This is a genomic window from Priestia sp. FSL H7-0729 (assembly GCF_038005685.1).
Taxonomy (GTDB): Bacteria; Bacillota; Bacilli; order Paenibacillales; family Paenibacillaceae; genus Paenibacillus.
On sequence record NZ_JBBOTQ010000013.1, the window covers coordinates 57,672 to 115,342 of the forward strand.

Here is a 57,671-nt window from a genome sequence, read left to right on the forward strand (position 1 = left end):
CCGGAACATTCCGTTCCAGCCTGCGGAAGAAAAGCATACGTGCCTGGCTTGTGGTGAAAAGGCAGAACACACGGTTGTGTTTGCAAGAGCGTATTAAGTCAGGATAACCTGACGAAGAGCACTTTTTCACCAGTTGAGTAATGAATGGGAGCTTCTGTCGGATAAAATGAGTCGGTGCGAGTTCGGATCGGTGACATTTTTGAATGCAGGGGCTTTTCATGCTTTAAGGGGGTACAAGGAGGAACACGATGAGCGGAATCGAGGAGAAGAGAAAACGGTTTGAGTTGTTGATGAAACAGGCAGAGCTTCCGGCTGGTCTGTTAGAGCCCTATTTTTTGGATGGATGGATTGAACAAGTAGAGACCAACCGAAGTAATCGGGAATGGAATATTCTGATTGCAAAGGATACATTGGTACCTGCTCCAATCTATCGTACATTTTGTCTGCATATTCAAGAGAAGATGAATCACATCGCCAAGATTTCATTTGGCTTTAAATATACGGACAAGGTACAGAATGGCGATATCGTCAGTGAGTATTGGAATTTGTTTCGGGAGTGGGTTACACGTGAGATTCCATCCGTGAATGGTTGGATGAACCGGACTACGTTTGAATGTGAAGCAGATCTCCTGCAACTGACGATGAGTGATGCAACTTCAATGGAATTGGCTCGTAAGAAACAGATTGATCAGGCCATTAAGACGTTCTATGAAAAATACTTTCATCTACCTCTTCGTATCAAGATGCAAGTAGGCGAAGTGGGAAGCAATAAAGAAGCCATGGAACAGTTCCAGGCCCAAAAGCGTGTCGAGGAACTTGAGGTCATCGAAAAGATGATGAGTGAAGTGGATACAGAAATCCCGGTGGATGAGGAGCAGGGGGATCTGCGATTGCAGATGGGTTACGATATCAAGGAGCCAGCAGTGCCTATGCAGGAAATCCAGGATGAAGAGAAAAAGGTCACGCTTCAAGGTACGGTGTTTGGTCTGGATCGTAAAGAACTGCGAAACGGCAATACGTTGTTTACCTTCTATCTGACCGACTTTACAGATTCCATGCAAATGAAGATGTTTGCCAAAACAAAAGAGGATGTTAAAATTCTCAGTTTGCTGGCTAACGGTAAGTGGGTAAAAGTGCGTGGACGTGTAGAGTATGACCGGTTTATGCAAATTCCTGAACTCGCAATGATTCCATCGGATCTAATTGAAGTCAAAGCGCCGCCGTCCCGCAAAGATAATGCACCAGAGAAACGGGTGGAGTTCCATCTGCACTCTACAATGAGTACCATGGATGCTGTAACTTCAATTGACAAATACGTAAAAATGGCAGCGGAGTGGGGACATAAAGCAATTGCTGTCACTGACCATGGTGGAGTGCAGGTATATCCTGAGGCTTCCAAGGCTGCTAAGAAAAACGGGATTAAAATGATCTACGGTCTTGAAGCCAATGTCGTGAATGACTCCGTTGCAGTTGTAATGGCTCCGCAGCCTTTGGATTTGCAAACCGCAACATACATCGTGTTTGATATCGAGACCACAGGTCTTTCGGTAACGCAGAACAAAATTATTGAGATTGCTGCTGTGAAGATGCAAGAGGGTAAAGAAATCGACCGGTTTGCGACGTTTGTAAATCCGCATGAACGTATTCCCTACAACATTCAGCAATTGACCAATATTAATGATGACATGGTAAAAGATGCACCTGAACTTGAGCCGGTTATCCGTGATTTTGTGCAGTTTGCGGGAGATGGTGTACTTGTTGCCCATAACGCACGTTTTGATATGGGCTTTATCCAGGCTTCCCTGAAGCAAATTGGGATGCCGGAGCTTCCTAACCCGGTCCTTGATACGTTGGAACTGGCGCGATTGTTATTTCCGAAAAATAAAAACCACCGTCTGAATACGATGGCGGATAAATATAAGGTTGGACTCGAAAGCCATCACCGTGCCATTGATGATACGGTTGCACTCGCCGGTATATTGATCGGACTGCTAAATGATGCTGCACAGATGAAAGGTTTGACGAGGCTTGATCGTTTGAATGATTATGTCGGTGTCGACTTGTCGAATACAAGACCTTTCCATTGTGGAATCTATGCATTAAATGATATCGGCAAGAAAAATCTATATAAGCTGGTCTCTCTTTCTCATACGGAACATTTCAAACGGGTACCATGCATTCCCAAATCAAAACTGATTAACTTGCGTGAAGGTCTTGTGGTGATATCGGGCTGTGAAAAAGGTGAGTTTTTCGAAGCGGTACTTAACAAATCGCTCGAAGAAGCGGAAGAGATTGCCGAATTTTATGACATACTGGAGATCCAACCACTTACCATGTATATGCATTTGGTGGATAAAGGCTTGGTGGCTACACCCGAAGAAATTAAAACAGCGATTCGTAAAGTCATCGATATAGGTGCGAAACTTAACAAACCGGTCATAGCTACAGGTAATGTGCATTATTTGGAGCCGCGTGACAAGTTATATCGGGATATCACCATTCACGGAATTACAGGATTTAGTCCACTGAAAGATCAACGTAAACCGGATGCACATTTTAGAACGACAGAGGAAATGCTGGAAGAGTTCCAGTTCCTCGGTCAAGACAAAGCATACGAGGTCGTTGTTACAAATACGGTGGAGTTGTCTGACCGATTCGAGGAAATTAAATTATTCCCGGACAAACTGTTTACTCCGATTCTGGAAGGTGCGGACGAAGAAATCCGCAATACCTGTTATAACACTGCCAAGTCCATCTATGGTGAGGAATTACCAGAGGTAATCGTGGCACGACTGGAGAAAGAACTCATTCCAATTATTAAATATGGTTTTTCTGCCAACTATCTGATCTCGGAACGTTTGGTTAAAAAATCAAATCAGGATGGTTATCTCGTAGGTTCGCGGGGATCGGTAGGCTCCTCTGTCGTTGCTACATTCCTGGGTATTTCCGAGGTTAATCCTCTACCAGCTCATTATATTTGTGTGAATTCGGAATGCAAACACAGTGAGTGGTTCCTGGACGGAAGTGTTCGGAGTGGATTTGACCTTCCAGAGAAAGAATGTCCGAATTGTGGTGGTACACTTAAAGGAGAAGGCCAGGATATTCCGTTTGAGACCTTCCTTGGCTTTAAAGGAGACAAAGTTCCCGATATTGACTTGAACTTCTCTGGTGATTATCAGCCTCATGCTCATAACTATACGAAAGTACTCTTTAGTGAGAAGAGTGTTTTCCGTGCGGGGACCATTGGTACGGTGGCTGAGAAAACAGCATTTGGTTTTGCCAAGAAATATGAGGAAGAACATCACAAGAAATGGCGCGGAGCTGAATTGAATCGATTGGCTTCTGGATGTACAGGGGTAAAACGGAGTACTGGACAACACCCCGGCGGTATTGTGGTGGTACCTGATTACATCGAGGTCGAAGACGTTACACCTGTTCAATTTCCGGCTGATGACGTCAATGCCGAGTGGAAAACGACACACTTTGATTATCATGCTTTTGAAGAAAATTTGCTGAAACTTGATATTCTGGGACACGATGATCCAACGATGATGCGGATGTTGCAGGATCTGACAGGAGTCGATCCAACGACCATTCCGATGAATGATCCCAAAGTCATGAGCATGTTTAACTCCACCGAAGCTCTCGGTGTTACACCGGAACAAATAAGGTCGCCAGTCGCGACGTTTGGTGTACCGGAGATGGGAACGAAGTTTGTACGTCAGATGCTTGTTGAATCCCAGCCGACATCTTTTGCCGATTTACTGCAGATCTCTGGATTATCCCATGGTACAGGGGTGTGGCTTGGAAACGCTCAGGATCTGATTAAGAACGGAACGTGTAACATTAAGACGGTAATCGGTTGTCGGGATGACATCATGTTATTCCTGATCTATAAAACGGGAATGGACGCCAGTCTGGCATTTAAAATCACGGAGAGCGTTCGTAAGGGACGGGGTCTGCCTCAGGAATGGATTGACGAGATGAAGAATTGTAAAGTGCCTCAATGGTACATTGATTCCTGTCTCAAAATTCAGTACATGTTCCCGAAGGCTCACGCAGCCGCTTATGTTATTTCGGCAGTACGTACGGCATTCTTCAAGCTGTATCATCCAATTGAATACTATGCAACCTACTTTACCGTTCGAGCGGATGAGATTGATATCGAACTGATGTGTCAGGGATATGACGCAATCTATCGTAAAATAACGGAAATTGAGCAATTGGGTTTCCAGGCACCTCCGAAAGAAAAAAACATGTTACCTGTCCTTGAAATGGGTCTGGAAATGGCAGCACGCGGATTCTCGCTGAAATCCATTGACTTATACCGTTCTGAAGCGACGAAGTTCATCGTTGACGGAAAATCATTAATCCCTCCATTTTCGGCGTTGGCAGGAATCGGGGATAATGCTGCTCGCAATATTGCTGCAGCTAGAGATCATGGTGAGTTTCTGTCGGTTGAGGACTTCCAGCAGAAGTCGAAAGCAAGTAAGACCATTGTTGAACTGCTGTCGAATATGGGATGTTTCCGTGGCTTGCCAGAGAGCAACCAGCTTTCTCTCTTCTAGAATTGAAATTGGATCTTAAAATGGTAATTAATGAGGTGAACGTAATTTTTCCTTCATTAGTAAGTAGACCGACTGAATCATCGCTTACTTGTCACTATTACCAGACTATGTTATAATTTTTGAAGTGAACGAGATAGTACGAATTTCTAAAGAGTGGGGAAACCCACTCTTTAGTCTTTGGTATACAAGAATCTTGGGTATTGAATAATCTGCCAGTGCTATTTTGCTGGTGTAACCTAAGTTGGAGGTTATTGGTTTTGAGCACAACGAACATTAAATCTACCGTGGAAGAAATGATCCAACCCTACTTGAACGAACAAGGCTTCGAGCTGGTTGACATCGAATACGTCAAAGAAGGCAGCAACTGGTTTTTACGGGTGTATGTCGACAAAGAGGGTGGCATCGACATCGACGATTGCGTCTTGATCAGCGAAAAGCTGAGCGCCAAGCTGGATGAGAACGATCCGATCCCAACCATCTATTTCCTTGAAGTGTCTTCTCCCGGTGCGGAGCGTCCACTGAAAAAACCTGAGGACGTTACCAAATCCGTAGGCAAAAATGTTTTTGTTACAACCTACGAGCCGGTGAACGGATTGAAGGAATTTGAAGGCAAGTTGCTATCCTTTGATGACGGGGAACTCGTGATCGAAGCAGGTAAGAAGCAACATGTCATTTCTTATGATAAGGTTGCCAGTGCGCGCCTAGCTATTTTGTTTTAAGTGCCTTGTTCACTTTATTAATGAAAAAGACACATCTCACGATAACGGCAAGGTGCTCATGAGTTCAGAGCCTTTCGCCGTTTTACGTATGAGATGCCATGTTTGAAAGGGGGATCAACATTCATGAGTATGGATTTTATTGAAGCAATGAATGAATTGGAACGGGAAAAAGGGATCAGCAAGGATGTGCTATTTGAAGCGATCGAGGCTGCACTAATTTCCAGCTACAAGCGGAATTTCAACACGGCCCAGAATGTGCGTGTTGACATGAACCGTAATACGGGAGTTATTCGGGTGTATGCCCGTAAATTGATCGTGGAAGAAGTCCTGGATTCACGTACCGAAATTTCATTGCCTGCTGCACGAGAAATCAACCCACACTTCCAGCTGGAAGATATTGCGGAGATTGAAGTTACGCCGCGTGATTTCGGACGTATCGCCGCACAGACTGCCAAACAGGTAGTGACCCAGCGGATTCGTGAAGCCGAACGCGGCCTGATCTACAACGCTTTCGTAGATAAGGAAGAAGATATCGTTACGGGAGTGGTGCAGCGTCAGGATTTGCGCAATATCTACATCGATCTGGGCAAAATCGAAGCGGCTTTACCGCTGACCGAATTGATGCCGAACGAGAAGTTTGTTCATGGTGACCGTATTAAAGCGTATATCACCAAGGTCGAGAATACGACCAAAGGGCCGCAAATCATTTTGTCCCGTACCCATCCGGGCCTCTTGAAACGTCTCTTTGAACTGGAAGTGCCTGAGATCTTTGACGGTGTAGTTGAGATTCGCTCCGTCGCTCGCGAAGCAGGGTTCCGCTCCAAGATTGCCGTACATTCCCGTAACGAGGAAGTTGATCCAGTTGGATCATGTGTAGGTCCTAAGGGAATGCGCGTGCAGACCATTGTGGGTGAGCTGCGCGGTGAAAAAATCGACATCGTTCGTTACTCCGATCAGGTAGACGAATATGTTGCTAATGCACTGAGTCCTTCCAAAGTATTGGAAGTTCATGTATTTGAGGAAGAAAAGATGGCTCGGGTTATCGTTCCGGACTATCAACTGTCGCTCGCTATTGGTATCAAAGGCCAAAATGCCCGATTGGCAGCCAAATTAACCGGCTGGAAGATCGACATTAAGAGTGAGAGCCAGGCGGAACAGGAATTCGGCAGAGAAAAAGATTCTTCTTCTGAAATGCATCAGGATTCCGTCTCCGTCGACTAAAGTAAAGTACGGGGGGCGCTGACGTATGAAACCAAAAAAAGTGCCGCTGCGGAAATGTGTGGCATGCCAAGAAATGATGCCCAAAAAGCAGCTGATCCGCATCGTTAAAACGCCAGAGGATGAAGTGCTGATCGATTTGACTGGCAAAAAATCCGGACGTGGAGCCTATTTATGCGGCAAAGAGTCCTGTTTTAAGCTCGCACTCAAAAACCGGGCTTTGGATCGGGCGTTAAAAGGCAAAGTATCACCTGAAATTTACGAGCAATTAGCAGCTGATTTCATCGCAGTTGAGGATGAATTCAAAGCAGCACAGGAGCGTGAAAATGACTAATATTAAAACGCTGTCTTATCTTGGACTCTCTATGCGTGCGGGCAAACTTGTAACAGGTGAAGAAATTGTACTTAAAGCGATCCGTTCTTCCGAAGCTAAAATGGTTATTGTTGCGGGTGACGCCTCAGCCAATACACAAAAGAAATTTCGCGATAAATGTGGAACTTATAAGGTTCCTCTGTTGATCGGATTTGACCGCGATAGTCTGGGTTCGAGTATCGGTAAAGACACGCGTGTTGTTCTTGCAGTAACGGATCGAGGGTTTGCAAAAATGATCTCCAAGCAAGTCGGTATAATGTCGGAGGTGGAGTATATTGAGTAAACAGGAAAACAAGGATAAATTGCGAGTTTATGAATATGCGAAGTCCCTTAATATGAGTAGTAAAGAAATTATAACCATTCTTAAAAAACTGGAAATTCCCGTAAACAATCATATGAGTGTCATGGAGAATGGTTCAGTCGGTAAGGTGGAACAATTTTTTAAAGATATAAAATCCACTGCTGCCTCGAAACAAGGCAACGATGCAAAGCCAGTTGCTACTTCAGCAGTACGCAGTGACAAACCAGTGGACAGCAACAAGCCGGCCGGCGGAGTGAACACGCCGATTAGCAGCAATACATCCGGTAGTCCCGTACAAACAAAAATACAACAGGAAAAGCAGGTAGGTATGAACAATAGACCAAATTCCAACAATAACAATGGCACCCAAAGACCCAGCGGCCAAGACAGCCGCAACAGAACGAACTCTTCCCAAGGCTCAAGCCAAGGAGGACAATCAACTAACCGTCCAAGACCAGCTCAAGGAGGACAAAGCAGTACTGCATCCCGTCCGCAAGGATCGGGTCAAGGTCAACGTCCGAATAACAGCGGTGGCGGTCAAGTAAGAACTTCAGGACCTAACAGCGGTGGTAATACAGGCACTGGCGGCAACCGTAGTGGTGGCCAAGGTCAGAGCCAAGGACAAGGCCAACGTAGAAGCGGTCCAGGTGGTACTACTGGCAATAACAACAATAGTGGCAACCGTTCGAACAGCGGTGGCGGTGGACGTCGTTATGATGACAATCGTGGCGGTAACTTCCGTGGTAACCGTGGTGGCAAGAACAACCGCAACAGAAATCAACAACAATACCAACAACGTGAGAAAATTGATAACACACCTAAGAAAATCATCGTTCGTGGTGTTATGACCGTTGGTGAAACAGCGAAGTTGCTCCATAAGGATGCTTCCGAAGTTATCAAAAAACTTATCGCTATGGGTGTTATGGCAACAATCAACCAAGAGCTTGATATCGAAACGATCCTTCTGCTTTCAGGTGAATTCGGTGTCGAGGTTGAAGTGAAGATTGTGCTCGAAGATGATCGTTTCGAAACGCTGGAAGAGAATGATGATCCTGCAGATTTGCAGTCCCGTCCTCCAGTAGTAACCATTATGGGGCACGTTGACCATGGTAAAACGACATTGCTTGATGCCATCCGTTCAACGAATGTAACAGGCGGCGAAGCAGGCGGAATCACGCAGCACATTGGTGCATACCAAGTCGAAATCAACAATAAAAAAATTACGTTCCTGGATACTCCGGGTCACGAAGCGTTTACTGCGATGCGTGCACGTGGAGCACAGGTTACGGATATTACAATTATTGTGGTAGCTGCGGATGACGGTGTTATGCCACAGACAGTTGAGGCGATTAACCACGCGAAAGCTGCTGGGCTTCCAATTATCGTTGCTGTCAATAAAATTGACAAACCGGGTGCTGATCCGGATAAAGTAAAACAAGAATTGACTAACTATGAACTCGTTCCGGAAGAGTGGGGCGGAGACACCATCTTTGTTAACGTGTCTGCTAAACAAAGAATGGGTCTGGAAGGTCTGCTTGAAATGATTCTGCTCGTTGCAGAAGTGAACGAATACAAAGCGAACCCGGACAAACGTGCCCGTGGTACAGTGATTGAAGCCGAGCTGGATAAAGGACGTGGCCCAGTTGCCCGTATCCTCGTACAGCACGGTACATTGAAAGTCGGAGATGCTTTCGTAGCAGGTAACTGCTTCGGTCGTGTCCGTGCGATGGTCAATGACAAAGGTCGCAAACTGAAAGAAGTTGGACCTTCGACACCTGTAGAAATTACAGGTCTGACTGAAGTTCCAGGTGCGGGAGATCCATTCATGGTGTTTGAAGATGAGCGCAAAGCGCGTTCCATCGCTGACAAACGTGCGATTACGCAACGTGAATCCGATCTGGGTACACATACTCGCGTAACGTTGGATGATCTGTTCCAGCACATCAAAGATGGCGAGATCAAAGATCTGAACGTAATCATCAAAGGTGACGTACAAGGTTCGGTTGAAGCATTGAAAGGTTCCCTTGCGAAGATCGAAGTTGAAGGTGTACGCGTGAAGATCATTCATAGTGGCGCTGGTGCAATCACCGAGTCCGACATCATTTTGGCTGCAGCATCCAATGCCATCGTGATTGGTTTCAACGTTCGTCCTGATAACCAGGCGAAACTAACTGCAGATCAGGAGCAAGTAGACATTCGTCTGCATCGCGTGATCTACAGTGTTATCGAAGAGATTGAACAAGCAATGAAAGGTATGCTTGACCCGATCTATAAAGAAAAAGTTATCGGTCATGCTGAAGTTCGTAGCACGTTCTCCATCAGTAAAGTGGGTACCATCGCTGGTTGTATGGTTACCTCGGGTAAAATTACGCGTTCTGCGGAAGCACGCCTGATTCGTGACGGCATCGTCCTTTACGAAGGTAAGCTGGATTCCCTGAAACGTTATAAAGATGATGCCAAAGAAGTAGCCCAGGGCTATGAGTGCGGTATCACACTGGATAAATATAATGATCTCAAAGAAGGCGACGTTATTGAAGCCTTCATTATGGAGACCGTACAACGATAAGCAAGGAAGCATGAGGTGAACAACAATGGCTAAGATTCGTACAGGTAGAGTGGGCGAGCAAATCAAGAAAGAATTGAGTTTGCTCATCCAGTCTGAACTGAAGGACCCACGTATCGGCTTTATTACGGTAACGGGAGTCGAAGTGACAGGAGACTTGTCGCAAGCCAAAGTTTATCTGAGTGTCTTCGGTGAACAGGAACAAAAAGATAATTCGCTCAAAGCACTGGCAAAAGCAAATGGATTTTTGCGTTCCGAGCTGGGCAAACGTATCCGGTTTCGTCATGTTCCCGAGTTGATATTCAAGATTGACGAATCCATCGCTTATGGTAGCCGAATTGAGAAGCTACTTGGCGATATTGGTTCCGACAAGAACGAATCCCAGTAACAGAATAGAGGAGACGGCAATGCACACTTATGAACAGGCGCTCCAGGCCGGAAAGCAATTTCTGCTGGAGCATGATGATTACCTGGTCGTGTCGCATGTACAGCCGGACGGTGACGCAGTCAGCTCGACGGTAACGGTGGGCTGGCTGCTGTCATGTCTGGGTAAGACATTCACGATGATTAATGAAGGCGATATCCCGCATCGCATGCAATTTTTGTGGGAAGCAGGCAGCATTGTGAACATGACCGAACAACCACCGCAGCGAAAATATAAAGCTGTTATCTGTGTGGATTGTGCAGACTTTGCCAGAGTAGGTTTGACGCGTCATTATTTCGAAGAAGATGCTGTAATTCTGAATATCGATCATCATCCTACGAATGACGGTTATGGTACAGTCAACATCATTAAGTCAGATGCTGCTGCAACGGCTGAAATTTTGTTCGATTTTCTTAACCTGTTCCAAATAACATGGGATAAAGATGTTGCGACAGCAGTTTATACAGGTTTACTTACGGATACAGGTGGGTTCCGCTATGCCAACACCAGTCCAAATGTAATGACAACGGCCTCCAGACTGCTTGAACATGGTGTGGATGGACCCTATCTCGCGCAGACCTTGTTGGAGCAGGTGACTCTTCCGCAAGTGCGGATTTTGAATCAAGCACTATCAAGCCTGCAGATGACAGAGGATGGCAAGATAGCCTGGGTTGTTATTACACCGGATGATATGGTAGCTTGCGGAGCAGCTAATGAAGATCTTGAAGGGGTAGTAAACTATCCGCGCAACATTCAAGGCGTGGAAGTTGGTATCTTTTTCAAAGTCATCAACGAAAATGCGGTCAAGGTTTCTCTGCGTTCAGCTGGCAAGATTGATGTTGCTGCATTAGCACAGACCTTTGGCGGAGGCGGGCATGTGCTCGCAGCTGGATGCCGACTGGAAGGCAAACTGGATGATATTGTCGCAAAAGTATTGAAGCAGGTGAATTCACAATGGTAAAGCCATTTGAAGGTGTACTTCCGGTATATAAACCGGCGGGATTTACTTCTCATGATGTTGTAGCCAAGATGCGTCGCATTCTCAAGATGAAGCGCATTGGTCATACAGGCACACTGGACCCACAAGTTACAGGCGTCCTGCCGCTCTGTCTTGGGCGAGCGACACGTGTGGTAGAATACATGCAGGAGCTTCCGAAGGAATATCTGGCTACGCTTAGATTGGGTCTGTCTACTGACACAGAGGATATGACAGGGGAAGTCATTGAGCGTGCTGAAACACCGGTGGAAGTAACACAGGATCAGGTTCAACAGGTGCTTGAGCAGTTTCTGGGCACGATCTCTCAGGTACCACCCATGTATTCTGCAGTAAAAGTTGACGGCAAACGACTTTATGAGCTTGCTCGTGAAGGGAAAACGGTAGAGCGCAAGAGCCGTGAGGTCACAATCTATGAGCTTGAGCTTACAGGGATTGAGACTCAGGGCGAGACGACCGATATATCTTTCCGGGCATTGTGTTCAAAAGGTACCTATATTCGGACATTGTGTGTAGACATCGGCCGACAACTCGGATATCCATCGACCATGGTTCGATTGGAACGTACAATATCGGCAGGTATCTCTGCAGATCATTGTCTTCGTATTGAAGAAGTGGAGCAACGGATGGCTGATGGGACTTTGGCAGAGGCACTAATTCCTGTTGACAAGGCTATTGACTCGATTCCCGCCCATAAGGTTGGAGAAGAACAGGCAAAAGGAGCACTTCAAGGTCAAAAACTGTCTGCACGTCTGCTGGAACCGCCTGTAGAGCAACCTGGTTTGTTGCGGTTGTATGCTCAGGATGGTACGTTTCTGGGGATATTTGAACGGGATGAACTAAAACCAACGGTGAGGGCAGTTAAAGTCTTTTTACCGGAATAAAGAGGTATCGGGCTTGGAGTTGTGGTGATGCTCAAGCTTGGCCTATCTAGTGAAATGCAGGTGAATGATTGTGAAAACCGTAATGCTAACCTATCCGCAGACGTTACATTCGACTGAACTGAGTACACTTCCCCAAGTGCTTGCGATTGGTCAATTCGACGGACTGCATCTCGGACATGCAAGTGTCATATTATCAGCTGTCCGCATTGCCCGGGAAACGGGCATGCAGGCAGCGGTCATGACCTTTCATCCACATCCGAAGGAAGTTATGCGCAAAGGGGATTACGAGGGTTATTTAACTCCCTTGAGAGATAAAGAAGACATCTTGGCAGGTATGGGCGTTGATGTACTCTATGTGGTGGAGTTCAATGAAGATTTCTCACGGTTGACGCCGCAACAATTCGTACACGATCTGTTGATTCCGCTTCAGACACGAACAGCGGTGGTGGGTTTTGACTTCCGTTTTGGTCACAAGGGTGCAGGGGATGAACAGCTTCTTCGTACGTTGGGAGAAGGAGAAATGACGGTGGAAACCGTTCCTCCTTTCTTGTTAAATGGTGAAAAAGTGAGCAGCTCTCTCATTCGTGGCCTGTTGAAGCGTGGGGAGATGGATGAGGCCAGTCAGTGGCTTGGCCGACCTTACAGCATCAGGGGAACCGTCATTCACGGGGAGAAGCGTGGAAGAACGATTGGATTTCCTACAGCCAACCTTGAACTCACGGATCATTACGTTACCCCGTCTAAGGGTGTTTACGCTGTTCGTGTGCAGTATGGTGAACAGGAATTGCACGGCGTAATGAATCTGGGTGTGAAACCTACGTTTCACGAAAGCGGGATGAAACCTACGTTTGAAGTGCACCTGCTTGATTTTGATGGACACTTGTATGACCAGGAACTAAAGATTGAGCTTGTTCATTATATTCGTGCAGAACGAAAGTTTGACTCCATTGATGCATTGATTAGCCAGATTCGTGAAGATGCATTAACTGCTGGCCGCCTATTATTTTAAAGGCTCAGGATTAAATGCATGTTTACATTTACTTTAACTAGGCAATTATGATATACTGTACTACGTTGTCGAATGAGACAACATTAACCTTGGCTTGGTTGCTTGCTCTCACCGGCGGTGACGAGGCTAATGGCGATTATATTGAAGGAGGTGAACAGGATGGCATTGACTCAAGAACGTAAACAACAACTGATCGACGAGCACAAAACTCACGAGTCCGATACAGGATCTCCAGAGGTGCAAGTTGCTATCCTTACGGAAAACATCAGAAGTTTGACAGACCACTTGCGTACGCATAAGAAAGACCACCACTCACGTCGTGGACTTTTGAAAATGGTAGGTCAACGTCGTAAGCTTTTGGCTTACGTGAAAAACAAAGATGTTAAACGTTACAGCGCACTGATCGAAAAACTCGGATTGCGTCGTTAATTATCGTACATGTTTTCAAAACCAACCTGGCTGTTATCCGTCATTCTTTTGTCTAAAAGGACAAGCGGAACTTACAGCCGGGTTGTTTTGTAGATGAACATGTTGCCATATATTTGTAGATGGGGCTCCGTGAGGAGCTTTTGTTGTGCAGGTTAGCATGTTGAAAGATCCATACATAGCTAATGAATGCAGGACAAGCAGGAAATACTGTGAATATGCAGAATCCATTGAATTAGGAACGAATAAAAGGAGGGGTTTCATGGAACAGCGTGTTGAAATGCAGCTTGGTGGAAGAAAACTTACGCTTGAGACCGGGCGTTTGGCCAAGCAGGCTAATGCTGCCGTTAAGGTAACATACGGGGATACCGTTGTATTGTGTACCGTAACAGCATCAAGTGAGCCGAAAGATCTGGACTTTTTCCCATTAACGGTGAACTATGAAGAAAGATTGTACGCCGTAGGTAAAATCCCGGGTGGATTTATTAAACGTGAAGGCAGACCGAGTGAGAAAGCAATTCTCTCAAGCCGTTTGACAGACCGTCCAATTCGTCCATTGTTCCCGGAAGGCTTCCGGAATGATGTACAAGTTCTGAATATTGTTATGAGTGTGGATCAGGATTGCGAACCACAAATCGCTGCAATGATTGGTACATCAGCAGCATTGAGCATTTCGGATGTTCCATTCAGCGGACCGATTGGTGGCGTGAAAGTGGGACGTATTGATGGCGAGTTCATCATTAACCCAACGATTGCACAGCTTGAAGTCAGTGATATTGAACTAGTCGTTGCAGGAACCAAGGATGCCATCATGATGGTTGAGGCCGAAGCTAACGAAGTGCCGGAAGAAGTGATGCTCGAAGCAATCATGTTCGGACATGATGAGATCCAAAATATTATTGCTGTAATCGAACAACTTGTGCAAGTTGCTGGAAAAGAAAAAATGGCTGTTAAGTTGCGTACCGTTAATGCTGAAGTTAACAGCAGTGTGCGTGAATTCGCCAGCGCTCGTCTGGTCGAAGCGGTTAAAATCGCCGAGAAGCATGCTCGTCAAGATGCAATCGATGTAGTGAATGACGAAACCGTTGCTCACTTTGAAGAGAAATATATTGAAAGTCCGGAATTGTTCAAAGACGTGAAGGAAGTGCTGCACGATATCGTCAAAGAAGAAGTGCGCCGTCTAATCACGCATGATAAAGTTCGTCCGGATGGACGTGGACTTGATGAAATTCGTCCAATTGAATGTGATACATCTCTGCTACCACGTGCACATGGTACAGGACTGTTTACGCGCGGTCAAACGCAAGCTCTTAGCGTTTGTACACTTGGTGCACTGGGTGATGTTCAGATTTTGGACGGAATTAGCCTTGAAGAAACAAAACGTTTCATGCATCACTATAACTTCCCACCATTCAGCGTAGGTGAAGCTCGTCCATTACGTGCTCCAGGCCGTCGCGAAATCGGACATGGTGCTCTGGGTGAGCGTGCGCTTTCCAAAGTAATCCCTTCCGAAACGGATTTCCCATACACAATTCGTTTGGTATCTGAAGTTCTGGAATCCAACGGCTCATCATCTCAGGCAAGTATCTGTGCCAGCACTTTAGCTATGATGGATGCAGGTGTTCCAATCAAAGCTCCGGTTGCAGGTGTGGCTATGGGTCTCATCAAAGATGGTGATCATGTATCCATTCTGAGTGATATTCAGGGTATGGAAGATCACCTGGGTGACATGGACTTCAAGGTAGCAGGAACACCTGAAGGTGTAACCGCGATTCAAATGGACATTAAAATTGCTGGTATTAATCGTCAAATTTTGTCTGATGCATTGGCGCAAGCCAAAGAAGGTCGTATGCACATTTTGGGCAAAATGAACGAAATTTTGAAAACTCCACGTGAGCAGTTATCACAATATGCGCCTAAAATTACAACGATGCATATCAATCCGGACAAAATCCGTGATGTGATCGGTGCAGGTGGTAAAATTATCAATAAAATCATCGAAGAAACCGGTGTTAAAATTGATATTGAACAGGATGGACGTGTCTTTATCGCTTCTTCCAACCAGGAGATGAATGATAAAGCCAAAGCGATCATCGAAGGTATTGTGCGCGAAGTATTGGTCGGCGAGATTTATGTCGGGAAAGTAAAACGCGTTGAGAAATTCGGTGCATTCGTTGAAGTACTTCCGAACAAAGAAGGTCTGGTACACATCTCACAACTCTCAACAGAACGTGTTGCCAAAGTGGAAGATGTTGTAGCTATCGGTGATTCCATTACGGTAAAAGTAACGGAAATTGACCCACAAGGTCGAATCAACTTGTCCCGTAAAGCGGTTTTGACTGCTGAAGCTCCGGCTCAATCCTAGGATACCGAAGCAGCAGGTTATATAAATGGATAGATTGAATGAAGAGACAGAATGTGAATTTCTGGCTCTTTTTTTAACGTTTAAATACGAAAAACAAGAAGGAAACCATGGCTTAGTATTCATATTCTTGCCCTTGTCCTCATATGATGGGGACAAAGACGGCGGGAGGATGGAGCTGTGGGAAACCAATCCAAAAAGCTGGCGGCTGTTCTGGCGGGTGTGACTGCGGTCATATTGATCGGACAAGTTGGCAGTGTACGTACATACATTACGGAGATCCGTGATGGGCCAGGTACGCAAAATGCTTTTGACATGTTCAGGGAAGCAACGGGAGAAGATGCGCTGTTGTCGGCGATTCGGGATAAAGCAGCTGAAACGAAAATTGCTCCGGTGAATGCCAGAGTGGATCGGGTATGGAAAGCGATTCCTGGCTATAATGGCATGGAGATCGATGTGGAGGCGACATATCGTAAGGCGCTGAGTGGAACGTTGAATACCAAAATTGCTTATGTCTACCGTCAGATTGAGCCGGAGATCCAGCTTAAGGATTTGGGTGCACATCCAATCTATCGGGGGAATGCGAACAAACCGATGGTTTCTTTTATGATTAATGTCGCGTGGGGGAACGAATATATTAAACCGATGCTGGATACGCTGGATGCCGAGAAAGTGAAGGCGACTTTTTTTCTGGATGGAAGTTGGTTAAGCAAAAACGTTGAACTGGCCAAGGAGATTCAGAAACGAGGGCATGAGCTGTCCAATCATGCATATTCTCACCCTAATATGAGTCGATTGAGTGCAGAACGGGCCAGGCTGGAAATTAGTAAAACCCAAGATCTGCTCCATAAAACACTGGGGGTAGAGAATCGCTGGTTTGCTCCGCCTTCAGGTGACTTTAATCAGAAGACCGTTGATATTGCTTCTTCCATGGGACTGCAGACCGTGTTATGGACAGTAGATACTGTGGATTGGCGTAAACCAAGCCCGGATGCCGTTGTTGCCAAAATTGCGAAAAATACCGAGGCAGGCACGTTAATTCTAATGCACCCCACAGCTGCTTCTTCGGGATCTTTAAAGGGTATGATTCAATCCATTCGGGCCAAAGGTCTCGTGCTCGGAACGGTAAGTGAGACGTTGTCTTCGGAACGTGTAAACACGTCTGCGGTTGAGTGAACGGTGTTTTTTTGTTAATATCAAAAAGTTGGAACCAAATGTCGATTTCAATTTCAAGGTTGAGATCAAGGCAATTATAGAGATGTAGGAGGGCCAACCATGAAAAAAATTCAGCTGGGCAATGGCCTCAGAGTTGTCATGGAACAGATACCGACCTGCCGTTCTGTGTCTTTCGGAATATGGGTCAAGACAGGTTCGCGTAATGAGCAACCTGCAAGTAACGGAGTATCACATTTTATTGAACATATGTTATTCAAGGGAACAGATCGTTATGATGCCAAGGCGATTGCGGAACAGTTCGATGCGATTGGTGGTAACGTGAATGCGTTCACTTCCAAAGAATACACATGTTATTATGCTAAAGTATTGGATGAACATTTACCGATTGCCGTTGATGTGTTATCTGATATGTTTTTCCGTTCCAAAATGGATGATGGTGAATTGATCAAGGAGAAAAACGTCATTCTGGAAGAAATCTCAATGTATGAAGATACGCCTGATGATATGGTTCATGATCTGATGGCCTTGGCTGCCTATGGTGAGCATCCGCTCGCATATCCTATCCTGGGTACGGAAGAACGTCTCAAAGCGATGGATTCCAGCCATCTGCGTGCATATATGAAGGAGCACTACACGATTGAGAACACGGTCATTAGTATTGCGGGTAATATTGACGACAGTGTAATTGATCTGATGGAGAAGCATTTTGGTGCTTTTGATGTCAATGGAGTAACAGAAGCAGTTACGATGCCGGCGTTCCAAAGCGGACAGCTCTTCCACAAAAAGAAAACGGAACAGAATCATATCTGTATCTCGTTCCCGGGCTGTAAAATCGGGGATCCGCTTCAATTCGCTATGGTTGTTCTGAATAACGCCATTGGTGGAGGCATGAGCTCCAGACTGTTCCAGGAAATTCGTGAGAAACGCGGACTTGCATACTCCGTGTATTCTTATCATAGTTCTCATGCGGACAGCGGACTGTTCACGATATACGCAGGTACAGCACCGAAACAGACCAAAGAAGTGCTCGACCTCACCAAAGAGGTTCTGGGCGACCTGGCTGTAAATGGCTTGTCCGAAGATGAACTCCGCAAAGGAAAAGAGCAGCTGAAAGGTAGTCTGATTCTTAGCTTGGAAAGCACAGGCAGTCGCATGAACCGTCTGGGTAAAAACGAGTTGATGCTGGGTAGACACCATACGCTCGATGAAATGATCACCAAAATTGAGCAAGTTACCATGGACGATATTAACGCGGTGCTTGATCTGATGTTTGCTGAGCCTTTTGCACTTGCCATGGTTGGCGCTTCAGATAAGACGATCGCTGGATTGAGAAGGGATGATTTTGTTGCATTACGTTCAAATACAGAAACTGCCGGGCAATGAAGATATTAAGCTGCCACAAAAAATGTCGGAGCTGGCATCCGGCTTTGATGTAGTAGCTGCACTTCAGGAAGATGTTGTATTGCAACCGGGGCAGCGTACGCTGATTCCAACCGGACTTGCGATGGCAATGCCGGCTGGATTGGAAGCACAGATTCGTCCTCGGAGCGGACTGGCTTTCAAACATGGAATTACCTGCCTCAACACACCGGGTACCATTGATGCGGACTATCGCGGAGAAGTTAAAGTGCTGTTGATTAATCTGGGTCAGGAACCGTTCACGATTGTACGGGGAGAGCGCATCGCACAGATCGTCTTCCAGACGGTGCCTGCGGTTGAATTGACGGAAGTGACGGAACTTTCAGAAACGGTACGTGGCGAAGGCGGATTTGGTCATACCGGGAAATAAACCGCGTAAATATACCCATTCTTTAGAGTCGTCCCTGACAGGGGCGGCTCTTTTTTACATTTGAGAAACGGACGATGGAATGCAATTATTGTTTTCACCCCCCTGTGGGCCCCTGCATACGATAAGGCATACATGTGGTGAAAGGAGTGACGTCCCGATGCTGACCGGAGTCCGGATTGTAGTCCTGGGCGGAGATGCGCGGCAGCTTGAAGTCATTCAAAAGTGCGCTGAGCTGGATGCAACGGTAAGTGTGGTGGGTTTCGATAAAATAGAGCGTTCCATTCCAGGGATCGAGCACCAGGAATTGGAGAACCAAGTATTTGCTTCCGCAGATGTACTGGTACTGCCTGTTGTCGGTTGCGATGACCAAGGGAAAGTAAGTACTTCATTCAGTGACACACCGATCTATTTGAAAAAGGAACATATTGCAGCATTACCGGAGCATTGTATTGTGTTCACAGGTATGGCTAAGCCATTCTTGCGCGAACTTTGTCTTGAAAATGGGCTGCGACTTGTTGAAGTACTTGATCGTGATGATATTGCACTTTACAATTCTATTCCAACAGCTGAGGGAGCCATCGCCATAGCTATTCGGGAGACGGACTTCACAATCCATGGTTCGGAATGCATTGTGCTGGGCATTGGTCGAACAGGATTCACAATGGCCAAAACACTGCAGGGACTTGGAGCAAATGTACGGGTGGGAATCAGGCGAGAAGAGGATGCTGCTCGCGCTACAATCATGGGCTGGAAGCCTTTCATGACAACGGATTTGGCCGCTCAAACCGGGGAAGTTGACTTGCTTTTTAATACGATACCGACTATGATAATCACAGCACAAATCCTGTCCAGAATGCCGCAAAAGGCTGTTATTATCGACCTCGCATCCGCTCCTGGCGGCTGTGATTTCAGGTATGCCGACAAACGCGGTATCAAAGCGCTACTTGCGCCTGGCCTCCCCGGCATTGTTGCTCCCAAAACGGCTGGCGGCATTATTGCCGACGCGTTGATCCGTTTGCTTTTGGAAGAACAGAACGCACGGGAGGTTAAATCATGAACTGGCAGGGAAAAACGGTAGGTTATGCAATTACGGGTTCTCATTGTACGTTTGAAGAGGTTATGCCGGTTATTAGCCGCTTCGTGGCTGAAGGTGCCAACGTCATTCCGATTATTTCAAATTCGGTTCTGACAACCGATACACGCTTCGGTACGGCGCAAAATTGGCAAAAACAGTTGAAAGATATAACGGGTAATGATATCATTTCTACAATTGTTGAAGCGGAGCCATTAGGGCCTTCCAAGCTGCTTGATGTGCTGGTAATTGCTCCTTGCACAGGCAATACAACAAGCAAGCTGGCTAATGCGATGACCGACAGTCCAGTGCTAATGGCAGCCAAAGCGCAAATGCGCAATCAGCGTCCACTTGTGCTTGCTATTTCCACGAATGACGGTCTGGGCTTGAATGCTGCGAATATCGCCAAATTGCTCGTGGCCAAATATTTGTATTTTGTGCCATTTGGGCAGGACGATCCAGTGAAGAAACCAAACTCGTTAGTCGCCAAAATGGAATTGATTCCAGAGGCTTGCTGGAGTGCCCTTGAGGGCAAACAGCTGCAGCCAATGATTGTGGAGCGCTCTTCACAAGCTTAAAAAATCATTAATTTGGTGACAACGTTTATGCGCTTGGAGAAATGAAGGGTTTGAGAGACAAAGAAAATCATGGGGGACGATATGCTGGATTAAACAGCTACTTGTGTCCACGTTCCTGTCTATAAGGCATTCCTGCTTGCGGGCAGTAAAGGTTAAGCAAGCGGGAGAGGTCTATTGTGAATGTTTGCGTCATGATCTCGATAACAATCGCATCAGAACGCTCCCTAGAGTGATCCATTTGTTGATTTGACCCGTGTCCAGTCTTCTTGCGTACACAAATGGAGGAATAAAGATGCGTATCATGGTACAGAAATTCGGAGGCACGTCTCTCTCCACTGTTCAGGCGAGAGAGCATGTGCTCCGTCACGTTAAACGTGAACTTGAGGCAGGATTGAGTCTAGTCATTGTTGTGTCTGCAATGGGGCGCCGCGGCGAGCCATATGCGACCGATACATTGCTGGACTGGGCTGCACAGAACGGAAACGCACTATCCGCACGCGAAAAGGATTTACTGCTGTGCTGTGGTGAAATCATATCTGCGACGACTTTGAGCAGTTTACTCGAACACGAAGGCATTCCAACTACAGTGCTGACCGGTGCACAAGCAGGTTTTGTGACGGACGACAATTTCGGGAATGCCCGGATATTGGATGTCCGTCCTGTTCGTGTGTTGGAGCAGCTTCAGCTTGGCCGGGTGGTTATTGTAACCGGATTCCAGGGGCAGACGGAGAATGGAGACTTCACGACATTGGGTCGTGGGGGAAGTGATACGTCTGCGACAGCTCTTGGTGCAGCATTACGGGCTGAAATGGTGGATATCTACACCGATGTGAACGGGATACTCACTGCCGATCCACGAATTGTTGAGGATGCGCGTCCACTGACTGTTGTGAGTTATGCTGAAATCTGTAATATGGCCCACCACGGGGCCAAGGTAATCCATCCACGTGCGGTCGAGATTGCCATGCAATCCCAGATTCCGGTGAGGGTAAGATCCACTTTTGCAGACACGGAAGGAACCCTGGTTACGCATCCAGAAGGTTTTCGGGATGTACAGACAGGCATTGTTGACCGTTATGTAACAGGCATCGCCTACGTAAGCAATGTAACGCAAATTACGGTGGATGTGCCTGGTGGTGCAGATCGATTGCAACTAAAAGTGTTCAAAACCATGGCTGAGAATTCGATCAGCGTTGATTTTATTAATGTTACCCCCTCGGGAGTTGTCTATACGGTTTTTGACAGTGATTCCGAGAAAGCCATAGAGGTATTGCAGGAGATAGGTCTCAAGCCACAAAGCCTGTCCGGTTGTGCTAAAGTGTCCGTCATTGGCGGAGGCATTAATGGTGTACCTGGAATTATGGCTCGGATCGTCGAGTCCTTGACACTGGCTGACATTCAGATCCTGCAATCGGCAGATTCGAATACAACGATCTGGGTACTCGTAAAAAAAGAAGATATGGTTCAGGCCCTGAGGGCACTTCACGCCTCATTCGAACTTCATTTGTAAATAACTGAAGTTAGAGGAGCCAAACCTGTTTTGAAGGAGGAATCGAATTGGACTTTGGAAGATTGATTACAGCAATGGTCACTCCGTTCAATGAACAAGGAGAGATTCATTGGGAGGAAACGGCACGTCTAATCGACTATCTGATTGTAGATCAAAAGTCGGAGACGCTCGTGGTTTCCGGAACAACAGGGGAGTCTCCAACACTTAGTGATACTGAGAAAGTTCAATTATTCGAATTTGCAGTGAAACATGCGGCCGGCCGGTGCAAAATTATAGCCGGAACGGGAAGCAACAACACGGCACATTCCATCCATTTGACACAGGAAGCTGAACGTGCCGGAGTGGATGGCATATTGTTGGTTGTTCCTTATTACAACAAACCAAGCCAAGAGGGTTTGTTCAAACATTTTGAAGCGATTGCAGGCTCTACCAAGCTGCCTATTATGCTGTACAACGTGCCTGGACGTACAGTAACCAGCCTGTCAGCCGCAACAACGCTTCGTCTTGCACAGATTCCGAATATCGTCGCTACGAAGGAATGTGCATCTATGGAGCAGGTAACGCTAATTGCAGCAAGTGCTCCAGAACATTTCAGAGTGTACTCCGGTGATGATGCTTCAGGTTTACCAGCGATTGCCGTTGGAGCACATGGAATTGTCAGTGTGGCCAGTCATGTCGTAGGCGCAGAAATGAAGAAAATGATTGATGCTTTCTATGGCGGAGCACCTCTTCAGGCTGCTCAGATTCATCAGCAGCTGTTCCCTGTGTTTAAAGGTCTGTTTGAATGTCCTCAACCTCTACCAAACCCGGTAGCGGTGAAATACGCGCTGACATTGCGTGGTTTGAACGTTGGATCTGTCCGCTTGCCCCTTATTCCGCCAACGGAAGAGGAACAGGTGTATATCAAAGGTCTGCTTAATTTGTAATCATTTAGGTTGCAAATGGAATTATTTTATTAATCATGAAAATTTCATCAGATCAGATAAAGAACCGCTCCTCGTATTAGAGGTTGCGGTTCTTTTTTTACGAGTAATGTGAGGTTTCTTTTCCATTGCTAAGGGGAAACCTACAGGTTAACGAGAGAGTGACTTGTTTTTTTTGTTTTTAATCATGTATAATGATGTCAAGTGACTGGGTGCGGTATTTTTTTGAAATTGAAAGCGACATCGTTTCGTGGTGTGGCTTTGCGGTGAAAAAGGAAGGAACGGCTAAGAGGTAATTTTCAAATCCAACTTGTTGGTAAAAGGGAATAACTTCGAAGAACTTCTTCCAAATATCGCGAATAAAGGTGTTCTTTTGCATTCATCCCGATAGATGGGTATGTGATGTATGGACTACTTTTCTTAACTTACAATAAATAATAAGGTACGACGTCCAACTACCATAGGAGGTTTAGATTCATTTGTCTAAGAAAAATAATAACGATAAACTGATGATTTTTGCTTTGGGCGGCGTAGGCGAGATTGGTAAAAATATGTACGTCATCCAATACGCCAACGACATTGTAGTCGTAGATGCTGGTCTTAAATTCCCTGAAGAAGATATGCTTGGTATTGATATTGTCATCCCTGACATTTCTTACCTGACTGAGAACCGTGACAAAGTAAGAGGTATTATCCTTACTCACGGACATGAGGATCACATTGGTGGTCTGCCATATGTCCTCAAACATTTGAATGTTCCTGTATACGGAACAAGACTGACGCTTGGACTTGTAGAAAACAAGTTGAAAGAAGCGAACTTGCTGGGTGAAACAAAACGTATTCTGATTGATGCGGATTCCGAGATTGAACTTGGAACTGCATTGAAAGCATCGTTCTTCGCTACTAACCATAGTATTCCGGATTCTGTTGGTGTATGTATCGAAACACCGGAAGGTGCAGTTGTTCACACAGGTGACTTCAAATTCGACCATACTCCGGTCAATGGTCAATATGCAGATCTTCAGCGTATGGCACAGATCGGAACAAATGGCGTGCTAGCGCTGTTGTCAGACAGTACGAACGCTGAGAAACCTGGATTCACACCATCGGAGAAAAATGTGGGTATCGTTCTGGAAGATATCTTCCGTAAAGCGAGTCAACGTGTTGTTGTAGCGACATTTGCCTCCAATGTACACCGTATCCAACAGGTCATCAATGCAGCAGAAGTGACTGGACGTAAAGTTGCAGTTATCGGACGTAGCATGGTGAATGTAGTGGGTATTGCTTCAGAACTGGGTTACCTTGAGATTCCAGATGGCATGATCATTGAACCTGAAGAAGTAGGCAAGATGGCTGCTGATCGTGTCGTGATTCTCTGCACAGGAAGTCAAGGAGAGCCGATGTCGGCATTGACACGTATGGCTCGTTCCACACACCGTAAAGTGGACATCCTGCCAGGCGACACTGTCATTATCGCAGCTACTCCGGTTCCAGGTAATGAAAAATATGTAGGCCGTACGATTGATGAACTGTTCCGTCTGGGCGCTAACGTGCATTACAGCGGTGCTAACAGTGGTGTTCACGTATCTGGTCACGGTAGCCAGGAAGAACTGAAACTGATGCTCAACCTGATGAAACCGAAATTCTTCTTGCCAATTCACGGTGAATTCCGTATGCAGCGCCGCCACGCGGTTCTTGCTGAATCTGTAGGCGTAGAGCCGGAAAACATTTTTATCACGGATATCGGTGAAGTGATTGAAATTCAAGGTGGATCAGCACGTAGAGCAGGTAAAGTCACTGCAGGTAACGTGTTGATCGATGGCTTGGGTGTAGGCGATGTGGGTAACATTGTACTGCGTGACCGCAAATTGTTGTCACAAGATGGTATCCTTGTTGTCGTGGTAACATTGAGCAAACAGGATGGAAAAATTGTTTCCGGTCCTGACATCATCTCTCGCGGATTTGTATATGTACGTGAATCGGAAGGACTTCTTGATGAGGCCAACCGGATCGTTAGCAGCACATTGCAGAAGTTGATGAGTGAGAACGTTAATGAGTGGGCTTCACTCAAAACGAATGTTAAAGATGCATTGGGCCGCTTCCTGTATGAGCAAACTCGTCGTAGACCGATGATTTTGCCAATCATTATGGAAGTTTAAAATAGGCGAAACAAAAACATATATTCAGGCACACAGTCGCCCCTTCTCTACGAGTAATATTGGACGGTTCCTCGTAGAGAAGGGGCTTTTTTTGCGTTTTTCAGGAAGATTGGCAATAGAATCAATATGTGAAGCAATTTAGATGAAGCGGGTATAAGGCAGCTGGAAAATTCCCCATACTAAGGAATACATTAAATGTTTCTGGAGAAGGGGATTAAAGAAATGAATGAACGTATGAATGGCAAGCAGGCATCAAAATCCAATCAGCCGGAAGTTGAAGCGCCAGAGATTCCGATTCAAGAGGACAAGAACATCTCGCCCGTGACAGAGACGATTCAGCAATTCGGGCAGACACAGTCGCCGGCAGGTGAATCAAATATTTTCTGTATGACCATTATTGGACAGGTCGAAGGGCATCTGATTTTGCCGCCACAAAATAAAACAACAAAGTATGAGCATATCATTCCACAGCTGGTGGCTGCAGAGCAGAATCAGCGTATTGAAGGTATACTGATCATTTTGAATACGGTAGGTGGAGATGTAGAGGCCGGTCTGGCCATTGCAGAGATGATTGCTTCTCTAAGCAAACCTACGGTCACTGTGGTCATTGGAGGCGGACATAGCATTGGAGTGCCGATTGCTGTAGCTTCAACGTATTCCCTGATTGCCGGAAGTGCAACGATGACAATCCATCCCATACGGATGAACGGCCTTGTCATTGGTGTACCTCAGACGTTTGAGTATATGGAGAAAATGCAGGAGCGGGTTGTACGGTTCGTGACTTCTCATTCGAATATCTCGGAAGAGATGTTCAAAGAACTGATGTTTAAGACCGGTGAGTTGAACCGGGACATCGGCACAGCTGTAGGAAGCGCGGATGCAGTGAAATATGGATTGATGGATGCAGTAGGCGGAATTGGACAAGCTATTGCTCAGTTAAATCAGCTCATAGGAGACAAGAGGCAGACGCTGCAAGCGGGAGGTTATACCCAATGACGTTGTATACAGTGATGCCGCCTGAACAGCTTTGGTCGGGAATGTGGAAAGAGGGCGAAGATACTAGGGAAATCAAGATGAATGGTTTATTGATGCAGGTGAGGCCTGTTAATGATAATGAAGCCGTTATTGTACGGTTGCTGGATTGTCCACTTGAAGCCTATCTCGATCCTGGTAATATGCCCGGTTCGACCGTTCCGCTTTCAGGTAACTTGGGATCAGCATAACGCGACGAATTCAGACAAATTGAGCAGAAAAAGAACATATGTACGGAATATATATGTATGGTATAATATTCTTCTGGGGGTGACCTGATTTTGGCCAGAAGAAAAAAGAGGAAAAAAAAGGGCGCTGGTTTTAGTGGCGTTTTAAAATACGAAATTTACGGGATTGTGCTGATTACCCTTGCTGTCATTGCATTATCGGGTGAAGCCACCGTTGGACGTTCGCTTTCCAAGATGTTCGGGTTGATACTTGGTAAGTTTTATTTTGCGATTCCGCTTGTTGGTATTTATTATGGTCTCATGGTGATGATTCACCGGAAATGGCCGAGTGGCTGGACCACACGCAAAACAGGACTGGTATTGTTGGTCTTTGCTTTAACCCTGATGAGTACCGTCTCTGCAATGCACCAGAAGCTCATTCCGGTAGGTGCGCTTGAGCCTGGTGCTGTGATTACACAGGTACATAATGATATGCAAACCGAGTTGCTAACCCCCGCTGCACCAGGGGAGAGAGACTCTATGCTTAACAAGGATATCAGCGGTGGTTATCTCGGAGCTGGGCAATTTGCTCTTTTCCTGTGGCTGTTCGGCAGCCTTGGTGCGAGACTTATCATGATTGTCATGTTTGTCATCAGTTTTATGCTGATTACGAGTCTATCTTATGTGGACCTGATTCGAATATTCCGAACAAAGATTTGGGATGCCGGGAGTTCGATGTACAAGAAGATGGAATCTCGGGCTTCTGCACGCTCAGCTGTAACTTCTGATGGAAGGAAAAAAGGTAACGCTCGTAAAGTGGTACCTGTTCCTGTTGAAGATGATGAAGACGAGTATGAGGATGAATTAGAGGAACAGCATCTGCCAAAACGAAAAGCACCAATATTCTTCCAACTTTTCGGAAAATGGGGAGCTAATCGAGAACAGGCGACATCAGGACGTGAAATGGATGAGGTCGATTCTGCAGAAACAGAACAGGTTGTATACCGTGCCGAACAAGATCACAATGCAGGAGCGTGGCAGGATGCAACCGAAGACGCATTGAACAAATCAGCTTCATCACCTGTTCCTGTTCAGGCTAAACCTAACTCGGCGCCAATCATTCGAGACTTTTTCGAGCATGTCAGAGCCGAAGATGCAAGCATTGAAGATGATCTGGACGATGCTTATCCATTCCCTGATGATCTCGCTGATCCAAACGTAGTTCAGCAGGGCGAACATGACATTAAAATAACGGATGAACTGGTAGAGACAGAGTGGTCAGCATCCGGTGCAGGTATGAACGAGCTGAATGCTGAGGATGGGCTTCAGACTGGAGAAGAAATGCCTAATGATGCAATGTTGGGAACGGATACTCCGACTCCTGAAGGGCAGGACACACAACCAGTGAAACCACCACCGCCTCCTCCTAAGCCGTACAAGCTGCCATCCTTCCGTCTTCTTGCCAAGCCTAACAATGCGGGTAAGGCGGGCGACCAGAAGGATTATATGCAGACAGCGCGTAAGCTAGAAGCTACACTGGAAAGCTTCGGTGTTCGTGCCAAAGTACTTGAAGTGGTTCGGGGTCCTGCTGTTACAAGGTATGAAATTCAGCCTGATATTGGAGTCAAGGTCAGCAGGATTGTCAGCCTGACTGATGACATCGCGTTGGCTCTGGCTGCAAAAGATATTCGGATGGAAGCGCCGATTCCCGGGAAGTCCGCTATAGGTATCGAGGTACCTAATGGCGAGGTGTCGGTTGTAACGATGCGTGAAGTAATGGAGACAGCAACCTTCCAGGATGCAGAATCGAAAGTGACCATTGCATTTGGCCGAGATATCTCCGGACAGACAATCATTGGTAACTTGGCTCGTATGCCCCATTTGCTGGTCGCGGGTGCGACAGGTTCCGGTAAGTCCGTGTGTATTAACGGCATTATTACCAGCATATTGTACAAAGCAAAGCCGGATGAAGTGAAGTTTCTGATGGTAGATCCAAAAATGGTTGAGTTGAACGTATATAACGGCATTCCACATCTGATGGCTCCAGTAGTAACGGATCCTAAACGAGCGTCACTTGCGCTCAAAAAGATTGTGGTGGAGATGGAGAAACGATATGAACTGTTCTCCAAATCAGGCACGCGTAACGTTGAGGGCTACAATAATCTGATGAAAGATAATCCTGCGGCTGTTTTGCCTTACATCGTTGTCATTGTGGATGAGCTTGCAGATCTCATGATGGTTGCAGCCGGAGATGTCGAGGATGCCATTGCGCGCCTTGCTCAGATGGCCCGTGCAGCCGGCATCCATCTGATTATTGCCACACAACGTCCTTCTGTTGACGTTATTACCGGGGTAATCAAGGCTAACATTCCATCGCGAATTGCCTTCGGCGTATCCTCACAAGTGGATTCCCGAACGATTCTGGATATGGGTGGAGCAGAGAAGCTGTTGGGTCGTGGAGACATGTTGTTCATGCCAATGGGTGCATCCAAACCGGTTCGGGTACAAGGTGCATTTATGAGCGATGAAGAAGTCGAGAATATTGTAAACTACGTACGTGGTCAAGGTGAAGCGCAGTATGATGAGTCCATTGTACCTGAAGTGGATGATTCCATTCAGGCAGCAGATGAAGTACAGGATGAGCTATATGAGCAAGCTGTACAGATTATTCTGGAGGCAAAACAAGCTTCGGTCTCTCTGTTGCAACGTCGTATGCGGGTTGGTTACACCCGTGCAGCTCGTTTAATTGACTCCATGGAAGCTCGGGGTGTAATCGGTCCTTACGAGGGTAGTAAACCAAGGGAAGTGCTGGTTTCACTTGAACAGTATCAACAGAATAAAATAAGCTCGTAGTGACTTGGAAGCACGGGTCGTTTAAGCCCTCAACCTTATTGGTTGAGGGCTTTTTGCTGCCTCAGTAGACTGAAGTTTTGCCATCTACTCCAAAGATCGGATGATTTGGTGCATAGGAAACAAGCAGGCTTGTCATAATAACCTTAGCGATTCTGTTAATCCCACAAGAGAAAGGTAGAGCACAGTCGATGCGAAAAATGAACCTATGGCTTTTCACTGCTATTTTGCTGATATCCGCATTGGGAATCCGTTATTTGCTTCCTGGGAATACAGCAACTGAAAGTTCAGCCGAGCGTACACCGCAGGTAGAAGAAAAGGCCTTGCCTACGTTTAGCAGCAATACAGTGAAATATGGAAGTTATGGTCAGGATGTATATGAGCTTCAGGGACGTCTGAAGTACCTGGGATTTTACAATGGTAAAATTGACAGTAATTTTGGTAGCAGCACACTGAAATCCGTCAAATGGTTTCAATCCGAGTTTGGCATGAAGGCAGATGGTGTGGTAGGAGCTGAAACCAAACTCAAGCTGTACAATGCGTCAACCAAATGGTCGCCAACAGAACCGCCGCTACACAAGGAATCCTCAGGTGGGAGTGGAGGAAGCAGCAACAATACGGCAGATAAAGAGCAAGACAATATGGGATCTGCCAATGCACTCGGTCTCTCCGAGAATGAACTGAAGATTATGGCTAACGCTGTATATGGTGAAGCCCGGGGTGAACCATTTGAAGGTCAAGTCGCAGTAGCGGCAGTCATTCTGAATCGCGTAAAATCACCAAGTTTTCCGAGTACACCCTCAGGCGTAATTTTTCAACCAGGTGCATTTACGGCTGTAGCGGATGGACAAATCTATCTGGAACCAAACGCACAAGCCAAAAAGGCAGTGGAGCAGGCCCTGAATGGCTGGGACCCGTCCGGCGGTTGTCTCTATTATTTTAATCCAAAGACAGCAACATCCAAATGGATCTGGACCCGTCCACAGGTGAAAACAATCGGGCAACATATTTTTTGTATGTAATGATGTTGGAAGCAACCAGAAGGCGTGACTTCGGTTGCTTCTTGCCTTTTGAATGGGTTAAAATGGTTGTTACGTTTATCTTCATACGATTGCATGACAAATGACGCCGTAAAGGGGTTTTGACATTTGAATACATCAGGATTCGAACGAGGTAGCAAGAGAGCGTTTCGTATACATGTGCTTCCGACTAAACGATTTAAAACGTTTGCTATATCGCTTTATGCAGGCGTTCCCTTACGAGAAGATACAGTAACCAAAGTAGCGCTGACACCTTTTGTTCTGCGACGCGGGACGGAGACCTATCCGGAAACAACGCAATTCCGTGAGCAATTGGAGCATCTGTACGGAGCCGGTTTTGGTTTTGACGTCTACAAACGCGGCGATTATCAGATTGTACAGTTTCGAATGGATACCATTAATGATTCGTTTGTTGGAGGAGATGAACAGCTGCTGGATCGTTCATTTGCCTTCCTTGGAGAGGTTCTTACCCGACCTGCACAGGAGAATGGACATTTCAGAACGTCTTATGTACAAGCAGAGCGAGAGACGGTTCGCAAAAAGCTGGAGTCTATCGTTAATGATAAAATGCGCTATGCCGCTGAACGTAGTATTGAGGAGATGTGCAAGAACGAACCGTACCGCCTTCATCCACTGGGTGAGCGAAAGGATCTGCCCGGGATTGAGCCTGACACACTGACTGCGTCTTACCAGGAGTGGTTGCAACAGGCGAGTATGGATCTGTACGTGGTAGGGGATACGACACTTGAAGAGGTGGAGAACCTTGTTCAACGTCATTTCAATGTAGATCGAACGTCTTCCTCGGATTATCAGACACAGGCTGCAGTTCGAGGAGATAAGGAAGTAGAGACTGTTGTCGAGCGACTGAATGTGAGTCAGGGAAAACTCAATATGGGACTCCGTACATCTATCACTTATGGAGATCCTCAGTACGCAGCAGCACTAATGTACAACGGGATACTCGGTGGTTATCCTCATTCCAAACTGTTTGTAAATGTTCGTGAAAAAGAAAGCCTGGCGTATTACGCGTCTTCGAGATATGACGGACATAAGGGCATTGCCACCATTCAATCCGGGATTGAAATCCCTAATTATGAGAAGGCCGTTACCATCATCAAACAACAGTTGGAAGAAATGAGAAGTGGAACGATCAGTGATCTTGAAATGTCCCAAACCAAAGCGATGATTCGTAACCTGCTTAAGGAAATGCAGGATTCTGCTTTTGAAATGATCGCTTATGACTTCAATCGACAGTTGTCTGGCAAGGAGAGAACGGCTGAAGAACTGTTGACTCAGGTAGAACAGATCAGCAAGGAAGATGTTCGTGAGGCGGCAGAACAGTTCCGTCTGGATACGATTTATTTCTTGCGGGACGAGAAGGAGGAATAATATCGGTGGAGAGCATTCGGTATGAGCATTTGCAGGAGACACTATATTACGAAGTAATGGATAACGGACTGCATGTCTATATTTTGCCTAAACTGGGATTCCAGAAAACGTATGCTACGTTTGCGACCAAGTATGGATCGGTGGATAATCATTTTCAGGTTGAAGGACAGGAAGCCGTGAAGGTTCCGGATGGAATTGCCCATTTCCTGGAGCACAAAATGTTTGAAGAACCAACAGGCGATATTTTTGCAACATTTGCGTCTCACGGTGCTTCAGCTAACGCATTTACGAGCTTTGATCAGACAGTTTATTTGTTTTCAGCGACCGAATATTTGAATGAAAATATACAAACATTAGTTGACTTTGTGCAAAATCCTTACTTCACGGATCAAAATGTGGAAAAGGAAAAAGGGATTATTGGGCAAGAAATTGACATGTATGCTGACAATCCGGATTGGCGTGTTTATTTTGGATTGATCGAAGCCATGTATCAGAAACATCCGGTGCATATCGATATTGCCGGAACGGTGGAATCCATCCGTACGATCACCAAAGAGATGTTGTATGAGTGCTATAACACCTTCTATCACCCGAGTAATATGCTCTTATTCGTGGTAGGTGGTGTAGATCCACAGGAAGTCATAGATATGGTTCGTTCGAACCAGGAACAGAAGGATTATAAGCCACAGGGGAGTATCGAACGTTTCTTCGAACCGGAGCCAGAGCAGGTAGGAGAGGCCAGACGAGAATCGAAACTGGCTGTCTCACTGCCCAAATGTCTGTTTGGATTCAAAGAGACGGACGTTGGACTCACCGGAGAAAAATTGTTACGGCGGGATATGACAACGCAGCTGATGATGGATCTTTTGTTTGGCTCAAGCACACGATTATTTCAGAAGCTCTATGATGAAGATCTGATCTCTGACAGTTTTGGACATGAGTATAACAGTTCGCCACAATACTCGTTTTCAGCCATTGGTGGTGATACGAAAGACCCGGACCAACTGCTCGCGCGTATACGTGAAGAAGTGGATGCCATTGTAGAAAAAGGGTTCGAATCCACAGATTTTGAACGTGCACGCAAAAAGAAAATAGGCGGATATTTGCGCATGCTCAACTCTCCTGAGAACATTGCGCATGAATTTACACGTCAGCAATTCCGTGGCGGTGATTTCTTCAATATGCTTCCGCTCTATGAATCGATTACACTGGAAGATGTAAATCTCAGACTGAGAGAGCATATTCGCTGGGATCAACTGGCTGTATCGCTAGTCGTGAGTCCTTGATATGGAGAGGGGAACGGGACAATTGAAGGCAATTGGGGAAATGACTGTACTGGTAACTGGAGCAAGTGGTGGAATCGGAGCGGCTATCGCAGAACGTTTCGCCAGAGTGGGAATGAATGTTGTTATACACTATATGAAATCGCATGAAGCAGCGAATGAAGCCGCCAGACGGTGCATGGAACAGGGCAGTGGGAGAATCATGACTGTGTCTGCGGATCTTCGCAGCCGGGAACAGATTGAGCGTATGCGTGAGAAGCTGGAGTCACACAATCTCATGCCAGATATCCTCGTGAACAATGCAGGAATCTCGCATTATGGGATGTTGTCTGATGTTACAGAGGAAATATGGGATGAAGTGATGGCCATCAATCTCAAAGGCACGTTTATGTGTACACAGGAAATGATGCCTCACATGATCTCTCAAAGGTATGGCCGAATCATTAATGTATCATCGATCTGGGGACTGTCTGGTGCTTCTTGTGAGGTGTTGTATTCCACAACCAAGGGTGGGGTGAATGCATTCACCAAAGCGCTTGCTAAAGAACTCGCCCCTTCCGGAGTAACCGTAAATGCCGTTGCTCCTGGCGCCGTTCAGACATCCATGCTGAACCATCTGGATCAGAGTGAACTGAAGATGCTGGAAGAGGAAATTCCGGCAGGAAGACTTGCTCAACCTGATGAAATCTCATCATTGGTTTATTTTCTGGCCCTCCCTGAATCGGGTTATATCAATGGGCAGATTATCAGTCCAAATGGCGGTTGGTTAACTTAAAAAAGCAAGAAACTTGAGTGACTATGAACGAAACAGGTGAAGGTTGCCGAGAAGCAGGCGTCTTCCAGATTATTTTCAACATGCTCGTATATAAAGTGTCTCGAAAGCACATATTACAACTGTTGATTTTAAATCTCATGCGTTATCTAAGGAGGATTTATCATGTCAACAGAAAAAACAGTGCTCTCCAGTTTTGACACATGGAAGAAGTTCCTGGGTGACCGCGTACTGCAAGCAGAGAAGATGGGGATGAGTGAAGAAACCATCAACAAACTTGCGTATGAAATCGGCGACTTCCTTGATGAGAAAGTCGATCCGGCGAATCATTCCAACCGGGCATTGAAAGAGTTATGGGATGTCGGCGATGCAGATGAGCGTCGTACGATTGCGTGCCTGATGGTCAAATTGGCCAAACAAAACGCATAAGATTACAGATGAAGAGCTCCCGCAAGGGGGCTTTTCTCTAATGATTACAAACGGATTACAGAGCGGTTCTTGTAATTCATTTTCATTTTATATATCATTAACGTGACCCATTTTTAGAAGATGTCTCAGATTGTTGTCCAGCGGACACGTTCTGTTGCTGTCGAATAATGTGGAATAATGCATTACGGGGTGTTGAAATGGAATCTAAACAATGGTACATGGAATATAAAATACATAAGAACAGACCCGGTTTATTAGGCGACATTGCCTCTATGCTGGGGATGCTTGAAGTGAATATATTGACCATTAATGGTGTGGAAGGCAAAACTCGAGGCATGCTGCTTGAATCGGATGATGATGAAAAAATCCGTTTGCTTGGTGAAATGCTTGGCAAAGTCAACAGCATCACCGTATCGGCTTTGCGTCAACCTAAATTGGTGGATATTCTGGCCGTGCGTCATGGCAGATACATTGACCGTGACTCGGATGATCGCAAAACATTTCGTTTCACACGAGATGAACTTGGGTTACTTGTGGACTTTTTGGGTGAAGTATTTAAGAGGGAAGGCAATCAGGTTATCGGTTTGCGCGGAATGCCTCGTGTTGGTAAAACGGAGTCCATTATTGCGGGCAGCGTATGTGCGATGAAGCGATGGACGTTTGTTTCCTCCACACTTCTTCGTCAGACGATAAGAAGTCAAATGTCCGAAGACGAATTGAACCCGAACAATGTTTTCATCATTGACGGAATTGTAAGTACGATTCGTTCCAGTGAGCGGCATTACAACCTGTTGCAGGATATTATGTCTATGCCTAGCACCAAGGTTATCGAACATCCGGATATTTTTGTGCAGGAATCCGAATATGATTTTAATGATTTTGACATTATTATTGAATTGCGCAATATTCCAAATGAAGAAATTATTTATGATACGTTTACGGCAAGCTACACCGACGAACTGTAAGGCTCCGTACGGAATCATGGAATAGATTAGCAACAACTGATGAGATAAACATAAGGAGGAGATAGCATGTCTGAACTGGGTCAGCAGTTAAGAGAGGCCCGGCTGCAAAAAGGGATGAGTCTTGACGATGTACAGGAAATGACAAAAATTCGCAAGAGGTATCTGGAGGCCATAGAAGCAGGAGACTATAAAGTGCTTCCAGGTAGCTTCTATGTGCGTGCTTTCATTAAAACCTATGCGGAGACCGTGGGACTGAACCCTGATGAGCTGCTGGAGGGACACAAAAAAGACGTACCGGCAGAAGAGGCGGAAGCAACGATGGAACCGGTTATACAGAAGCGTTCTAGCCGTCCGGTTGAGCGTAGTAATCGATGGATGTCCGTCGCGCTGATGTGGACATTCCCTGTTTTGATCGTAGTTCTGTTGTATGTATACGTGGTGTATAACAATGGTGATGAAACAGATAATCAGGGTCTTGATTCGGTCAAAATTACAGACAGTCAACAAAAGCCTGAAGATAAACCGGATCAATCTGTCGACAACGGACAGGCATCTAATCCGCCTGCAACAGACTCAGGCGCTGAGGGTACGGGTGAAGGCGACGCTGGTGGCAACGGTGGCGGTACAGATACAGAAGGACAAACGGATGGCCAAACTGATGGTCAAACGGATGGACAGACGGACGGACAGACGGGAGAAAATCAGGAACCGACAGACAATTCGCCGTCTGCTGTAACGGTTGCAGAAGATGGAAAATCAGGCAATATTACGAACTTTAAAGTTAACGGAAGTGCTGGGAAACCTGTAACGGTTACGATCAAAGCCTCAGGAAATAGCTGGCTGGAAGTGTATAAGGGCGAGAACTCCAGCGGAGAGAAGTTGGAGTATGGTAATACAGCCGAAGGCGACAGCTATACCTTTGAGCTGGATAGTGCAGGCATGTATATTAAGTCCGGTTACGCTGCAGCGACCACGATTGAGGTTGGCGGGCAAGTTGTAACAGATGGCAAGGCAACCAATCGGATCCGTTTGAAGCTTGGTGAAGACAGTAGTAGCACTACTTCCTCCACAGGTGTTGAAAATGGATCAACGGACGGTACAGGAGGCACCACAGGTAGCGAATAACCGGGTCAACTACAGGAGACAATAATCGTGTCTTAACTTGCAGTTAACTTTTGGTGAAGTGAGGTGGATGGCTGTGACAGTCAGCTGGATCGTAACGGGTTTAGGGATCATTGTCAGCCTCCTGGGTTATTACCTGACTCCAAGTGCTTGGGGTTACGGAATATTGGGTTTTGGACTTGCACATGTGCTTTTGGGTGTGCTCGATATGTTCAGACAGCCCAACCGCAGCCGCTATTAGTTGGAAGCTGGACCAGCAAGCATTTTTGGCAGCCATCTCAAGTGGAAGCCAAAAATGCTTTTTTCTTTGTGTAAACTAGCTTGAAATTAGACTTTTGCTTGAGGTATCCTCTATAATGTTACAGAACATATGATTAACTGAAAGGGTGACTGTTTTGAGTTCAGAAAATTCATTTGATATCGTGTCCAAAATGGACTTGCAGGAACTGACAAATGCCGTTACACAAACCGAGAAGGAAATTGGCACTCGTTATGACTTCAAGGGCAGCAAGAGCAGTCTGAAACTGGATAAGGATGCGTTAACGATCGTATCTGATGATGAGACCAAACTTAAGGCTGTCATTGACGTACTTCAATCCAAAATGGCGAAGCGTGGTCTACCATTGAAAAACATTGATTACGCAAAGGTAGAGCCGGCATCTTCTGGTACTGTCCGCCAGCGTTTGAATTTTAAACAGGGGATTGATCAGGACATCGCCAAAAAAATCAATATACTGATTCGTGATTCCAAGATGAAAGTGAAGAGTCAGATTCAGGGAGACCAGCTACGGGTAACGGGTAAGAGTAAAAATGATTTGCAAGCAGTCATGCAGCTGTTAAATGGTGCCAACCTGCCTCTGGATTTACAATATACAAATTTCAAGTAATAAGACCTTCTTATAGCAGAAGTGTTTTTTGACATGGTATTAGGCGTATATTATACTAAGTGTGCATTGCTGGCAGTCATGCATCAAGTCCAGTCCTCATCGTTTGCTGACTTTGTGAAAAGCAGTACATCTTCTGGAAGTCACCGGAACGTTTAAAGCGGTTTTGCTTTTGAGCGGTTGACTTTATTTTTTGCGTTTCTACATAGTGGGATCATGTTAATACGGATTGACATTGAAACTGTACATTTCATGTTCCGGATGATGATAACGGGATTATGATGATTGTTTGGAGTAATGGAGGATATGAGGGAGGGCGTCTTGTGAATTTACCCAACCGGATTACGCTTGCACGAATTTGCTTAATCCCTTTTTTGATGGTGTTCCTGCTCGTGGATTTTCCATTTTATCCAGAGCCGTTGCAGCTTGGAAGCTTTTCGCTTCCGTATAATCAACTGATTGCTGCTGTTATTTTTATCATCGCCGCAAGCACAGATGGAATCGACGGATACCTTGCGCGGAAAAATAACATGGTTACCAATCTGGGAAAACTGCTCGATCCACTCGCAGACAAGCTATTGGTTACTGCAGTTTTGATCTCGCTTGTGGAGATGGGCAAACTGGATTCCTGGATTGCAGTTGTTATCATTAGTCGTGAATTTGCAGTTACCGGCTTGCGCCAAATTGCATTGCTGGATGGTTCGGTTGTTGCCGCCAGTGCTTGGGGCAAGCTGAAGACGGTAGTTCAGATTGTGGCGATTGTGCTGTTACTGCTGAACAATTTCCCGTTTTCATACACGGGTATTCACGTCGATATCATCGCCGTATGGGCAGCAGCGCTTATTACCATCTGGTCGGGTATCGATTATTTTATCAAAAACAAAAACCTGCTTCATTTAACAAAAGCATAATAGTTGGTTCTACAAATGGGTAATTATGAAGGAAGCATTGGGTCAAGGGCAATAGGAAATTATCCTATTGCCCTTTGATCACTCACCACATGTACAGGAGGATGCTCAATGAAGGCAGAAATTATTGCAGTTGGCACAGAGCTACTGCTTGGACAAATCGTCAATACCAATGCCAGATACCTATCCCGTGAATTGGCTGCGATGGGGATCGATGTATATTTCCAAACGGTGGTTGGGGATAACCTGAATCGACTGAGTGAAGCTATTCGCATTGCGCAGGGCCGTGCAGACGTTATTTTATTTTCCGGTGGCATCGGACCTACCCAAGATGATCTGACCAAGGATGCTCTTGCAGCTGTGCTTAACCGAAAACTGCATACAGATCGAATGGCTATGGACAAAATTGAGAGCTTTTTCAGAGATCGTAATGTGGACATGACAGAGAATAACCGACGTCAGGCGATTGTTATTGATGGTGGCACACCTCTGGCTAATGAAACGGGCCTTGCGGCGGGAAATGCGATCTCTGATAATGATAAGTATTATGTTGTGATGCCTGGACCTCCTAAAGAGCTAATTCCAATGTTTGAACAGGAAGTCAAGCCTTGGCTGTTCCAGCATGTACTCACAGAAGAGATGCCGATCTATTCCCGAATGCTCAAATTCGCAGGCATTGGTGAATCTGCTCTAGAGGATCGACTGCTGGATCTAATTGACGCACAGACAGACCCTACGATTGCTCCTTACGCGAGCGAAGGTGAAGTTACGGTACGTGTCTCCACCAAGGCTGCGAGTGAGGGAGAGGCGAAGCTGAAGCTGGATGCGATGGAGGTTCAGATTCGGGAGCGTTTGACAGAACATCTCTACGCCAACGAGGATGTGCCTATAGAGTATACGATTGTAACCATGATGTCTGACATGGGGCTAACACTTAGCGCGGCTGAGAGCTGTACAGGAGGGCTTGTCATGCAAAGTCTGACTTCTGTACCCGGAAGTGCCTCAATGCTCAAAGGTGGAATCGTATGTTACTCCAATGAAATCAAAGAAAAGTTGCTGAATGTGCCTCATGATTATCTGGAAGGTGAAGATGCGCCTGGGGCGGTAAGTCCGGAGGTTGCAAAAGTGCTTGCTGAGCAGATCCGTATGATTGGCGATGCTGATTTTGGCCTGGCTGTAACCGGTGTAGCTGGACCGGGGTATTCGGAACGCAAACCGCCTGGACTTGTCTTCATCGCTCTTGCTGAACGTGGAAAAGAGACGGAAATCCATGAGCTGCGTATTAATGGTAATCGCGAGACGGTTCGTATTCGTTCAGCCAAAGCAATTCTCTATCGTCTATGGCAAAAACTTGTGGCAATGGATTGATTAGTTAATTGCTTCGATTGCATTTGGAACTCCAAGCAGGTATAATTAATGAAGACGGAAGAACCGTAGAATTAGGCTTTACAGCCTTGTTTACGGTTCTTTTTTCTGTTTAATGGAAAGTTTCTTTGAGGAAGAGGCGCCTCGGCCTTTACAAAAAAAACGAATGTATGTTCGAAAAAAAGCTTGGCAAACGTGTTAAAACAAGGTATCATTATCTTATAAACAGTAAAGGGTGTGAGCTTATTGTCAGACCGTCGTGCCGCGCTTGATATGGCGCTCCGTCAAATAGAGAAGCAATTTGGTAAAGGATCCATCATGAAACTGGGTGAGTCCACTCATATGAATGTGGAAATTATTCCCAGCGGTTCCTTGGCTTTGGATATTGCATTAGGAACAGGCGGCTTGCCTAAAGGCCGTATTGTTGAAATATATGGACCTGAATCTTCAGGTAAAACAACTGTCGCATTGCATGCGATTGCTGAAGTACAACGTGTTGGTGGACAAGCAGCATTTATCGATGCCGAGCATGCTCTTGATCCTCAATATGCAAGCAAATTGGGCGTTAACATTGACGAATTGCTTTTATCTCAGCCAGATACGGGTGAGCAAGGGCTGGAAATTGCAGAAGCTCTTGTACGCAGTGGTGCAGTAGATATCGTCGTTATTGACTCTGTAGCTGCATTGGTTCCAAAAGCAGAGATTGAAGGCGAAATGGGTGATTCACACGTTGGTTTGCAAGCACGTTTGATGTCTCAGGCGCTGCGTAAATTGTCTGGTGCAATTAGCAAATCCAAAACAATTGCAATCTTCATTAACCAGCTTCGTGAGAAAGTCGGCGTGATGTTTGGTAACCCGGAAACAACACCTGGTGGTCGTGCTCTGAAGTTCTATTCTACTGTACGTCTGGATGTGCGTCGTATTGAGAGCATCAAATCAGGTAATGACATGATTGGTAACCGTACTCGTATTAAAGTCGTGAAAAACAAAGTGGCACCTCCGTTTAAACAAGCGGAAGTGGATATCATGTATGGCGAGGGTATTTCGAGAGAAGGCAGTATCATTGATATTGGTACTGAGCTGGACATCGTTAATAAAAGTGGTGCTTGGTACTCTTACGAAGGTGAGCGTTTAGGACAAGGCCGTGAGAACGCGAAGCAGTTCATGAAAGAGCATAAAGATATTGCTGAAATCATTGAGCAAAAAATTCGGGTAGCTAGTAACTTGACTACCGCAGTTCCTGCGCCAACTAGTGAAGAGCAACAAAAAGAAGCAGAAGAAGAACAAGAATTGTTTGAAATCAACGAGTAATCGTCCCAAAACCCTCCCCTTATGGGGAGGGGCCGGGGGGCGTTGCCCTCTGGACTCCGTAAACTTGCCTGATTGAGGTTAGCTCGATTTGGATAAGGAATTATGGTGGGAGTGCTCTCGGTGTCCAACAGCCCCTGTCCCAATGGACAGGGGCTGTTGGCACGCTGACTGCCAGAGATAACTGTGGAGATAAAGGCCGGGCTGACTTCCCGGCCTTTTGTATTATTAGTGTTCTCTGTCTTATGTGAAGATGTGCATGGCGTAGTCAGAATGAAAATGATGTGAAAGGGGAGACCTGAATGGATCAACATGACGAGGATTTATATGAAGAAGCAGAACAGGATGGCCTATCCCAATTTCCGGACAACGAAGAACTTGTTATTACACGTGTAGAACGAACGAAGCACAGGCAAGCTCGTTATCGAATCAATTTTGGCATCCACTCCATTACGGTACTTGAAGATGTGATGATTAAATACAGGATGACTCAAGGCAATACCTTTATGAAGAAGGATCTGGAAGAAATCATTGTAGCTGACGAGCGACAGCGGACGTATGCACAGTCTCTGCGCTTTTTGGAGCATAAGCCGCGTACGCGCCATGAATTAAGTCAGAAACTTCGTCAGAAGGAGTTTGCTGCACCTCTAATTGAAGAGACGCTGGATCGACTTGAGCGGGAGAAGCTGGTGGATGACGACCTATTTGCAAAGGAATGGACAAGACAGCGTATGGAGGGCAAGCGGAAGGGAAAACTGTGGATAAGGCAAGAGCTGCGTCAAAAGGGCATTGCCAATGATCTCATTGCTGAAGTACTGGAAAGTGTCAGTACGGATGCAGAATTTGAGACTGCTTTGAGTGCCGGACGCAAAAAATGGAATCAGGTCAAAGGGGACGTCAAAGAGAAGAAAAATAAAACGCTTCCCTTCTTGATGAGACGTGGTTTTTCAATGGATATGGTGCGCCGCGTCGTGAATTGTTTAATTGAAGAAGATGAGGCTATGGACTCTGAAGAGGACGAAGCGTTGTTATGGGATTAGCAGACTGGAGTCTCTATACTGCATTCTCTTGACAATTTCTTTCGTCAAATACTAAAATGGACATGAGTCTGTAAGAAATGGACAACCCTTTTTCCTTCCAAAAAAGCGGTTTCGGTTTCTTAAGATTTATACCATTCTTAATTATGGGTTCGCTGGAAACAGTGAATAGTACGTGGAAACATGTACATGTGAAATGAAAATCGGCGGGGGATCGCCGTGAGTATTCGTTATTCCCAAACATATGTAAGGTTTGAAAACTGCAAATTAACCCAAGGAATGCCTTGGAGGAACCAACGAGGAGGTGAACAGTATGAATCCTGCAATCACGATCGCTCTCGTTGTGGCCGCGCTAATCATTGGGTTCGGAGTAGGATATTTTATTCGCAAATCTCTTGCAGAGGCTAAAATCTCTAGTGCGGAACAAGCTGCCGTACAAATCGTGGAGAACGCGAAGAAAGAGGCAGAAGCACTGAAGAAAGAAACGGTGCTGGAAGCGAAGGATGAAATCCATCGCATTCGTGCTGAAGCTGAAAAAGACACTCGTGAACGTCGGAACGAAATTCAACGACAAGAAAGACGATTGTTGCAAAAAGAAGAGTCGCTGGATAAAAAATTGGAATCACTCGAACGTAAAGAAGAGCAAGTGGCTAACAAAGAGAAACGAATTGATGAGACACAGCAGCAGATCGAAATGATCTACAAAAACCAGGTGACGGAGTTGGAACGTATATCCAACCTCACCATGGAAGACGCACGCAGTATCATACTGTCCAACGTAGAACAGGAAGTTCGTCATGAGACGGCTCAAATGATCAAGGACATTGAACAACAAGCGAAGGAAGAAGCGGACAAAAAGTCCCGCGAGATTATTACACTCGCCATCCAACGTTGTGCGGCTGACCACGTAGCGGAAACAACGGTATCTGTTGTTACCCTGCCAAATGAAGAAATGAAAGGCCGGATTATCGGTCGTGAAGGACGTAACATCCGTGCGCTTGAAACCCTTACAGGGATTGACCTCATTATCGATGATACGCCAGAAGCTGTTATTCTGTCGGGCTTTGACCCGATTCGCCGTGAGATCGCCCGTACTGCCCTGGAGAAACTGGTGGCAGATGGACGTATTCACCCGGCACGGATTGAAGAGATGGTTGAGAAATCCCGCAAAGAAGTGGATGAGCGCATCCGTGAATACGGTGAGCAAGCTACCTTTGAAGTGGGCGTGCATGGTCTGCATCCGGATCTGATCAAAATTTTGGGCCGGTTGAAGTTCCGTACAAGTTACGGTCAGAACGTCTTGAAACATTCGATGGAAGTCGCTTATCTGGCTGGACTGATGGCTGGCGAACTCGGAGAAGACGTAACTCTGGCAAGACGTGCAGGTCTATTGCATGACATCGGTAAAGCGCTGGATCACGAAGTGGAAGGATCACACGTCGAAATTGGCGTGGAACTGGCGAAGAAATACAAAGAACATCCGGTTGTAATCAACAGTATCGCGTCCCATCACGGAGATTGCGAAGCGACTTCGGTCATTGCCATGTTGGTTGGTGCAGCAGATGCACTCTCCGCAGCAAGACCAGGCGCACGCCGCGAAACACTGGAAACGTATATCAAACGACTGGAGAAGCTGGAAGAGATTTCAGAATCTTTCGAAGGTGTCGAGAAATCGTATGCCATTCAGGCCGGACGCGAAGTTCGTGTTATGGTTCAGCCTGAGAAGATCGATGATGCTGAAGCCTTCCGCCTCGCCCGTGACATCACGAAGATGATTGAGAATGAACTCGACTATCCGGGTCACATCAAAGTCACCGTCATCCGGGAAACCCGTGCGGTTGAATACGCAAAATAGAGCAATACGGAAAAGTGGCCGCAGTAGTGGCCACTTTTCCTTTTGATAGCCTCTTAAAGTGTATGTTCAAAAAGAGGCTAAGCTTATTCGACTGAATTCCATATTCGATCAAAGGCTTTTGTATAAATACACATCATGGAACAAGAGATAGAGTCCTGCAAAGGTTCAACATTTGAAAAAGAGAACTTTGCAGGAATTGAGGAGGCAGTAATCAGTGAAAGTTTTGTTTATTGGTGACATTGTAGGCAACGTGGGACGTAAGGCGTTAAAGGAAAATCTACCGTACCTGAAATCGAAGTATAAGCCACACGTGGTGATTGTGAATGGTGAAAATGCGGCAGCAGGTCGCGGCATTACCGGTGCGATCGCGAATGAATTTTTCAACTGGGGCGTACATGGTATTACACTTGGTAATCATACTTGGGACAATAAGGATATTTTTGATTTTATAGATGATGAACCGCGCATGATTCGTCCAGCGAACTTTCCACCAGGCACACCCGGTCGAGGGTACACGGTTGTCAAAGGCGAAGGAAAAGAACTGGCAATTGTCAATTTGCAAGGAAGAACGTTCCTGCCTGCTCTGGATTGTCCATTCCGTGTAGCTGATGAAATTGTAGATGAACTGCGCCAAGACTATAAATGTATTCTGGTCGATATGCATGCTGAAGCAACGTCGGAGAAGATTGCCATGGGATGGCATCTGGATGGACGTGCGTCGCTCGTTGTAGGTACACATACGCATGTACAGAGTAACGATGATCGTATTTTGCCTGGAGGAACGGCTTACTTGACGGATGCGGGCATGGTAGGGCCGCGTGACGGCATATTGGGTATGGAGCGTGAGGCTGTGCTTCGTAAGTTCTACACCCAGCTACCGGTGCGTTTCGTTGTGGATGATGGCAAATGGCATTTCCATGGTGTGTTTGTTGAAATTGATGAAGCTACAGGTGCGGCAACACGCATCGAAAAAATTCGTCTGATGGAGGACGAGTGGCGCATGGAATAGGGGTATTGTCCCATTTTGCAGGGAAACCCGTCTAAAAAGAAGGAATTTTTTTGCCTCCCGCGAATAACATCTAGTAAGTGGAAACAAACTTTCAACATTCCCAGGGAGGTACTTACCATGGATGTATTAAAAGTTTCAGCAAAGTCCAATCCTAATTCTGTAGCCGGCGCTCTTGCAGGGGTTCTTCGTGAACGTGGAAATGCTGAACTGCAGGCAATTGGAGCGGGAGCACTGAACCAAGCCATCAAAGCGGTAGCGATAGCCCGGGGATTTGTAGCACCAAGCGGAGTTGACCTGATTTGTATTCCAGCTTTTACAGACATTGTGATCGACGGCGAGGACCGAACGGCCATTAAGCTGATTGTGGAGCCCCGATAATACATGTAGCATGCATTGAACCTGTTTACGATGTAGACAGGTTTTTTTGCGTTTTTTTGTAATAAAATTTGGAGGAGGGTTACCCATGTCCAAGTCGGATTGGCGTGTAGCTGATTTTCACTGTGATGCATTGAGCAAAATTTTGATGCAGCCTGCTCTTTCTTTTGAAGATGCTCCAGAACTGGATGTGAATTTGCAACGCTTGAAAGAAGGGAAGGTAGGGTTGCAGGCGTTCGCCATCTATCTACCCGAAGTACTTGGCAGAGGTAAGTTTGAACATGTGATGGGGCAGTTGGAGATTTATCGTGGACGTGTCGAGAGAAGTCAGGAGCGGGCCGAGGGCACACAGACGTTGTTGTGGCGTGACCAGGTGGCTCAGGTGGGGCAAAAAGAGGGGCCATGGGGTTTAATCACATTGGAGGGTGTGGATGGTCTGGAGGGCAACCTGTTCTATCTGGAGTTGTGTTATCAGATGGGCGTTCGAATCATTGGACTAACGTGGAATTATGCCAATTGGGCAGCGGACGGAGTCATGGAGAAGCGTGGAGCAGGTCTGACCGAGAAGGGGAAAGAACTGGTGCGCCAGTGTAATGAAATCGGAATGCTGTTAGATGTGTCACATTTGACGGAAAAAGGTTTCTGGGAACTGGCTGACTTGAGCAAGCGTCCTATTATCGCCTCCCACTCGAACAGCTATAGCGTATGTCCTCATGTGCGTAATCTGAAAGATGACCAGATTCAGGCCATCATTGCCCGGGAAGGGCGGATTGGACTGACGTTTGTACCCTGGTTTGTTAAACAGGAGGGGGAAGTGCTTATAGAAAACCTGCTACCTCATATCGAGCAGATCTGCTCTTTGGGCGGGCAGCACCACCTGATGATGGGATCTGATTTTGATGGGATTTCAACGTATATCCAGAGGCTTGAACACTCTGGACATTACCCGAGACTGACGGAGATCTTGCTCAAGCATTATGATGAACAATTAGTACGGGGCTGGTTGTGGGGGAATGCAATGAGTTATCTAGGGGAACACTTGCCAGAGAGTAATTCGAAGATAAAGAAGGCTCCGTGATATAGTGAAATACACATGGGGCCAAATATACTGAATTAAAGTTTACTTTCCAAATTAAGGAGTGGAATGATGGTGAAATAAGTGTATTTCATGAATTTTCACCAGTTCGTTTTCATTTCACTCCAAAAAGGGGTATAATACCATTGGATTGTTAAGAGCCTGAGTACAGGCCATAGATAAACAAGGAGTGAAATTTACAATGAGCAAAACAGTACCTGTGGGCGTATCTGCCCGTCACATTCATGTATCCCAAGAGCACGTTGAAATTTTGTTTGGCAAAGGTTATGAACTGACTGAATTTAAACCTCTGTCCCAGCCTGGCCAATACGCTGCTAACGAAACTGTAGCGGTCATTGGTTCGAAAGGACAGTTTGATAAAGTGCGTATCCTTGGACCTGTTCGTCCTGAAACGCAACTGGAGATCTCCATGACGGATTCATTTGCGATTGGTGTTAAAGCACCTGTACGTGAATCTGGAAGCATTGAAGGTACACCGGGAATTACGATTAAAGGCCCTGCTGGCGAAGTTACAATTGATAAAGGTGTTATCGTTGCTGCTCGTCACATCCACTTCCATACTTCTGATGCTGCTAAATGGGGTATTGAAGACAAACAATTGCTGAAAGTTCGCCTCGGTGGAGATCGTGGTCTGGTACTGGAAAATGTACTGGCTCGTGTATCCGATTCTTTCGCACTGGACATGCATATTGATACAGATGAAGCTAACGCTGCTGGCGCTCGTAATGGCGACACTGCTGAGATCATCGATTAAGATTATGTAATAGCTTCTTCAGCAGCCAATTTAGGCGGTCTGAATAACGTATAAACCTGAGCACAGCCAACCAGGGCCGATTAATTCCAGCCCTGCTGGCAAGGCTCAGGTTTTTGTGTGTTTTCTGAGGGTTCTTCTGAGCATGGCATGTTTCGGATTAGACGAAGGGACATGCGGTTTGAATGTGGAACTACAGCCCAATTCATGCTATAATTTGCTGTAATGCTCTTTTAATGTTCCCGGCAAGAAATTCACGTGGAACAGGGATGAATGAACGATTTTTTATTAATAGAGGCTGTAAGGAGTGACCGAAGGAAATGGCTAAAGACTCAAAAAAGGATTACTCCCAATATTTTGATTTTTCCGACGCCAAAGTAATTTCGCAAGATGAATTCAGCAAAAAGATAAGAATCCGGGGCCGTGAGATTAACATCAAGTCGGAACCCAATCATCGTCAGGAGAAACAGCGGGGCAAGGAAGACGTCCAGGTGCTTTACGAAAATGCCGTTCCCGATGAACTGAAAAACATAGGGAAAGGCAAACATTATATTGTATATACGTATGGATGTCAGATGAACGAGCATGACTCAGAGACCATCAAAGGACTCCTTGAATCAATGGGATATCAGGCTACAGAGGATCGCAAAGAGTCTGATATTATTCTGCTCAATACATGTGCCATACGAGAAAATGCGGAAGATAAAGTATTTGGTGAGCTGGGTCACCTGAAAACGCTAAAACTCGAACGTCCGGGTTTGTTACTTGGCGTATGCGGGTGTATGTCCCAAGAAGAAGGCGTTGTCAATCGAATCATGCAGAAGCATGGTTTTGTGGATATGATCTTCGGAACACATAATGTGCATCGTCTGCCACATTTGATCCAGGAAGCACTGTTCAGCAAAGAAATGGTTGTTGAGGTATGGTCCAAGGAAGGCGACATTATTGAGAACCTGCCGAAGAAACGTGAGGGTATGCGCGGCTGGGTGAACATTATGTATGGCTGCGACAAGTTCTGTACATATTGCATCGTTCCGTTTACGCGGGGCAAAGAACGCAGCCGTCGTCCGGAAGATGTCATTGCCGAAGTTAGGGATTTGGCACGGCAAGGCTTTAAGGAGATCACTTTGCTTGGTCAAAATGTCAATGCGTACGGCAAGGACTTCACCGACCTGAACTACAGCTTTGGTGACCTGATGGATGACATTCGCCAAATTGATATTCCGCGAGTACGATTTACAACCAGTCACCCACGTGACTTTGATGATCGATTGATTGAAGTGCTGGCCAAAGGCGGAAATCTGGTAGAGCACATTCATCTTCCTGTGCAATCTGGCAGTTCGGAAGTACTCAAACGTATGAGCCGCAAGTATAGCCGGGAACACTATCTGAACCTGGCTGACAAAATTAAAAAGGCCATCCCGGATGTCGTGTTGACAACGGATATTATTGTTGGTTTTCCGGGGGAAACGGAAGAACAGTTTGAAGATACACTTTCCCTTGTCCGTGAAGTAGGGTATGATTTTGCCTATACCTTTATTTATTCCCCGCGTGAAGGTACACCGGCTGCGGTGATGGAAGACAACGTACCGATGGAAGTGAAGAAGGAACGTTTGAAGCGCTTGAACGAAACGATCAACGAATATAGCCACCGGAGCAATCAAGAGCAACGCGGCAAAGTCGTTGAAGTGCTCGTTGAAGGCGAGAGCAAACGAAATTCCGAAGTTCTGGCAGGACGTACGCGCAGCAACAAGCTGGTGCATTTTGAAGGACCCAAAGAGTTGATCGGTACTTTCGTACAAGTGGAAATCACCGATCCGATGACTTTTTATATTCGGGGCAACCTGCTCTCTGAGCCGGTAGCTGCCAATCAGTAATACACACACTAATAAGATGAATCATTTTTTGCACTTAGCGGGTTACGGCCGAGCGTAGCGAAGGTGACGGAATCGATTCTGTAGAAGCGAAGCGTGCGCCTTTGTCTCCGAATTTTAACCTTGAATATGTTCAATCGAAAAAATTTGGAGACAACAGCGATCAAAAGAACGATCCGACACCGCAGCGGTCACTCAGCAGTCAACTTAGCTTAGTGCAACATCCATTATTCATCTTATATCATCTCATAGAATGGAGCGATTTCAGTGGCGCAGGAAGAAGTGCAGTACAACCATTACGGAATGCCTACCTACGATACGCGCAATCTGGTCATACGCGACGACATTATGGGAAAAGCCAAAGAATTGGCTGATATGCTCGGAACGAGTGAGGAAGTTAGACAGTTCCAACAGGCTGAAACCAAAATTCGTGATCATGAGCGCATCCAGCAGTTGATTGCAACGATCAAGAAGAAACAAAAAGAAATCGTTGCTTTTGAAAGCTTCAAAAATGTGGAGATGGTCAACAAAATTGAACAGGAGATTGAAGATCTGCAAAGCGAACTGGACAGTATTCCATTGGTTACGGAATTCCAGCAGAGCCAGAGCGACATCAACTACTTGCTTCAGTTAGTGATCTCTGTAATCCGGGATACGGTTTCCGAAAAAGTAAACGTGGAGGCTGGAACGGATTCACCTCCGACCAGTTGCGGTTAAATGACGGAAGGGTGCGGACGCTGTCCGCGCCTTTTTTGACGATTATAAAATTATAAGTGTTCAGCGGAGCTGAAGGATTCGATAATCGCAAGAAAAGCAACTGCTAAACCATGAATGTGGCATCATCGATAAGGCTTCGATCAGAAGCTTTTCTTACATTGCATAATTCTTAACGTGAAGTGGCTATCGCCAAGTACTCGGAATATCATTCCAAGCAAAGCTCCACGCTGTGGGGTTATTTTGTGTGGCGCGCTGATTTTGAATGATAAAGGAATCTGACATCAAGAGAGCATGATACGTACAGTGAATAAAGGAGAAATGAATAATGAGCATTTTGGACAAAATGGTTGAAGACGGAGACGGACGATTCTGGGGATTTCTCGGATGTCGATATATTAAAGGAGATGGCAAAGAAGTACAGATCGCGTTGACAGCAGGTGAACATCATACCAACTCCATGGGGATTATTCATGGGGGTGTATTGACTTCACTGATGGACCAGGCGATGGGGATGGTCGCAACAGCAGCAATGGAAGTAGATGGCTGTGTGACAACGAATCTGAATGTACATTTTCTGGCACCGATGAAACAAGGGGAATTAACGGTGACGGCTACAGTATTACATCAGGCTGGACGAAGTGTTACGACGCAATCGGAGGTTCGTGATACATCAGGCACGTTGGGATGCATGGCTACGGCGACATTCCGCATAGCACGTCCGAGAACGTAAGCATGAATCCCGGAGTTGACAAAAGATATTATTATGTCATAATGAAATTATCAAAATGAAAATAGTCGGTGGTGCCCATGAACGAAAACTACGAACACTTCAATGCAGAGAGTGACGAACAAGCAGCACGTGCCTATAGTTCCAAAAAATATCGTACACCCGATGGTGTTCCTGCGGATATTGTTATGTTCACTTTGACCAAGCGGGAGCGCAAGACGGTGACGAAGACACTTCCCATTCGGGAATTGAAAGTGATGCTGATCAAGCGCAAAGGCTGGCCTTTTGCAGGCAGTTGGGCATTACCCGGTGGTTTTTGTCAGGAGAATGAATCCATCTACGGTGCAGCAAAGCGTGAGCTGATGGAAGAGACAGGGGTTGACGGTGGACATCTGGAGTACTTGAATGTATACAGTCAGCCGGGTCGTGACCCGAGGGGCTGGATTATCTCTCATGCATTTTTCGCGCTTGTGGAAGAATGGATGCTGGATCAACGACAAGCAGCAGATGATGCTGAGGATGTTGGACTGTTCACCATTCAAGAGGCGTTGCAAGAACTGGAACTGGCCTTTGATCACAGAACCATTATCGAAGATGCTTATCGGCGTATTCAACAGCAGATGCTGGAAACAACGATCGCTCGTCAGTTTCTGCCACGTGATTTTACATTAAGTGAATTATATCAGGTTATTCAAAGTGTTGTACCGGATTTTGAAGAACCAAACTTCATTCGCAAGATTACGTCTACCCGCAGTCGCAAAGGCATTGTGGAAGAAGTAAGGGATGAAGAGGGGAACTTGGTGAGTTCCAACCAGTACTCGCAGCGTCCGGCGCAGCTATATCGTTTTACAGAACTCGTACCACGCCTGTCCATCTATACGTAATAAAGTGTAGATGTGTCAATCGGATTGAATCAGGATCAACCATTTCTGGACTAAAGGAGTGTTGACGATGAAAGCACTGATTGTGATTGATTTTACGCAGGATTTTGTGACAGGTTCTTTACCTGTAGGTCAGCCGGCAGTAGAGATCGAAGAGACGATTGCAGCTGTAACCGAGGCCTATTGTAAGAACAAACATGAAGTAATCATGGCCGTGGATCTGCACGAGGAAAATGATCCGTATCATCCGGAGACTGTACTTTTTCCACCTCATAACATCAGAAATACGGAGGGAAGACAGTTATATGGTCGTCTTGCCCGAGTGATGGAAGAACGGAAAACCGATATTCAGTGGATGGATAAAACGAGATATAGTGCATTCTGTGGGACCGATCTGGAACTCAGACTGCGTGCACGTGGCATTACGGATATAGCACTCATTGGGGTATGCACGGATATTTGCATATTGCATACCGCTGTGGATGCTTACAATAAAGGTTTTCATATTACGGTATATGAAGATGCCGTTGCCAGTTTCAATCCGGCAGGACATGAGTGGGCGCTTGGACATTTTCGTTCCAGCCTGGGTGCTTCGGTAGTTAAGGCGAGTGAGACCGTCCTTGCTTGATCTAATCGAAAATCCTGTTTGCCTGACCTCCTGTTAGGAACCGGATGAATGTGGTGAATGGTGTATAGTGTTTTTTTGCGGGAGACTTGTTTGTTTAATACGGATGAACAGAATCATGAAGAATAAGTCTCCATATGTTAACCCGCGTCCACAGACTTAATCTGTGGGCGCGAGCGGAAGTCAGAGAGGATGAGACAAATGCAGACAACTAGCCTGGCTTTACATACGGATAAATATCAGATCAATATGATGTACGCCCATTGGGTGAATGGTACGCAAAAGCGGAAGGCGGTATTTGAGGCCTATTTCCGTAAGCTTCCTTTTGGTAACGGATATGCGGTATTTGCCGGATTGGAACGGATTGTGAACTATATCAGCCAGCTTCGGTTTACGATGGACGACATCAAATTTTTATCCAAACAAGAGGAAAATTACGATCCGGTCTTTCTGGAAGAATTGCTCCAGTTTTCATTTCAGGGGACGATTCATTCCATGAAAGAGGGGGCCATTGTTTTCCCTGACGAACCGCTCATTCGGGTAGAAGGCTCCATCATGGAGACACAATTGGTGGAGACGGCGATACTTAACTTCATGAATTATCAGACGTTGATTGCAACCAAGGCTTCGCGGATCAAACAGGTAGCCCAACAGGATACGTTGCTCGAATTCGGTACACGGCGTGCACAGGAAGCCGATGCTGCCATCTGGGGCGCACGTGCCTCGTATGTAGCAGGCTTCCATGCAACGTCCAACATGCTGGCTGGTGAGCGCTTCGGAATCCCAACAGCAGGCACACATGCCCATTCCTGGGTACAGAGCTTTATGAGTGAACAGGAGGCGTTTGACGTGTATGCCAAAGTGTTGCCTGATCAGGTTACACTGTTGGTCGATACCTTTGACACGTTGAACAGTGGTGTACCTCATGCCATTAAGACAGCCAAGAAGTTGGAGAGCCAAGGTAAAAAGATGAATGCGATTCGTCTGGACAGTGGTGACCTCGCGTACTTGTCCATTCAGGCACGTCAGATGCTGGATGAGGCTGGTCTGGATTATGTGAAAATTGTAGCATCCAATGATTTGGATGAAAATACGATTTTCAACCTGAAGGCTCAGGGAGCACGGATTGATACATGGGGTGTCGGTACACAGTTGATTACGGCTTCTGACCAGCCATCTTTGGGTGGCGTATACAAATTGGTGGAGCGTGAAGTGGACGGTGCTATGCTGCCTACGATCAAAATATCTGCCAATCCCGAAAAGGTGTCCACTCCTGGTAAAAAGGAAGTGTTCCGGATTATTGATCCGAAACATGGAAAAGCGATTGCAGATTATATCTGCTATCCCGATGAAGAGCAGCCGCTACAGGGCGGACCTCTCAAGCTGTTCAACCCGCTACACCCTTACCTGAAAAAGACCGTTACCCGCTACGAAGCGGTAAATATGCTGGAGCCGATCTTTGTGAACGGGCGCAAAGTGTATGAGCTGCCTAATCTGGATGAGATTCGGGCGTACCATCGGGAGCAGATGAACCTGTTCTGGCCTGAATACCAACGTAAGCTTAACCCGGAGATCTACCGTGTGAACATCAGCCCTGCGGCATGGAATATGAAGCAGAAACTCATTGCGGAACATGTGAAATCCACAGAGGAATGATCTAAACTCAAGAATGACAATGAGGCATAGCCAGTAAGAATACTGGCTTATGCCTTTTTGATGATCATGGAATGTATACGTGTTTAGCGAAGCTTGAACGATTCGATGCTTACAAGCAAAATTTCAGCTAAACGCGGTCTGCCTTCAGAAATTATGTCGATAGACATTTTTTATATGATCCGATGACATGGACACGTATGTAAGAAATCTCATGGACAGACCGCCAAGGTAGCAGGCTATACTGATAATGGTCATCAGCAATTCAAGAAGTTGTAGGGAATAGCAGTCATTATTTCTCGGGAAAGCGCAGGAGACGCCAAATTCTGCAACTATTGATTCAATCCCATAGCTGTAGGGGATGAAAGTAAGAGGAGGTGCAGACATGAGATGGATATTGGGTCTGATCTGGATCGCTTTTATTGCCTATGCATTGTTGTTGGCACCGGGGCAATCACCTGGAAGTGATCCGATATTCAAAGAACTAATCACCATGCAAAGCAAAGAGCCTTGGTTACTTACTGTGTTTTCGTGGTTAGGTATTTTCCCGGCAGTTTATGCCTGTATGCTGTTAAGAACATCTGTGAAAGAACGAGGTGCACGTGTACCGGCTTGGCCTTTTGTTTTGCTTTCTTTTGGACTAGGTGCTTTTGCGCTGCTTCCCTACTATGTCTGGTCATCATCCGCAAATAGAGCTTCGGGTTATACAAGCTTGCATTTTGGTCGTCAGCGGGAATCGGGAATTGCAAGGGTAGCGGCTCACAAACTGACGCATGTAGTTCTACTGCTGTTAATGCTGGGGACAACATTTTATGCCGTGATGCAAGGTCATCCGGATGTATATATGGACGCGTTCAAACAATCTTCCTTTGTACATATCATGACGATTGATTTTGTGCTGTTGACCTTGCTTTCCGTGATTGCGATATACAGGGATGCCAAAGGCAGTCGACGTTCACCAGCTTGGGCCGCGGCAGGCATTATTCCCATAGTGGGTCCACTAATCTATCTGTTGACGCTCAGGAGAGACAGAGCTTGATCATTACGTTAAGCCTGAATGCGAACAATTCATGTGCTTAATGGAAAAATATATAAAATCCGAAGAAGGAGTGGCTATCGATGAAAAACCAGTTTAACGCATATGTTGTCCGTAAAGAAGAACAGGGCGGAGTGAAAGCTTCCATAGAACAACTAAAGCAGGAAGATCTGCCAAACGGAGATGTAACGGTACAGGTGCAATATTCCAGTGTCAATTATAAAGACGGACTCGCGACGCTTGAAAAGGGTGGTGTCGTTCGTGAATACCCGATGATACCGGGAATCGATCTAGCCGGAACGGTAGAGGAGTCCGTAAGTGGACGTTTTGCACCAGGAGATCGGGTGATCAGTACAGGGTTCGAACCGGGCGTATCCCATTACGGAGGGTACAGCGAGTATGCTCGTCTGCGCAGTGAATGGCTGGTGCCGCTGCCGCCGGGTCTCAGTGAGAAAGAAGCCATGGCGATTGGAACCGCAGGATTCACGGCTGCACTTTCGGTAGATGCGCTTCTGCAAGCTGGAGTTACACCGGATATGGGTAAAGTTCTGGTTACGGGTGCAACAGGTGGCGTTGGAACTATGGCCGTTGCGATTCTGGCGAAACTCGGTTTTGAAGTAACAGCCAGCACAGGCAAGAAGGATCAGGAGGAGTCATTACTCCGAAACTTGGGAGCCACAGAGGTGATTACTCGTGAACAAGCTGATGCTCCAGCTAAAGGAGCCATGGGGAAACAGCTGTGGGCAGGCGTTGTTGATCCAACAGGAGGCCCAGCTCTCGCGGAACGATTGAAACAGATTCAATACGGAGGAGCGGTTGCGGTATCCGGGTTAACTGGAGGCACAGCTTTTGAATCGACGGTACTTCCATTTATTTTGCGTGGCATCCAGCTTATTGGTATAGACTCTGTCTATTGTCCTATGGAACGGCGAGAGCGGGTATGGAAACTGCTCGGGGGAGAATGGAAACCGGAGAGAGCGCTGGAATTGGGAATCCGCGAAATTTCTCTAAACCAGTTGCCTCATACGCTGGAGACGATACTCCAAGGTGGTGCAGTAGGTCGGACTGTGGTCAATACGATATCAGACCTGCCATCCGCATAAGATTCCAAGTCCTTAGACATGCTAATTCTACCTGATTGGGTCACAGTACATGTGGCTAGAAAGGAAGGATTGGCATGTGGTTTGGAAGAAAAGTGCGAAATCTGTTTCGCGGAACAATGAAATCGGTACTTGTAAGTGGCGTATTGCTCACGAGCGTCTGGTCCCTGACGGCTTGTTCGGCATCCTCCATTGAGCAGGAGCGGAAGGTCTACACCCGCGAAGCGACAGATGAAGGAAATGTGCGAGCACAGAGTCAAGGACACGGATTAAATGGTGAATTAGCAAGTGAGATCAGTAAGAGTTTTGAAGCAAAAGGCATTCAGCTGATGAATAATATGACGGCCGATGACGGCCATGGTGGGATTTCTTATATGTATTTGTTGAATGGAAGTGGCAGACACATTGTGAAAGTTCATATTTTCAGTGATGCAGCTACCCGGGCTGCGAGCATGAAACAAATGTATAGTGAGAATCGGGATGAGGCTGTCTTGGAGAATGCGCTTGGCCGGACAACGATTCGCAGCAAAGGGGACGTCTCACTCGTATATACAGCTTCTGGTGGGGAAAAGGACAAGTATGAACAGGATGTTATGCAGGTGTTCCAACATGTGCTGGGGCAACTAAGGTAAGTAGAGCGAGATCCCCTTCGTAATTTACCATACAGCTGAAAATAAACCCGAAAAACCCGTCTGATCTTTCAGACGGGTTTATATATTTCACGCATGACATGCCGCAGTTCAGGCAAAATGAGTTTTTCCATGGCCAACTTGACGGCACCTTTGGAACCCGGCATGGAGAATACCGCTGTGCGTCCGATTGTTCCAGCGACGGCTCTGCTCAGGATGGCAGCGGAACCGATATCCTCGGTGTAGCTGAGAAAACGGAAGATCTCACCGAAACCCGGGAGTTCCTTGTCGAGTAGTGAGGATACTGCTTCGTAAGTTGTATCTCGGGGTGCAATTCCTGTTCCGCCGCTGAGCAGCACGGCTTCGACATCATCACGAACAGTTGCATCTTGCAGGATGCTTCGAATGTTCTCCGTTTCGTCTGGTGTGATGATATATTCAACAATCTGATAACCTGCTTCACTCAGAAGCTGATGCATGAGCTGACCACTGGTATCGGTGTCTTTGGTGCGCGTGTCAGACACTGTAACAATCATGCACGATACCGTGGTCGGAGCTTCCTGGCGATGTTGTTCCACTGAATTAGTCATGAAACTTCCTCCTTCAATCAACATGTTCCTCATAGCATAGACCATCCGTTAGCATCAGGCAATGTACTGGGGAAGAATTGAACATGATTGCATAACGAATGCGGGATGGTGTACACTCGCTAGATATAGATAGACTAGGTTACAAGAAGGACAATCAGAGAGGTGTATACGCATGAATGAAACGATTTTAAAAGAACAATCCATACCTGTATATATACTTTCAGGTTTTTTGGGAAGTGGCAAAACAACACTGCTTGTTCAGTTGATCGAACATTGGCAACAGCAGGGTTTGCGTCCCGCAGTGGTTATGAATGAGTTAGGCGAAGTCAATCTGGATGGTCAGATTGTGGATTCCACCGTTCCCTTGACAGAGATGTTAGGTGGCTGCATCTGTTGTACCGTGCGTGGTGATCTAGGATTGCAACTTGCTGATCTCGTTCAGGAGGAATCACCTGATGTGATCGTTATTGAAGCAACCGGTGCGGCGAATCCAATGGAGATTCTGGATGCGGTAACGGAGACCTCGCTATACATGCGACTGGAACTGAAAAGTCTCATTACCGTTGTGGATGCAGCACATCTATCTGGTCTATATCAGGAGCAGAAGGGGCAGACCTTCAAACTGATGCAGGAGCAGATTCGCTGTGCGTCTGTGCTTCTCTTGAACAAAACGGATCGGGTGAGTGCACAGGAACTGAATGAGCTGGAGCAGCTTTTGGCAAAATGGAATGGCTTCGCACCTGTAATTCCTACAGTCAAATGTGAGGTGGATATGGATCTGCTGCTTCGCAGCGGGGCAGACGTGCACGTGCGTGATTCAGCTTCTGAATCAGGTAAGCATGCTCAACAAGAGCATCATGTGCATACGGAAACCTGTGGTACACATGGCTGCAATCATGGACATGAACATACACATCATACAGTCCAAGGCGATGCTACGAATACTGACGCATCCCATAGCCATGACCAAGGTCGCGAGCATTCCGCTCCTCATGCCTCACACGAACATGTTATGGTGTATACACATTATTTCAGTCATCCGGTAAACAGCGAAGCATTTGAACAATTTGTATCTGCATTGCCACGGGACGTCTATCGAGCAAAAGGCATTTTATCGTTTAGTGACACAGCGAGCCGATTCTGGTTCCAGTATG

General features: G+C 46.2%; 53 protein-coding genes (2 of these 53 cut by a window edge). 52 read left to right on the forward strand and 1 reads right to left on the reverse strand.

All coding sequences use genetic code 11. From position 1 onward, the window contains the following. The 51 genes from proS to MHH93_RS23225 all read left to right on the forward strand — a co-directional run. Positions 1-97: the 3' portion of a proline--tRNA ligase gene (proS, locus tag MHH93_RS22975; RefSeq protein WP_500055917.1), read on the forward strand. Its footprint begins 1,358 nt before the window's first position; only the last 97 of its 1,455 coding nucleotides appear in the window; the start codon falls outside the window, past its left edge; the stop codon is at positions 95-97. A gap of 151 nt (positions 98-248) precedes the next feature. Further along, positions 249-4,568, forward strand: coding sequence for a PolC-type DNA polymerase III (locus tag MHH93_RS22980; RefSeq protein ID WP_500055918.1), 4,320 nt, complete (start codon positions 249-251; stop codon positions 4,566-4,568). A 257-nt stretch (positions 4,569-4,825) separates the two neighbouring features. After that, positions 4,826-5,287, forward strand: a complete 462-nt coding sequence (gene rimP / locus MHH93_RS22985) for a ribosome maturation factor RimP (RefSeq protein WP_500055919.1) — start codon at positions 4,826-4,828, stop codon at positions 5,285-5,287. Between the two features lie 123 nt (positions 5,288-5,410). Further along, positions 5,411-6,508 carry a transcription termination factor NusA gene (nusA, locus tag MHH93_RS22990; protein ID WP_440388294.1) on the forward strand — a complete coding sequence of 366 codons (1,098 nt, stop codon included), beginning with the start codon at positions 5,411-5,413 and terminating at the stop codon, positions 6,506-6,508. 25 nt (positions 6,509-6,533) lie between these two features. Beyond that, positions 6,534-6,839 (forward strand): RNase P modulator RnpM, encoded by a 306-nt coding sequence (gene rnpM / locus MHH93_RS22995; protein WP_249911082.1) that lies wholly within the window; start codon positions 6,534-6,536, stop codon positions 6,837-6,839. Then, positions 6,832-7,161, forward strand: coding sequence for a L7Ae/L30e/S12e/Gadd45 family ribosomal protein (locus MHH93_RS23000; RefSeq protein ID WP_017689142.1), 330 nt, complete (start codon positions 6,832-6,834; stop codon positions 7,159-7,161). The genes rnpM and MHH93_RS23000 overlap by 8 nt, the downstream gene beginning before the upstream one ends. Then, positions 7,154-9,745, forward strand: coding sequence for a translation initiation factor IF-2 (gene infB, locus MHH93_RS23005; RefSeq protein ID WP_500055920.1), 2,592 nt, complete (start codon positions 7,154-7,156; stop codon positions 9,743-9,745). The genes MHH93_RS23000 and infB overlap by 8 nt, the downstream gene beginning before the upstream one ends. A gap of 25 nt (positions 9,746-9,770) precedes the next feature. Beyond that, positions 9,771-10,130, forward strand: a complete 360-nt coding sequence (gene rbfA, locus MHH93_RS23010; RefSeq protein ID WP_062833829.1) for a 30S ribosome-binding factor RbfA — start codon at positions 9,771-9,773, stop codon at positions 10,128-10,130. Positions 10,131-10,149: 19 nt separating this feature from the next. Next, on the forward strand, positions 10,150-11,127 hold the full coding sequence (locus MHH93_RS23015) for a DHH family phosphoesterase (protein WP_500055921.1): 978 nt from the start codon (positions 10,150-10,152) through the stop codon (positions 11,125-11,127). Further along, positions 11,121-12,044, forward strand: a complete 924-nt coding sequence (truB, locus tag MHH93_RS23020) for a tRNA pseudouridine(55) synthase TruB (protein ID WP_500055922.1) — start codon at positions 11,121-11,123, stop codon at positions 12,042-12,044. Before MHH93_RS23015 ends, truB begins: the two co-directional genes overlap by 7 nt. Positions 12,045-12,108: 64 nt before the next feature. Then, positions 12,109-13,053, forward strand: a complete 945-nt coding sequence (locus tag MHH93_RS23025) for a bifunctional riboflavin kinase/FAD synthetase (RefSeq protein ID WP_500055923.1) — start codon at positions 12,109-12,111, stop codon at positions 13,051-13,053. A gap of 159 nt (positions 13,054-13,212) precedes the next feature. Continuing rightward, positions 13,213-13,482 (forward strand): 30S ribosomal protein S15, encoded by a 270-nt coding sequence (gene rpsO / locus MHH93_RS23030; protein WP_056700672.1) that lies wholly within the window; start codon positions 13,213-13,215, stop codon positions 13,480-13,482. A 259-nt stretch (positions 13,483-13,741) separates the two neighbouring features. Continuing rightward, on the forward strand, positions 13,742-15,844 hold the full coding sequence (gene pnp, locus MHH93_RS23035; protein WP_500055924.1) for a polyribonucleotide nucleotidyltransferase: 2,103 nt from the start codon (positions 13,742-13,744) through the stop codon (positions 15,842-15,844). Between the two features lie 177 nt (positions 15,845-16,021). Beyond that, positions 16,022-17,017: a polysaccharide deacetylase family protein gene (locus tag MHH93_RS23040; protein ID WP_500055925.1), complete on the forward strand. Its 996-nt coding sequence runs from the start codon at positions 16,022-16,024 to the stop codon at positions 17,015-17,017. Positions 17,018-17,116: 99 nt separating this feature from the next. Then, entirely contained in the window at positions 17,117-18,400 is a 1,284-nt protein-coding gene (locus MHH93_RS23045) for a M16 family metallopeptidase (RefSeq protein WP_076326816.1), read from the forward strand. Continuing rightward, the gene (gene dut, locus MHH93_RS23050; RefSeq protein ID WP_339241652.1) at positions 18,360-18,806 is read left to right on the forward strand and encodes a dUTP diphosphatase; all 447 of its coding nucleotides are present in this window, start codon (positions 18,360-18,362) and stop codon (positions 18,804-18,806) included. The genes MHH93_RS23045 and dut overlap by 41 nt, the downstream gene beginning before the upstream one ends. Before the next feature lie 157 nt (positions 18,807-18,963). Continuing rightward, the gene (gene dpsA, locus MHH93_RS23055; protein ID WP_500055926.1) at positions 18,964-19,863 is read left to right on the forward strand and encodes a dipicolinate synthase subunit DpsA; all 900 of its coding nucleotides are present in this window, start codon (positions 18,964-18,966) and stop codon (positions 19,861-19,863) included. Then, complete coding sequence (locus MHH93_RS23060; protein ID WP_062833836.1) at positions 19,860-20,456, forward strand: dipicolinate synthase subunit B; 597 nt, start codon at positions 19,860-19,862, stop codon at positions 20,454-20,456. Before dpsA ends, MHH93_RS23060 begins: the two co-directional genes overlap by 4 nt. A 292-nt stretch (positions 20,457-20,748) precedes the next feature. Continuing rightward, positions 20,749-21,966 (forward strand): aspartate kinase, encoded by a 1,218-nt coding sequence (gene dapG, locus MHH93_RS23065; RefSeq protein WP_500055927.1) that lies wholly within the window; start codon positions 20,749-20,751, stop codon positions 21,964-21,966. A 47-nt stretch (positions 21,967-22,013) separates the two neighbouring features. Next, positions 22,014-22,892: a 4-hydroxy-tetrahydrodipicolinate synthase gene (gene dapA / locus MHH93_RS23070; protein WP_500055928.1), complete on the forward strand. Its 879-nt coding sequence runs from the start codon at positions 22,014-22,016 to the stop codon at positions 22,890-22,892. Positions 22,893-23,368: 476 nt separating this feature from the next. Next, the gene (locus tag MHH93_RS23075; RefSeq protein WP_500055929.1) at positions 23,369-25,048 is read left to right on the forward strand and encodes a ribonuclease J; all 1,680 of its coding nucleotides are present in this window, start codon (positions 23,369-23,371) and stop codon (positions 25,046-25,048) included. A 222-nt stretch (positions 25,049-25,270) separates the two neighbouring features. Further along, on the forward strand, positions 25,271-26,044 hold the full coding sequence (locus MHH93_RS23080; protein ID WP_339241658.1) for a ClpP family protease: 774 nt from the start codon (positions 25,271-25,273) through the stop codon (positions 26,042-26,044). Further along, positions 26,041-26,271 carry a YlzJ-like family protein gene (locus MHH93_RS23085; RefSeq protein WP_500055930.1) on the forward strand — a complete coding sequence of 77 codons (231 nt, stop codon included), beginning with the start codon at positions 26,041-26,043 and terminating at the stop codon, positions 26,269-26,271. Before MHH93_RS23080 ends, MHH93_RS23085 begins: the two co-directional genes overlap by 4 nt. 90 nt (positions 26,272-26,361) lie before the next feature. Further along, positions 26,362-29,100, forward strand: a complete 2,739-nt coding sequence (locus tag MHH93_RS23090; RefSeq protein ID WP_500055931.1) for an FtsK/SpoIIIE family DNA translocase — start codon at positions 26,362-26,364, stop codon at positions 29,098-29,100. A gap of 188 nt (positions 29,101-29,288) precedes the next feature. Beyond that, complete coding sequence (gene sleB, locus MHH93_RS23095) at positions 29,289-30,119, forward strand: spore cortex-lytic enzyme (RefSeq protein ID WP_500055932.1); 831 nt, start codon at positions 29,289-29,291, stop codon at positions 30,117-30,119. Positions 30,120-30,245: 126 nt separating this feature from the next. Next, complete coding sequence (yfmF, locus tag MHH93_RS23100) at positions 30,246-31,526, forward strand: EF-P 5-aminopentanol modification-associated protein YfmF (protein WP_500055933.1); 1,281 nt, start codon at positions 30,246-30,248, stop codon at positions 31,524-31,526. A gap of 5 nt (positions 31,527-31,531) precedes the next feature. Continuing rightward, positions 31,532-32,812 carry an EF-P 5-aminopentanol modification-associated protein YfmH gene (yfmH, locus tag MHH93_RS23105; RefSeq protein ID WP_500055934.1) on the forward strand — a complete coding sequence of 427 codons (1,281 nt, stop codon included), beginning with the start codon at positions 31,532-31,534 and terminating at the stop codon, positions 32,810-32,812. A gap of 1 nt (position 32,813) precedes the next feature. Continuing rightward, positions 32,814-33,584 carry an elongation factor P 5-aminopentanone reductase gene (ymfI, locus tag MHH93_RS23110; protein WP_253433898.1) on the forward strand — a complete coding sequence of 257 codons (771 nt, stop codon included), beginning with the start codon at positions 32,814-32,816 and terminating at the stop codon, positions 33,582-33,584. Positions 33,585-33,746: 162 nt separating this feature from the next. Then, positions 33,747-34,010, forward strand: a complete 264-nt coding sequence (locus MHH93_RS23115) for a DUF3243 domain-containing protein (protein WP_017689119.1) — start codon at positions 33,747-33,749, stop codon at positions 34,008-34,010. 197 nt (positions 34,011-34,207) lie between these two features. Then, positions 34,208-34,975, forward strand: a complete 768-nt coding sequence (locus MHH93_RS23120; protein ID WP_036609270.1) for a DUF3388 domain-containing protein — start codon at positions 34,208-34,210, stop codon at positions 34,973-34,975. 66 nt (positions 34,976-35,041) lie between these two features. Beyond that, positions 35,042-36,100 carry a helix-turn-helix domain-containing protein gene (locus tag MHH93_RS23125; RefSeq protein WP_500055935.1) on the forward strand — a complete coding sequence of 353 codons (1,059 nt, stop codon included), beginning with the start codon at positions 35,042-35,044 and terminating at the stop codon, positions 36,098-36,100. A 67-nt stretch (positions 36,101-36,167) separates the two neighbouring features. Beyond that, on the forward strand, positions 36,168-36,338 hold the full coding sequence (locus MHH93_RS23130; protein ID WP_017689116.1) for a hypothetical protein: 171 nt from the start codon (positions 36,168-36,170) through the stop codon (positions 36,336-36,338). A 154-nt stretch (positions 36,339-36,492) separates the two neighbouring features. Further along, entirely contained in the window at positions 36,493-36,984 is a 492-nt protein-coding gene (locus MHH93_RS23135; protein ID WP_017689115.1) for a YajQ family cyclic di-GMP-binding protein, read from the forward strand. A 320-nt stretch (positions 36,985-37,304) separates the two neighbouring features. Further along, complete coding sequence (gene pgsA, locus MHH93_RS23140; protein ID WP_062833849.1) at positions 37,305-37,892, forward strand: CDP-diacylglycerol--glycerol-3-phosphate 3-phosphatidyltransferase; 588 nt, start codon at positions 37,305-37,307, stop codon at positions 37,890-37,892. Positions 37,893-38,000: 108 nt separating this feature from the next. Continuing rightward, positions 38,001-39,257 carry a competence/damage-inducible protein A gene (locus MHH93_RS23145; protein ID WP_091017238.1) on the forward strand — a complete coding sequence of 419 codons (1,257 nt, stop codon included), beginning with the start codon at positions 38,001-38,003 and terminating at the stop codon, positions 39,255-39,257. Positions 39,258-39,500: 243 nt separating this feature from the next. After that, positions 39,501-40,565, forward strand: coding sequence for a recombinase RecA (recA, locus tag MHH93_RS23150; protein ID WP_062833851.1), 1,065 nt, complete (start codon positions 39,501-39,503; stop codon positions 40,563-40,565). A gap of 299 nt (positions 40,566-40,864) precedes the next feature. Beyond that, positions 40,865-41,602 carry a regulatory protein RecX gene (locus MHH93_RS23155; RefSeq protein ID WP_500055936.1) on the forward strand — a complete coding sequence of 246 codons (738 nt, stop codon included), beginning with the start codon at positions 40,865-40,867 and terminating at the stop codon, positions 41,600-41,602. Between the two features lie 310 nt (positions 41,603-41,912). After that, a complete protein-coding gene (rny, locus tag MHH93_RS23160) occupies positions 41,913-43,454 on the forward strand; it encodes a ribonuclease Y (RefSeq protein ID WP_036609258.1) in 1,542 nt (513 codons plus the stop codon). Positions 43,455-43,668: 214 nt separating this feature from the next. Then, a complete protein-coding gene (locus MHH93_RS23165) occupies positions 43,669-44,463 on the forward strand; it encodes a TIGR00282 family metallophosphoesterase (protein WP_145146946.1) in 795 nt (264 codons plus the stop codon). Between the two features lie 117 nt (positions 44,464-44,580). Beyond that, positions 44,581-44,841, forward strand: coding sequence for a stage V sporulation protein S (locus MHH93_RS23170; RefSeq protein ID WP_007430104.1), 261 nt, complete (start codon positions 44,581-44,583; stop codon positions 44,839-44,841). Between the two features lie 85 nt (positions 44,842-44,926). Then, on the forward strand, positions 44,927-45,916 hold the full coding sequence (locus tag MHH93_RS23175; RefSeq protein WP_500055937.1) for a dipeptidase: 990 nt from the start codon (positions 44,927-44,929) through the stop codon (positions 45,914-45,916). Positions 45,917-46,115: 199 nt separating this feature from the next. Continuing rightward, the gene (gene pduL, locus MHH93_RS23180) at positions 46,116-46,688 is read left to right on the forward strand and encodes a phosphate propanoyltransferase (protein WP_053783855.1); all 573 of its coding nucleotides are present in this window, start codon (positions 46,116-46,118) and stop codon (positions 46,686-46,688) included. A 317-nt stretch (positions 46,689-47,005) separates the two neighbouring features. Continuing rightward, the gene (gene miaB, locus MHH93_RS23185) at positions 47,006-48,562 is read left to right on the forward strand and encodes a tRNA (N6-isopentenyl adenosine(37)-C2)-methylthiotransferase MiaB (RefSeq protein WP_500055938.1); all 1,557 of its coding nucleotides are present in this window, start codon (positions 47,006-47,008) and stop codon (positions 48,560-48,562) included. Between the two features lie 300 nt (positions 48,563-48,862). Continuing rightward, entirely contained in the window at positions 48,863-49,276 is a 414-nt protein-coding gene (locus tag MHH93_RS23190) for a YlbF/YmcA family competence regulator (protein ID WP_440390155.1), read from the forward strand. A gap of 325 nt (positions 49,277-49,601) precedes the next feature. Further along, the gene (locus MHH93_RS23195; RefSeq protein WP_500055939.1) at positions 49,602-50,006 is read left to right on the forward strand and encodes a PaaI family thioesterase; all 405 of its coding nucleotides are present in this window, start codon (positions 49,602-49,604) and stop codon (positions 50,004-50,006) included. 77 nt (positions 50,007-50,083) lie between these two features. After that, entirely contained in the window at positions 50,084-50,887 is an 804-nt protein-coding gene (locus MHH93_RS23200) for an NUDIX hydrolase (protein WP_500055940.1), read from the forward strand. A 67-nt stretch (positions 50,888-50,954) separates the two neighbouring features. Further along, positions 50,955-51,512: a cysteine hydrolase family protein gene (locus MHH93_RS23205; protein ID WP_500055941.1), complete on the forward strand. Its 558-nt coding sequence runs from the start codon at positions 50,955-50,957 to the stop codon at positions 51,510-51,512. 198 nt (positions 51,513-51,710) lie between these two features. Next, the gene (locus tag MHH93_RS23210) at positions 51,711-53,165 is read left to right on the forward strand and encodes a nicotinate phosphoribosyltransferase (protein ID WP_500055942.1); all 1,455 of its coding nucleotides are present in this window, start codon (positions 51,711-51,713) and stop codon (positions 53,163-53,165) included. A 382-nt stretch (positions 53,166-53,547) separates the two neighbouring features. Then, positions 53,548-54,201 (forward strand): hypothetical protein, encoded by a 654-nt coding sequence (locus MHH93_RS23215; protein WP_500055943.1) that lies wholly within the window; start codon positions 53,548-53,550, stop codon positions 54,199-54,201. A gap of 80 nt (positions 54,202-54,281) precedes the next feature. Next, a complete protein-coding gene (locus MHH93_RS23220) occupies positions 54,282-55,301 on the forward strand; it encodes an oxidoreductase (RefSeq protein ID WP_500055944.1) in 1,020 nt (339 codons plus the stop codon). Between the two features lie 74 nt (positions 55,302-55,375). Beyond that, positions 55,376-55,930, forward strand: a complete 555-nt coding sequence (locus tag MHH93_RS23225; protein ID WP_500055945.1) for a hypothetical protein — start codon at positions 55,376-55,378, stop codon at positions 55,928-55,930. A gap of 68 nt (positions 55,931-55,998) precedes the next feature. On the opposite strand, the gene MHH93_RS23230 is transcribed toward MHH93_RS23225, so the two are convergent. Next, complete coding sequence (locus MHH93_RS23230; RefSeq protein WP_500055946.1) at positions 55,999-56,517, reverse strand: MogA/MoaB family molybdenum cofactor biosynthesis protein; 519 nt, start codon at positions 56,515-56,517, stop codon at positions 55,999-56,001. Between the two features lie 172 nt (positions 56,518-56,689). On the opposite strand from MHH93_RS23230, the gene MHH93_RS23235 reads away from it, so the two are divergent. Next, positions 56,690-57,671, forward strand: the 5' portion of a protein-coding gene (locus tag MHH93_RS23235; RefSeq protein WP_500055947.1) for a CobW family GTP-binding protein. The gene runs 131 nt beyond the window's last position; 982 of the gene's 1,113 nt are visible here — the first part of the coding sequence; it begins with the start codon at positions 56,690-56,692; its stop codon lies beyond the right edge, outside the window.

What these genes read in the sequence shown, in the direction of transcription:
- MHH93_RS22980 (WP_500055918.1), top strand. Translation starts at nt 249, where the DNA reads ATGAGCGGAATCGAGGAGAAGAGAAAACGGTTTGAGTTGTTGATGAAA.
- nusA (WP_440388294.1), top strand. Translation starts at nt 5,411, where the DNA reads ATGAGTATGGATTTTATTGAAGCAATGAATGAATTGGAACGGGAAAAA.
- rnpM (WP_249911082.1), top strand. Translation starts at nt 6,534, where the DNA reads ATGAAACCAAAAAAAGTGCCGCTGCGGAAATGTGTGGCATGCCAAGAA.
- MHH93_RS23000 (WP_017689142.1), top strand. Translation starts at nt 6,832, where the DNA reads ATGACTAATATTAAAACGCTGTCTTATCTTGGACTCTCTATGCGTGCG.
- rbfA (WP_062833829.1), top strand. Translation starts at nt 9,771, where the DNA reads ATGGCTAAGATTCGTACAGGTAGAGTGGGCGAGCAAATCAAGAAAGAA.
- MHH93_RS23015 (WP_500055921.1), top strand. Translation starts at nt 10,150, where the DNA reads ATGCACACTTATGAACAGGCGCTCCAGGCCGGAAAGCAATTTCTGCTG.
- truB (WP_500055922.1), top strand. Translation starts at nt 11,121, where the DNA reads ATGGTAAAGCCATTTGAAGGTGTACTTCCGGTATATAAACCGGCGGGA.
- MHH93_RS23025 (WP_500055923.1), top strand. Translation starts at nt 12,109, where the DNA reads ATGATTGTGAAAACCGTAATGCTAACCTATCCGCAGACGTTACATTCG.
- rpsO (WP_056700672.1), top strand. Translation starts at nt 13,213, where the DNA reads ATGGCATTGACTCAAGAACGTAAACAACAACTGATCGACGAGCACAAA.
- pnp (WP_500055924.1), top strand. Translation starts at nt 13,742, where the DNA reads ATGGAACAGCGTGTTGAAATGCAGCTTGGTGGAAGAAAACTTACGCTT.
- MHH93_RS23045 (WP_076326816.1), top strand. Translation starts at nt 17,117, where the DNA reads ATGAAAAAAATTCAGCTGGGCAATGGCCTCAGAGTTGTCATGGAACAG.
- dpsA (WP_500055926.1), top strand. Translation starts at nt 18,964, where the DNA reads ATGCTGACCGGAGTCCGGATTGTAGTCCTGGGCGGAGATGCGCGGCAG.
- MHH93_RS23060 (WP_062833836.1), top strand. Translation starts at nt 19,860, where the DNA reads ATGAACTGGCAGGGAAAAACGGTAGGTTATGCAATTACGGGTTCTCAT.
- dapG (WP_500055927.1), top strand. Translation starts at nt 20,749, where the DNA reads ATGCGTATCATGGTACAGAAATTCGGAGGCACGTCTCTCTCCACTGTT.
- MHH93_RS23080 (WP_339241658.1), top strand. Translation starts at nt 25,271, where the DNA reads ATGAATGAACGTATGAATGGCAAGCAGGCATCAAAATCCAATCAGCCG.
- MHH93_RS23085 (WP_500055930.1), top strand. Translation starts at nt 26,041, where the DNA reads ATGACGTTGTATACAGTGATGCCGCCTGAACAGCTTTGGTCGGGAATG.
- sleB (WP_500055932.1), top strand. Translation starts at nt 29,289, where the DNA reads ATGCGAAAAATGAACCTATGGCTTTTCACTGCTATTTTGCTGATATCC.
- ymfI (WP_253433898.1), top strand. Translation starts at nt 32,814, where the DNA reads ATGGAGAGGGGAACGGGACAATTGAAGGCAATTGGGGAAATGACTGTA.
- MHH93_RS23115 (WP_017689119.1), top strand. Translation starts at nt 33,747, where the DNA reads ATGTCAACAGAAAAAACAGTGCTCTCCAGTTTTGACACATGGAAGAAG.
- MHH93_RS23120 (WP_036609270.1), top strand. Translation starts at nt 34,208, where the DNA reads ATGGAATCTAAACAATGGTACATGGAATATAAAATACATAAGAACAGA.
- MHH93_RS23125 (WP_500055935.1), top strand. Translation starts at nt 35,042, where the DNA reads ATGTCTGAACTGGGTCAGCAGTTAAGAGAGGCCCGGCTGCAAAAAGGG.
- MHH93_RS23130 (WP_017689116.1), top strand. Translation starts at nt 36,168, where the DNA reads ATGGCTGTGACAGTCAGCTGGATCGTAACGGGTTTAGGGATCATTGTC.
- MHH93_RS23145 (WP_091017238.1), top strand. Translation starts at nt 38,001, where the DNA reads ATGAAGGCAGAAATTATTGCAGTTGGCACAGAGCTACTGCTTGGACAA.
- MHH93_RS23155 (WP_500055936.1), top strand. Translation starts at nt 40,865, where the DNA reads ATGGATCAACATGACGAGGATTTATATGAAGAAGCAGAACAGGATGGC.
- rny (WP_036609258.1), top strand. Translation starts at nt 41,913, where the DNA reads ATGAATCCTGCAATCACGATCGCTCTCGTTGTGGCCGCGCTAATCATT.
- MHH93_RS23170 (WP_007430104.1), top strand. Translation starts at nt 44,581, where the DNA reads ATGGATGTATTAAAAGTTTCAGCAAAGTCCAATCCTAATTCTGTAGCC.
- MHH93_RS23175 (WP_500055937.1), top strand. Translation starts at nt 44,927, where the DNA reads ATGTCCAAGTCGGATTGGCGTGTAGCTGATTTTCACTGTGATGCATTG.
- pduL (WP_053783855.1), top strand. Translation starts at nt 46,116, where the DNA reads ATGAGCAAAACAGTACCTGTGGGCGTATCTGCCCGTCACATTCATGTA.
- miaB (WP_500055938.1), top strand. Translation starts at nt 47,006, where the DNA reads ATGGCTAAAGACTCAAAAAAGGATTACTCCCAATATTTTGATTTTTCC.
- MHH93_RS23190 (WP_440390155.1), top strand. Translation starts at nt 48,863, where the DNA reads ATGCCTACCTACGATACGCGCAATCTGGTCATACGCGACGACATTATG.
- MHH93_RS23195 (WP_500055939.1), top strand. Translation starts at nt 49,602, where the DNA reads ATGAGCATTTTGGACAAAATGGTTGAAGACGGAGACGGACGATTCTGG.
- MHH93_RS23200 (WP_500055940.1), top strand. Translation starts at nt 50,084, where the DNA reads ATGAACGAAAACTACGAACACTTCAATGCAGAGAGTGACGAACAAGCA.
- MHH93_RS23205 (WP_500055941.1), top strand. Translation starts at nt 50,955, where the DNA reads ATGAAAGCACTGATTGTGATTGATTTTACGCAGGATTTTGTGACAGGT.
- MHH93_RS23210 (WP_500055942.1), top strand. Translation starts at nt 51,711, where the DNA reads ATGCAGACAACTAGCCTGGCTTTACATACGGATAAATATCAGATCAAT.
- MHH93_RS23215 (WP_500055943.1), top strand. Translation starts at nt 53,548, where the DNA reads ATGAGATGGATATTGGGTCTGATCTGGATCGCTTTTATTGCCTATGCA.
- MHH93_RS23220 (WP_500055944.1), top strand. Translation starts at nt 54,282, where the DNA reads ATGAAAAACCAGTTTAACGCATATGTTGTCCGTAAAGAAGAACAGGGC.
- MHH93_RS23225 (WP_500055945.1), top strand. Translation starts at nt 55,376, where the DNA reads ATGTGGTTTGGAAGAAAAGTGCGAAATCTGTTTCGCGGAACAATGAAA.
- MHH93_RS23230 (WP_500055946.1), bottom strand. Translation starts at nt 56,517, where the DNA reads ATGACTAATTCAGTGGAACAACATCGCCAGGAAGCTCCGACCACGGTA.